Source organism: Microbulbifer hainanensis, from assembly GCF_014904735.1.
In the GTDB taxonomy this organism is placed as follows: domain Bacteria; phylum Pseudomonadota; class Gammaproteobacteria; order Pseudomonadales; family Cellvibrionaceae; genus Microbulbifer; species Microbulbifer hainanensis.
In genome coordinates this window covers 1-57,671 of sequence record NZ_JACZCR010000008.1, presented here as the reverse complement: position 1 = coordinate 57,671, position 57,671 = coordinate 1, and the positions used below count along the sequence as shown (strand labels likewise).

Annotated in this window: 51 protein-coding genes (1 of these 51 running past the window's edge); 18 read left to right on the top strand and 33 right to left on the bottom strand. The window is 55.0% G+C overall.

Annotation, left to right across the window (positions count from 1 at the left end):
• Positions 1-104, top strand: the 3' end of a protein-coding gene (locus IG168_RS02945) for a TonB-dependent siderophore receptor (RefSeq protein WP_193161658.1). It extends 1,999 nt beyond the left edge of the window; the window shows 104 of its 2,103 coding nt (coding positions 2,000-2,103); its start codon lies off the left edge, out of view; the stop codon is at positions 102-104.
• Positions 105-235: 131 nt separating this feature from the next.
• Positions 236-1,357 (top strand): PepSY-associated TM helix domain-containing protein, encoded by a 1,122-nt coding sequence (locus IG168_RS02940; RefSeq protein WP_193161657.1) that lies wholly within the window; start codon positions 236-238, stop codon positions 1,355-1,357.
• 6 nt (positions 1,358-1,363) lie between these two features.
• On the opposite strand, the gene IG168_RS02935 is transcribed toward IG168_RS02940, so the two are convergent.
• Complete coding sequence (locus tag IG168_RS02935; protein ID WP_193161656.1) at positions 1,364-2,029, bottom strand: TetR/AcrR family transcriptional regulator; 666 nt, start codon at positions 2,027-2,029, stop codon at positions 1,364-1,366.
• A 744-nt stretch (positions 2,030-2,773) separates the two neighbouring features.
• Between IG168_RS02935 and IG168_RS02930 the strand changes: the two genes are divergently transcribed.
• Positions 2,774-4,501, top strand: coding sequence for a cytochrome-c peroxidase (locus IG168_RS02930; protein WP_193161655.1), 1,728 nt, complete (start codon positions 2,774-2,776; stop codon positions 4,499-4,501).
• Between the two features lie 72 nt (positions 4,502-4,573).
• Here IG168_RS02930 and IG168_RS02925 read toward each other — a convergent pair whose 3' ends face one another.
• From IG168_RS02925 to IG168_RS02910, 4 genes are all read right to left on the bottom strand, one after another.
• A complete protein-coding gene (locus IG168_RS02925) occupies positions 4,574-5,590 on the bottom strand; it encodes a cytochrome d ubiquinol oxidase subunit II (RefSeq protein WP_193161654.1) in 1,017 nt (338 codons plus the stop codon).
• Positions 5,587-6,972 (bottom strand): cytochrome ubiquinol oxidase subunit I, encoded by a 1,386-nt coding sequence (locus IG168_RS02920; RefSeq protein WP_193161653.1) that lies wholly within the window; start codon positions 6,970-6,972, stop codon positions 5,587-5,589. Before IG168_RS02920 ends, IG168_RS02925 begins: the two co-directional genes overlap by 4 nt.
• 85 nt (positions 6,973-7,057) lie before the next feature.
• The gene (locus IG168_RS02915; RefSeq protein WP_193161652.1) at positions 7,058-7,615 is read right to left on the bottom strand and encodes a GbsR/MarR family transcriptional regulator; all 558 of its coding nucleotides are present in this window, start codon (positions 7,613-7,615) and stop codon (positions 7,058-7,060) included.
• Positions 7,616-7,775: 160 nt separating this feature from the next.
• Positions 7,776-8,690, bottom strand: coding sequence for a DUF1853 family protein (locus tag IG168_RS02910; protein WP_193161651.1), 915 nt, complete (start codon positions 8,688-8,690; stop codon positions 7,776-7,778).
• Positions 8,691-8,829: 139 nt separating this feature from the next.
• On the opposite strand from IG168_RS02910, the gene IG168_RS02905 reads away from it, so the two are divergent.
• Positions 8,830-9,741, top strand: coding sequence for a bile acid:sodium symporter family protein (locus tag IG168_RS02905; RefSeq protein ID WP_193161650.1), 912 nt, complete (start codon positions 8,830-8,832; stop codon positions 9,739-9,741).
• Between the two features lie 41 nt (positions 9,742-9,782).
• On the opposite strand, the gene IG168_RS02900 is transcribed toward IG168_RS02905, so the two are convergent.
• The gene (locus tag IG168_RS02900; protein ID WP_193161649.1) at positions 9,783-10,475 is read right to left on the bottom strand and encodes a Crp/Fnr family transcriptional regulator; all 693 of its coding nucleotides are present in this window, start codon (positions 10,473-10,475) and stop codon (positions 9,783-9,785) included.
• Between the two features lie 86 nt (positions 10,476-10,561).
• Here IG168_RS02900 and IG168_RS02895 point away from each other — a divergent pair, with 86 nt between their 5' ends.
• On the top strand, positions 10,562-11,335 hold the full coding sequence (locus IG168_RS02895) for a class II aldolase/adducin family protein (RefSeq protein ID WP_193161648.1): 774 nt from the start codon (positions 10,562-10,564) through the stop codon (positions 11,333-11,335).
• Positions 11,336-11,342: 7 nt separating this feature from the next.
• Complete coding sequence (locus IG168_RS02890) at positions 11,343-11,945, top strand: HD domain-containing protein (RefSeq protein ID WP_226876477.1); 603 nt, start codon at positions 11,343-11,345, stop codon at positions 11,943-11,945.
• Positions 11,946-11,989: 44 nt separating this feature from the next.
• On the opposite strand, the gene IG168_RS02885 is transcribed toward IG168_RS02890, so the two are convergent.
• Positions 11,990-14,266, bottom strand: coding sequence for an autotransporter family protein (locus tag IG168_RS02885; RefSeq protein ID WP_193161647.1), 2,277 nt, complete (start codon positions 14,264-14,266; stop codon positions 11,990-11,992).
• A 233-nt stretch (positions 14,267-14,499) separates the two neighbouring features.
• The gene (locus tag IG168_RS02880) at positions 14,500-15,243 is read right to left on the bottom strand and encodes an OmpW/AlkL family protein (RefSeq protein WP_193161646.1); all 744 of its coding nucleotides are present in this window, start codon (positions 15,241-15,243) and stop codon (positions 14,500-14,502) included.
• 290 nt (positions 15,244-15,533) lie between these two features.
• Here IG168_RS02880 and IG168_RS02875 point away from each other — a divergent pair, with 290 nt between their 5' ends.
• The 5 genes from IG168_RS02875 to IG168_RS02855 are packed head-to-tail and all read left to right on the top strand — an operon-like array spanning position 15,534 to position 20,661.
• Positions 15,534-16,214: an ABC transporter ATP-binding protein gene (locus tag IG168_RS02875; RefSeq protein ID WP_193161645.1), complete on the top strand. Its 681-nt coding sequence runs from the start codon at positions 15,534-15,536 to the stop codon at positions 16,212-16,214.
• The gene (locus tag IG168_RS02870; RefSeq protein ID WP_193161644.1) at positions 16,202-17,155 is read left to right on the top strand and encodes an HlyD family secretion protein; all 954 of its coding nucleotides are present in this window, start codon (positions 16,202-16,204) and stop codon (positions 17,153-17,155) included. The genes IG168_RS02875 and IG168_RS02870 overlap by 13 nt, the downstream gene beginning before the upstream one ends.
• Positions 17,152-18,168 carry an HlyD family secretion protein gene (locus tag IG168_RS02865; protein WP_193161643.1) on the top strand — a complete coding sequence of 339 codons (1,017 nt, stop codon included), beginning with the start codon at positions 17,152-17,154 and terminating at the stop codon, positions 18,166-18,168. The genes IG168_RS02870 and IG168_RS02865 overlap by 4 nt, the downstream gene beginning before the upstream one ends.
• Positions 18,165-19,385, top strand: coding sequence for an efflux RND transporter periplasmic adaptor subunit (locus tag IG168_RS02860; RefSeq protein ID WP_193161642.1), 1,221 nt, complete (start codon positions 18,165-18,167; stop codon positions 19,383-19,385). Before IG168_RS02865 ends, IG168_RS02860 begins: the two co-directional genes overlap by 4 nt.
• Entirely contained in the window at positions 19,378-20,661 is a 1,284-nt protein-coding gene (locus tag IG168_RS02855; protein ID WP_193161641.1) for an ABC transporter permease, read from the top strand. The genes IG168_RS02860 and IG168_RS02855 overlap by 8 nt, the downstream gene beginning before the upstream one ends.
• Positions 20,662-20,693: 32 nt before the next feature.
• Here IG168_RS02855 and IG168_RS02850 read toward each other — a convergent pair whose 3' ends face one another.
• The 3 genes from IG168_RS02850 to IG168_RS02840 form a co-directional block, all read right to left on the bottom strand.
• Positions 20,694-21,371 carry a pseudouridine synthase gene (locus IG168_RS02850; protein WP_193161640.1) on the bottom strand — a complete coding sequence of 226 codons (678 nt, stop codon included), beginning with the start codon at positions 21,369-21,371 and terminating at the stop codon, positions 20,694-20,696.
• A gap of 298 nt (positions 21,372-21,669) precedes the next feature.
• A complete protein-coding gene (hdeA, locus tag IG168_RS02845; protein WP_319024645.1) occupies positions 21,670-22,020 on the bottom strand; it encodes an acid-activated periplasmic chaperone HdeA in 351 nt (116 codons plus the stop codon).
• A 554-nt stretch (positions 22,021-22,574) separates the two neighbouring features.
• Complete coding sequence (locus IG168_RS02840; RefSeq protein WP_193161639.1) at positions 22,575-23,309, bottom strand: 4'-phosphopantetheinyl transferase family protein; 735 nt, start codon at positions 23,307-23,309, stop codon at positions 22,575-22,577.
• 311 nt (positions 23,310-23,620) lie between these two features.
• Between IG168_RS02840 and IG168_RS02835 the strand changes: the two genes are divergently transcribed.
• Positions 23,621-23,812 carry a ribbon-helix-helix protein, CopG family gene (locus IG168_RS02835; RefSeq protein WP_193161638.1) on the top strand — a complete coding sequence of 64 codons (192 nt, stop codon included), beginning with the start codon at positions 23,621-23,623 and terminating at the stop codon, positions 23,810-23,812.
• Here IG168_RS02835 and IG168_RS02830 read toward each other — a convergent pair.
• On the bottom strand, positions 23,802-25,559 hold the full coding sequence (locus tag IG168_RS02830) for a SulP family inorganic anion transporter (protein ID WP_193161637.1): 1,758 nt from the start codon (positions 25,557-25,559) through the stop codon (positions 23,802-23,804). The genes IG168_RS02835 and IG168_RS02830 overlap by 11 nt on opposite strands.
• Before the next feature lie 52 nt (positions 25,560-25,611).
• Here IG168_RS02830 and IG168_RS02825 point away from each other — a divergent pair, with 52 nt between their 5' ends.
• Entirely contained in the window at positions 25,612-26,004 is a 393-nt protein-coding gene (locus IG168_RS02825) for a zinc ribbon domain-containing protein YjdM (RefSeq protein WP_449843655.1), read from the top strand.
• Between the two features lie 322 nt (positions 26,005-26,326).
• On the opposite strand, the gene IG168_RS02820 is transcribed toward IG168_RS02825, so the two are convergent.
• The 4 genes from IG168_RS02820 to IG168_RS02805 all read right to left on the bottom strand — a co-directional run bounded on the left by IG168_RS02820 (position 26,327) and on the right by IG168_RS02805 (position 31,547).
• The gene (locus IG168_RS02820; protein ID WP_193161636.1) at positions 26,327-27,952 is read right to left on the bottom strand and encodes a M56 family metallopeptidase; all 1,626 of its coding nucleotides are present in this window, start codon (positions 27,950-27,952) and stop codon (positions 26,327-26,329) included.
• On the bottom strand, positions 27,945-28,316 hold the full coding sequence (locus IG168_RS02815; RefSeq protein WP_193161635.1) for a BlaI/MecI/CopY family transcriptional regulator: 372 nt from the start codon (positions 28,314-28,316) through the stop codon (positions 27,945-27,947). The genes IG168_RS02820 and IG168_RS02815 overlap by 8 nt, the downstream gene beginning before the upstream one ends.
• Before the next feature lie 475 nt (positions 28,317-28,791).
• On the bottom strand, positions 28,792-31,065 hold the full coding sequence (rnr, locus tag IG168_RS02810) for a ribonuclease R (protein WP_193161634.1): 2,274 nt from the start codon (positions 31,063-31,065) through the stop codon (positions 28,792-28,794).
• A 272-nt stretch (positions 31,066-31,337) separates the two neighbouring features.
• Entirely contained in the window at positions 31,338-31,547 is a 210-nt protein-coding gene (locus IG168_RS02805; protein ID WP_193161633.1) for a cold-shock protein, read from the bottom strand.
• Positions 31,548-32,020: 473 nt separating this feature from the next.
• Here IG168_RS02805 and IG168_RS02800 point away from each other — a divergent pair, with 473 nt between their 5' ends.
• Positions 32,021-32,338, top strand: coding sequence for a DMT family transporter (locus IG168_RS02800; RefSeq protein WP_193161632.1), 318 nt, complete (start codon positions 32,021-32,023; stop codon positions 32,336-32,338).
• A 315-nt stretch (positions 32,339-32,653) separates the two neighbouring features.
• On the opposite strand, the gene IG168_RS02795 is transcribed toward IG168_RS02800, so the two are convergent.
• A complete protein-coding gene (locus IG168_RS02795) occupies positions 32,654-33,232 on the bottom strand; it encodes a TetR family transcriptional regulator (RefSeq protein WP_193161631.1) in 579 nt (192 codons plus the stop codon).
• Positions 33,233-33,356: 124 nt separating this feature from the next.
• Between IG168_RS02795 and IG168_RS02790 the strand changes: the two genes are divergently transcribed.
• A complete protein-coding gene (locus IG168_RS02790) occupies positions 33,357-34,196 on the top strand; it encodes an SDR family oxidoreductase (RefSeq protein ID WP_193161630.1) in 840 nt (279 codons plus the stop codon).
• Between the two features lie 717 nt (positions 34,197-34,913).
• On the opposite strand, the gene IG168_RS02785 is transcribed toward IG168_RS02790, so the two are convergent.
• The 5 genes from IG168_RS02785 to IG168_RS02765 all read right to left on the bottom strand — a co-directional run bounded on the left by IG168_RS02785 (position 34,914) and on the right by IG168_RS02765 (position 39,878).
• Positions 34,914-35,657: an SDR family NAD(P)-dependent oxidoreductase gene (locus IG168_RS02785; RefSeq protein ID WP_193161629.1), complete on the bottom strand. Its 744-nt coding sequence runs from the start codon at positions 35,655-35,657 to the stop codon at positions 34,914-34,916.
• A 67-nt stretch (positions 35,658-35,724) separates the two neighbouring features.
• Positions 35,725-36,318, bottom strand: coding sequence for an NAD(P)H-dependent oxidoreductase (locus IG168_RS02780; protein WP_193161628.1), 594 nt, complete (start codon positions 36,316-36,318; stop codon positions 35,725-35,727).
• 164 nt (positions 36,319-36,482) lie between these two features.
• Complete coding sequence (locus IG168_RS02775; RefSeq protein WP_193161627.1) at positions 36,483-37,628, bottom strand: low temperature requirement protein A; 1,146 nt, start codon at positions 37,626-37,628, stop codon at positions 36,483-36,485.
• 243 nt (positions 37,629-37,871) lie between these two features.
• Entirely contained in the window at positions 37,872-38,783 is a 912-nt protein-coding gene (locus IG168_RS02770; protein WP_193161626.1) for a LysR family transcriptional regulator, read from the bottom strand.
• A 90-nt stretch (positions 38,784-38,873) separates the two neighbouring features.
• Entirely contained in the window at positions 38,874-39,878 is a 1,005-nt protein-coding gene (locus tag IG168_RS02765) for a helix-turn-helix transcriptional regulator (RefSeq protein WP_193161625.1), read from the bottom strand.
• 205 nt (positions 39,879-40,083) lie between these two features.
• Here IG168_RS02765 and IG168_RS02760 point away from each other — a divergent pair, with 205 nt between their 5' ends.
• Positions 40,084-41,460, top strand: coding sequence for an NAD-dependent succinate-semialdehyde dehydrogenase (locus IG168_RS02760; protein ID WP_319024644.1), 1,377 nt, complete (start codon positions 40,084-40,086; stop codon positions 41,458-41,460).
• 92 nt (positions 41,461-41,552) lie between these two features.
• A complete protein-coding gene (locus tag IG168_RS02755; protein WP_193161623.1) occupies positions 41,553-42,602 on the top strand; it encodes an NAD(P)-dependent alcohol dehydrogenase in 1,050 nt (349 codons plus the stop codon).
• A 78-nt stretch (positions 42,603-42,680) separates the two neighbouring features.
• Here IG168_RS02755 and IG168_RS02750 read toward each other — a convergent pair whose 3' ends face one another.
• From IG168_RS02750 to IG168_RS02710, 9 genes are all read right to left on the bottom strand, one after another.
• The gene (locus IG168_RS02750) at positions 42,681-43,700 is read right to left on the bottom strand and encodes a zinc-dependent alcohol dehydrogenase family protein (protein WP_193161622.1); all 1,020 of its coding nucleotides are present in this window, start codon (positions 43,698-43,700) and stop codon (positions 42,681-42,683) included.
• A 507-nt stretch (positions 43,701-44,207) separates the two neighbouring features.
• Positions 44,208-45,266 carry a metallophosphoesterase family protein gene (locus tag IG168_RS02745; protein WP_193161621.1) on the bottom strand — a complete coding sequence of 353 codons (1,059 nt, stop codon included), beginning with the start codon at positions 45,264-45,266 and terminating at the stop codon, positions 44,208-44,210.
• Between the two features lie 405 nt (positions 45,267-45,671).
• Positions 45,672-46,835: an NADH-dependent flavin oxidoreductase gene (locus IG168_RS02740; RefSeq protein ID WP_193161620.1), complete on the bottom strand. Its 1,164-nt coding sequence runs from the start codon at positions 46,833-46,835 to the stop codon at positions 45,672-45,674.
• 102 nt (positions 46,836-46,937) lie between these two features.
• Positions 46,938-47,855: an alpha/beta hydrolase gene (locus IG168_RS02735; protein WP_193161619.1), complete on the bottom strand. Its 918-nt coding sequence runs from the start codon at positions 47,853-47,855 to the stop codon at positions 46,938-46,940.
• 469 nt (positions 47,856-48,324) lie between these two features.
• Positions 48,325-48,999 carry a flavodoxin family protein gene (locus IG168_RS02730; protein ID WP_226876474.1) on the bottom strand — a complete coding sequence of 225 codons (675 nt, stop codon included), beginning with the start codon at positions 48,997-48,999 and terminating at the stop codon, positions 48,325-48,327.
• Positions 49,000-49,029: 30 nt separating this feature from the next.
• Entirely contained in the window at positions 49,030-49,860 is an 831-nt protein-coding gene (locus tag IG168_RS02725) for an SDR family NAD(P)-dependent oxidoreductase (protein WP_193161618.1), read from the bottom strand.
• Between the two features lie 70 nt (positions 49,861-49,930).
• Positions 49,931-50,569: an SDR family oxidoreductase gene (locus IG168_RS02720; RefSeq protein WP_193161617.1), complete on the bottom strand. Its 639-nt coding sequence runs from the start codon at positions 50,567-50,569 to the stop codon at positions 49,931-49,933.
• Between the two features lie 93 nt (positions 50,570-50,662).
• Entirely contained in the window at positions 50,663-51,598 is a 936-nt protein-coding gene (locus IG168_RS02715) for an alpha/beta hydrolase (RefSeq protein ID WP_193161616.1), read from the bottom strand.
• 70 nt (positions 51,599-51,668) lie between these two features.
• The gene (locus IG168_RS02710; RefSeq protein WP_226876481.1) at positions 51,669-52,646 is read right to left on the bottom strand and encodes an alpha/beta hydrolase; all 978 of its coding nucleotides are present in this window, start codon (positions 52,644-52,646) and stop codon (positions 51,669-51,671) included.
• Between the two features lie 79 nt (positions 52,647-52,725).
• Between IG168_RS02710 and IG168_RS02705 the strand changes: the two genes are divergently transcribed.
• Entirely contained in the window at positions 52,726-53,655 is a 930-nt protein-coding gene (locus tag IG168_RS02705) for a LysR family transcriptional regulator (RefSeq protein WP_193161614.1), read from the top strand.
• Between the two features lie 5 nt (positions 53,656-53,660).
• Here IG168_RS02705 and IG168_RS02700 read toward each other — a convergent pair whose 3' ends face one another.
• Both IG168_RS02700 and IG168_RS02695 read right to left on the bottom strand, forming a co-directional pair.
• The gene (locus tag IG168_RS02700) at positions 53,661-53,960 is read right to left on the bottom strand and encodes an antitoxin of toxin-antitoxin stability system (protein ID WP_193161613.1); all 300 of its coding nucleotides are present in this window, start codon (positions 53,958-53,960) and stop codon (positions 53,661-53,663) included.
• A 39-nt stretch (positions 53,961-53,999) separates the two neighbouring features.
• Positions 54,000-57,671 (bottom strand): type I restriction endonuclease subunit R (locus tag IG168_RS02695; RefSeq protein ID WP_193161612.1); only part of this gene is annotated, 3,672 nt, incomplete at its 5' end.

Below are 57,671 nucleotides of genomic sequence, written 5' to 3'. Positions count from 1 at the left end.
CCAACAACCTGACCGATGAAAAATATATCAGCAGCCTCTATTGGGATCAGGGCTTCTACGCTGCACCGCGCAACTTCAGCGCGTCAGTGAACTGGCGTTACTGATCGAAAAAGATTGCCTGTGCTGATGCGCAAAGCTTTGGATGGCGGGTTTGATAGGCCCCGTCATCCTTTTTTGCGATTGGGCTATCGGTTTTTGCACTGGCGGAAGGTAATAAGCGGATCTGCGAACCACAATGAATAAAATCCTGTTCAAACTGCACGGCTGGATGGCGTTGATCGCTTTTATGCCGTTGTTGGTGATCTGCCTGACCGGCAGTATTCTGGTGTTCAAGCACGAAATTGATTCGGCATTGATGCAGGACAAGGTGCGTGTCGAGGTGGACGGCCGTCAGCGAATGTCGCTGGATACGCTGCTCGGCAACGTGAACCGGAGTTTCCCCGAATACGAAGTCGTCGGCTGGACACTGTTCCAGGATAACGGCCGCGCCGACCAGGTTTTCCTGATGCCCCATGGCAGTAGTGATTGGTTCTACACGCTGCTGAACCCCTATAGCGGTGAAATCCTGGCACAACCGCAAAATCTTACCCACTACCTCACCGACTGGCTGCTGGAACTGCACTATACGTTCCTGCTCGACGACGCCGGTCTGGCCATCACCAGTGTCTTTTCCGTGCTGTTGTGCCTGCTCGGCCTCACCGGCCTGATCCTTTATCGCAAATTCTGGAAAAACTTTTTCACGCTGCGCTGGAACGCGCGCTTGATGGTTTACTTCAGTGACCTGCACAAGATGACCGGCGTTATTGCATCGCCGATTCTTTTTATTGTCGGTTTTACCGGTGCCTGGTGGAATGTCACCCACTTCGCCTATGAACTGCGTGAACACATGGACGGCAAGGAGCACTACGCGATGGAGAAGCGGCTGTACAGCGATGAGCTTTCGCTGCAGGCGCTGCACGACCGCACCGCCGAGAAGGTGCGGGGGTTTGAGCCGACCTATGTCACCATGCCCTGGGAGCCGGGTGTGAATATCACTTTCTGGGGCGATGTGCACAGCGACAATCCGCTGTTGAGTCAGTACGCCAGTAATGTCTCCTTCAATGCGCAGAACGGCGAGTTCATGGCAGCGTCGGATATTCGCACTGCGGGGCTGGGGGCAAAGATTGTCGACAGCTACCGCCGCCTGCACTTTGGCGATTTTGCCGGGCTGGCCAGCCGCGTACTCTGGTGTGTGGTGGGTTTGAGTCCGCTGCTGTTATCGGTGACCGGGCTTTACCTGTGGTACCGCCGTCGCGAAAAACGCCGCGCGGCGCGGATCAAGCGCCGCAATAAACGCCTGGACGCCGCGCCAGCCTGAGTCGGATCAGGGCGCGCGGCGTAGCGGCGATTCGCTGAGGTAGAGTCGCAGGTAGGCGGTAGCCGCGCGTTTGGCCTCTGCCGCGATCTCGTCAGTGATGCGACCGAAGCGCGTATAGGAAAGGGACCACAGCGCATCGTTGATGGTAATCGCCAGCAGGAAACGCTGTTCCCATTCTCCTGATGGCGGCAATTCAAACCGATGGGCCAGCGCGGTCTGCAGTGACTGTGCCAGCCGCCGGTTGTTTTCCTGTGCCAGTTCGCGCACGGCCCAGCTCGCCTTGGGACCCAGTTTCACCTTCTTGATCGCTTCATTCGCTTCGAAAAAGGCGCGCGCGCGGTCGCAGAAAGTTTCCACCATGTCCTGCCAGCCGGCCCACTCATTGGAGACGGGGAAAAATTCCAGCTGCTCTGCGGGATCGTTGAAGTAGCGTTCTGCGAGGGCGGCCAGACACGCATCGCGATTCGGGAAAAAGTGGTAGACGGATGCCGTCGGCACTCCGGCGGCTTCGCTAAGGTCGGCGAGGGTGATTTCGCTGGCTTCCTTGTCCAGTAACAGCGATTCCAGCGTATCCAACAGCTTTTCGTATTTCTTGCGGCCGTTTTCGCGCTGGGGTTTGCGCGGCTTCACGGTATCGCGCCTGCTCACACTGAGCGGATCGACTTCACTCAATTCTTTACTCCGATTACCCAACCGCTGCACGGGGCGAGCGAGTTGATTCCCTGTAGTACGGGCCTTGTCTTTAGGCGACAGCGATTATCGGGTCCGTCCGGGTTCCCCGCAAGGGGTAAGTCCGGGAATCGTGAACCGCGTATCGTCCCGGCGAAGATTCAACGGCCAGCGCAGCCGCTCAGGTGTGTGTCGCGAGCTTTTCCCTGGATGCACAGCGCTCCGGCCTGGCGCTCCGTACCGTTGCTTGGCGCGGAATTGTTTTTTTATTGCTGTGGATGCGTGAGTGGCGCGAATGTCCGTTGAGCACAGTGTGGGGCGGGGCAGCTCTGCAGAAATAATGCCGGGGCAAATTAGTTCGATCTGGGGGCAGCCATATGCACCTTTTTGATGGACTGGAGGTAATAAGCGAATGTCACTCCACGATCGGCAGAATGATGTTCCTCAGCAGGCATATATCAAGGAAATTATTGGCAGGAATTTGCTGGTCAATATTTGATCAAATTCTACCCTTTAACTGTGGACCGCCTGCCAGAGCGGTTTACTGGAACCTTCGGCTTTCCGGGCGTCGCTGTTATCGATGGATTTCCCGCGAATAACGCTGCAAACGGTTCCGTCTCTCTAAATTTTACCGGCGTACCGGGTGCTGTGCGTTTCCCTGATAACGGAAACCACAGCACTCGCGGCACCGTAGTGCCGGTCAAAATACTAAATGGGTGTCAACGGGTGTACAGGAGTTAGGTTGCAATGAATATATCGGGAACGGAAAAGAGAATCAGTTTTATTCACTTATGGGCGATACTGATCGCTCTATTATTTTTCCTGCTGAGTGGATCCGGGTTTGCGCAGGAAACGGATCAGGATAAGGCGCTGGGACTGCTCGGCAAACACATCTTCTTTGACAAGCACCTGTCCAGTTCCGGTCAGATGGGTTGTGTCAGCTGCCATGAGCCGACTGCCGGCGGTACCGGTCCGGATCCGGTCATCAATGCCACGCAAGTGGCAATGGACAACGCCGACGGCGAGCCGAGCCTGGTGGGCAGGCGCAAACCGCAGACCAATACCTATGCCAGCTTCAATTTGCCCTTTGCTCTGTGCAATATTGGCGGCGCCGGCCCCGAGCAATATTGCGGCGGTAATTTCTGGGATGGCCGCGCGCTGGGGCGCCCGCTGGTCTCAGATAATCCCGATTTTCCGACGCTGCCGTTCTCCGCTCCGCATATCGACACCGAGGTTTTTTACAATGTCGACCCGGTGCGAGAGGACAGTTTCCGGAAATTTATCTCCCCGATTTCGGATCAGGCACTGAACCCCATGCCGAACCCGAACGAGCAGAATATGTCGCGGGAGGATGTGTGCGAGACCGTGGCGGCCTCGCCCTACGCCTGGCTGTACGAGCTGGCCTGGGGAGAACCGCTGAACTGCAGTCCCGGGGTCGCCGTTTACGGCGAATCCTATTTCGATATTTCCTTTAAGCGCCTGATGATGTCAGCCGGCGCCTACCAGTCAATGAAGGATATCAACTCGTTCAGCTCCAAGCGCGATATTGCCATCCGTACCGAGCTGGCCTGTATCGACAGCGATTTTAGCGAATACAGAAACTCGATTGTCTGCAGCCAGGTCAGGCAGATGCAGTACAAGAACCCGGACAAGGAGTACGGCAAGTTTCCGCTGGTGATGTTTACCGATGAGGAAAACCTGGGGCACGATCTGTTCTATAACATTGAATTGCCGGCGCCCCCCTTCTTCACCAGGAAATTCCCCAATCTGCCCGCGACACAGTGCGCCTTTTGCCACAGTGATCACCCGGAAACTGACGACGGCTCCGAGCTGCTGCAGATCTATTCCGATCAGGCCTATCACAACATCGGTACGCCCGGGAACCCGCTGATTCCGAAACTCACCGGTATCGACACAGGTTTGAATCTGCACACTGGCATCGCCAATGACGCCGACGGTTTCATCCGAACGCAAACGCTGCGCAATGTCGCCAAGAAACCCAATGGCGATTTCGTCAAGGCATTTATGCACAACGGCTTCTTCAAGAGCCTCTGGAGCGTGGTGCATTTCTACAATACCCGCGATGCGCTGCCTCGTTGTGAGACCATTGTTCCGTTCGGCACGATAATTACTGAGGCCGTCGCACTGGCTAACAACTGCTGGCCGGAACCGGAATTTCCCGCTACCGCATCCCCTTCGGTCGGGTTTCCTCTGGTCGGCCGCCTCGGCCTGTCCCTGGAGCAGGAAAAGGCAGTGGCGGCCTATATAGAGACTTTGAGCGATAGCCACAGCGCCGAAGTGCCACTGCTGCTGGATGAAGGCACCAGCCAGTACCACCCGGTGGTCAGGATGCTCATGCAGGGCCAGCTGTACGGCCAGATCTGCGGCATGCCCGGTGCCAGTCAGTTCGGGTGCCTGAGTATCGATGAAGTTGCCGATATGCTGGAGGAGGGAGACTGGCTGACTGATAACTGACGCGCGCGAGCGCTGAAGCAAAAACGGGGCCTGTGGGCCCCGTTTTTTTTTGCGTTCGTTTCCGGCAAAAACTCAATGGTATTGCAGTTGCGTTGCCTTGCCGTGGAACACCCAGTAGGAAAACACCGTGTACGCCAGGATCAATGGCACCACGATCACGGCACCGACAAAAATAAAACTCAGTGACTCCGGTGCGCTGGCGGCCTGCCAGATAGTCAGTTTGCCCGGCACGATTTCCGGGTAGAAGCTGAAGGCCAGTCCGGTAAAACACAGGACAAAAATCAGCAGCACGTTGACGAACGGCATCCAGCAGTGGCGGTCGTGCAGTTTGGGCAGTCGACGCAGCAGTATTTCGTTGGCAGCGAAGGCGAAGAAGCACAGCATCGGTACCAGCAACACAAACATCACCAGCGGAAAGGTAAACCAGCGATCGAACACGCCCGGGTTGACCAGCGGGTTGACCATTGACACCGCCACCACGCCGACAAGGGCCGCGCGGCCGGCGCGGTGTGTCCAGTGGATTGCGCGGCTCTGCAGTGCCCCCTCGGTTTTCATGATTAGCCAGGCGCCGCCAATATAGCTGTAGGCCGCGCTGACGCCGATGGCACTGAGGGCGGAAAACAGTTGTGCCATCCAGCCGGACTGAAACCCCATCACATACTGGCCGAGCATATAACCCTGGGTCAGGCTGGTGAGCAGGGAGCCCACTTTGAAGGCGCGATCCCAGGCCAGCTTGTGATCCACCGCCGCCTTGGCGCGAAAGTCGAAGGCGACCCCGCGCATGATCAGACCGATCAGCATGATTGCGGTGGGAATATACAGATGCATCAGCACCATGCTGTGCGCGGCCGGAAAGGCGATCAGCAGCAGACCGATCGCCAGCACCAGCCAGGTTTCATTGGCATCCCAGAAGGGGCCGATGGATGCGATCATGGTATCCCGCTGGGCCTCGTCATCGGCGCCCAGCGGCAGCAATATGCCGACACCCAAGTCGTAGCCGTCGAGCACCGCATAGGCGAGAACCGCCAGCCCCATCAGGCCAATAAACACTACCGGCAGCCAGTCTGCCGAGTTTGCTGCAATGCTCATGCGTATTCTCCTTGCGGGCGTTTAGCGGAGGTCGGGTTGGCCAGACTGCCGTCGGCGGCGGGTTCCGCAGTTTCGAATTCTTCCACCTTCACGGACTTCAGTGCCATGACTTTGAGAGTGTGGAGATAGGCCCACATCAGGATGGCGTACACCACCAGGTACATGGCCAGGGAAAAGCCCACATTGGCCGGCAGTACCGGGGTCACCGCGTCGGCGGTTTTCAGCACGCCGGTGACCAGCCACGGCTGGCGTCCCATTTCGGTGACGTACCAGCCCGCCAGTAGCGCGACCCAGCCCGACAACGTCATGCCCACGACCACCTTCAGCATCCAGCGCGGCAGTTCGCCGCGCCGGCGCAGCAGGTAGCAGCCGGCCCATGACACCAGCAGCATCAGCGTGCCCACACCGACCATGATGCGGAAACCGAAGAACATCGGTTTCACCGGCGGGTGGTTGCCTTCGAATTCGTTTAGCCCGCGGATTTCGCCATCCATGTCGTGGGTCAGGATCAGGCTGGCCATACGCGGCAGCCCGATTGGCAGGTGATTGGTTTTCTGTTCTTCGTCGGGAATCGCAAACAGCAGCAGCGGCGCGCCTTTTTCGGTGTGCCAAACGCCTTCCATCGCAGCGATTTTCTGCGGCTGGTGTTCAAGCGTGTTGAGGCCGTGCAGGTCGCCGACGAAGGCCTGCAGCGGCGCCAGCACAGCGGCCAGCACCAGCCCGGTTTTCAGTGCCAGGCGCGGCGCCTGCTTGGTATCTCCCTTGAGGATGCGGTAGGCAGACAGGCCGGCGACGAAGAAAGCGGCGGTCAGCCCGGAGGCTAGCAGCATGTGGCTGAAGCGGTAGGGAAAGGAGGGGTTGAAGATGACCGCCAGCCAGTCGGTGGGGTGCACGACACCGTCGATAACCTCGTAGCCTGCCGGCGTCTGCATCCAGGAATTCAGCGCCAGGATCCAGAAGGCCGAAATGGTCGTACCGATGGCGACGATCAGTGCCGAGAGCGTGTGAATTTTGCTGGATACACGATTGATACCGAAAAGCATGATGCCGAGGAATGTCGCCTCGAGGAAAAACGCGGTCAGTACCTCGTAGCCCAGCAAGGGCCCGGCCACGTTGCCGACCTTTTCCATATAGCCCGGCCAGTTGGTGCCGAACTGGAACGACATGGTGATGCCGCTCACCACGCCGAGCGCGAAAGTCAGCGCGAAAACCTTGACCCAGAAACGGTAGGCGCGCATCCATACCGGGTTATCGGTCTGGTCGTAGCGTAGCTTGAAAAAAAACACAATCCAGCACAGGGCGATGGTGATGGAGGGAAAGAGGATATGAAAGCTGATGTTGGCTGCAAACTGCATCCTCGACAGGACCAGAGTGTCTAGCATGGGGGAAACCTCTGTGATTAAACGGTAATTCTGTCCTTGTGCCGTGTAAGTGCCGCGTGCGGGGCGGCACGGGACGGTCGCCGGCCTATTTCGATTTGGATCCACCTCCTGTGACCTTGCCCTTAAGTTCCAGCAGTTTGCTGAGCCCGGAACCCAGTTTCATCAGTTTGAGCAGGTCTTTCTCGTCCAGTTTGCTCAGGGTATTGGCAAACTGATCCAGCATTTCCAGCAGGCTGTAGACCTCCTGCATGCGCTCCTGGGCCCGGGCCTCTTCTTCGTCCTGCGGATCGTTCAGCAACAGCTGGCGCAGCAGCGTCAGGGTGGGATCCAGTTCGCGCTTGCGGCGTTCTTCGAACACGGTGCGCGCCAGGTCCCAGATGGTGCCGGCAGCGGTGAAGTAATCCTTGCGATCGCCGGGCTGGTGATGCAACTCCACCAGGCGCCAGGCCTGCAGTTCCTTAAGGCCCATGCTCACGTTGCCGCGGCTGATCTTCAGGGCCTGCGCCAGCTGGTCGGCATTGAGCGGCTCCGAGTGGACCGTCATCAGCGCGAACATCTGTCCCACAGTGCGGTTGAACCCCCAGCGACTGCCCATTTCGCCGAAGTGCAGCACGAATGCCTGTGTCTGACTGGAAAGTTTCATTACTTATTGAGCTTTCAGAAATTTCTGAAAATTGTAAACCTAATTCTGGCAGTGTCAATCGGGAATCGGGTAAACAGGGGCCCTGGGGTGCTGATAGCGGCCCCGGGAACAGGGCTTGGGACAAGTGAAGGGAAGTGCGGCCAGCTTTTTCCGGAGCCTGTCAGGTGGAGGAAATAGCGGCCTGTGCGGCGGAGTACCAGTCGTCAGCGACGATAAAGCCCCGGCTCTGTTCCCGGCCGCCGTCCACTCCCGCCACACAGAAGGGGCCGCGCCGGTTTTCCGCACGCAGTTGCGCGGCGATCCCGGCGCAGGGCTGGCTGTCTGGCAGGGAACCGTGCCGGGGTGCCAGCCAGGTGCGTTTGGACATCACAGCCCAGCGGAGATTGCGTGGTGCGAAGTGATGTAAGAACTGATCCGCAGTGGCCCACCAATAGCCTGCGCAGTCTGCGTTGATGTCATCGCCCAGGGTTGGTGAGGGCGCTGTCAGCGGACGGAACAGCCGACCGGGCATCAGCGTCCACTGGCGGTCGATATGGATACCCTGTTGTTGCAGAAGCGCGCTGGTGGCCGGGGTGCGGATGACCGGAAGCTGGTGGTCGCGCATTCTGGCGAGCTTGATATCCAGCCGGTCGCGCAGCCCCGGCCCGACCCAATATTTGGCGTCCACCTGCAAATAGAATTTGACCGCAATTTCCCAGTGCTCGGTAGTGTCGCTCGGCAGGTGTCGCACGACAAAATCGAGCTCTCCGAGTGTTCTGCCGTCGGCGCGCAGTGGCAGGTTGCGATAGAGAAGTTGGTAGTCGGGATGATGGGCAAGCGCAAAGGCCCACAGGTTTTCGAAATAGACACCGAGCCGGCTGGCCGATCCCCGTTGGTCTGCTGCACGCAGCTGGTCGTGCAGCTGCGGCGTCAGCCGCGCGGCAATATCCCCGCGGGAGAAATATTGACTCAGTTCGACACGCCGCGCCGCCGGCAGCCATGGCAGTTCCCAGTCGCGGACAATATCGACCGCAGCCAATGACCAGAGCATATTGGCCCAGTGGTCCGGCTCTATCTTTATGTTCTGTATTGCCATCCCTGAATTCGCCGCAAATTCATAGTCCGAATGGTACCGGAAACACGACTGCCGCGAGCAAATAAAAAGGGCGGTGAATCCGAAATTACTGTGCTAATGTTCCGCGCAGGATACGAAATAATAACAATAGGAGGTATCTATGGAATCCGGACCACTGGTCTCGATCGGTCTGCCGATCTCGCTGTTTATTATCATGATCGGTATCGGCATGACGCTGACTGCGAGGGATTTTCATCAAGTGACAGTGAAACCCGCGGGTTTGATTTTCGGCACTGTCACTCAGATCCTGGTCATGCCACTGATCGCGTTCGGACTCTGCTGGGCACTCAGCCTGCCGCCGTCCATCGCCGTCGGTCTGGTGATCATCGCGGCCTGTCCCGGCGGCACCACCTCCAACCTGTTTACTCTGCTCGCGCGCGGTAATGTGGCGCTATCAATCGTGCTGACGGTGTCCGCAAGCATGATCACAATCATGTCCCTGCCGATTTTTACCAATTATGCCCTGAGGGCCTTTGTGGGCACGCAGCAGGAAATCGCGTTGCCGTTTGGCAAAACCGTGGCGATGTTGTCGTTGATCGTACTGCTGCCGGTTGTGATCGGCATGGCGGTGCGCGCCTGGCTGCCGCGGCTGGCCAATCGCGCTGAAGGTGTTGTAAGTATCTTCGGCGGTCTGGTGCTGGCAATACTGGTGATTGCCCTGGTTTACGGCATCCGCGACCGGTTTATGGAACTGATGGCGCAGGCGGGTCCCTCGGCGATTCTGCTCAATCTGGCCGGTGTGACTCTCGGCCTGTTCTCCAGTCGTGTCATCGGGCTGTCCCGCCGGGAGGCTCTGGCGGTGGCTACGGAGCTGGGCATCAAGAACGGCACGCTCGGGCTGATGGTGACACTGACACTGCTGCATTCCAGTGAAATGTCGGTCCCGTCCGCCATCTACGGTGTACTGATGTTCCCGATCGGTTTCCTGCTGGCCGCCTACGGCCGGCGTGTGATCCCGGCGGGTAAAGATGACGGGGTTCCGGTCTCGTCCAAGCTCTCCGAAGCCAGCTAGGTTCTCCCAGTGGAGTCGCCGCGAGCAGAGCTGGCGGCGGCTCAATCCAGCTTTTCCACATAGGCCTGCAGGCGCCCGGTGTCCGGAATGGTGACGCGGCCGTAGGCGAACTCGATCAGGCCCTGCGCCTCGATATGCTTGAGTACCCGGTGTACGCCCTGCCGGGTCATGCCCATCATGTTTGCGAGTAATTCCTTCGTCAGGCGGAAGCTGGCGGCGCTGCCGCTGTCTTCGGGCGAATTGTGCATCTGCGCGAGGAATAGCAGGCGCCGCGCGAGCCGCGCTTCGGTGCCACGCAGCACATCATCCTGAATAATTGACATGGCCGCCCACAGCCTGCGGCTCACCAGGTCCAGGGCAACCGGATAGGACTCGGGGTGTTCGGCCATCAGTTTGCGCAGCACGTCACCGGGAATATCGACCACCTGGCAGTCGTCGTGGGAGGTCGCTCCGAAGACCCGCGGCATGCCGGGTGAGAAAACGGTGTCCCCAATCCAGGCGCCGATGTCCAGGATCGCCAGTATGGCCTCGCGGCCCTGGGAATTGCTGGAGCATATGCGCACGCGTCCATCGGCCACGATCGACAATTGGCTCTGCATGGAGCCGGCCATGTAAATGACCTCGCCGGCACTGTAGCGCCGAATGCGGGCCTGGCGGGCCAAATCCCGCTTGGCCTGGTCAGGTAGCCCAGCCAGTAGTGGGCAGGTGTCGAGAATCGGTAGTAGTTCGGTCATCCGCCAAGTGTAAACGAGTTGACAGATTCTCCGCGATCGAGACTTCTAGAATCAATGGCACGCGATAACGATAAGAGAGAACCACAATGCAGACACAACCGAATGCCGCGCCTTCCCTGAAGGGCAAAGTCAGCGATGCCGAGTGGCAGCTGCGGGTCGACCTGGCTGCGGCCTACCGCCTGATCGCCCACTACGGCTGGGACGATATGATCTTTACCCACCTGTCTGTACGAATTCCCGGGCCGGCGCACCATTTCCTGATCAACCCTTTCGGGGCCCTGTTTGACGAAATCACTGCGTCGAGCCTGGTCAAGATCGACGTACATGGTGAAAAGGTCGACGATAGCCCCTTCCCGGTGAACCCCGCCGGCTTCACCATCCACAGTGCTATTCACGAGGCGCGCGACGATGCTCAGTGCGTGATGCATACGCATACCGTTGCCGGTGTCGCGGTGGCGGCGCACAGCGAGGGGCTGCTGCCTCTGTCCCAGCAATCGCTGTTCCCGCTGTCGAGCCTCGCCTATCACGATTACGAGGGCATCGCCGTGCGCGATGACGAGAAGGCCCGACTGGTCGCGGATCTCGGCTCGGCCAATTTCATGATCCTGCGCAACCACGGCCTGTTGACCTGCGCGCCGACCGTCGCCGATGCATTCCTGTTCATGTTTATTATGCAGCGCGCCTGTGAGATTCAGGTGGCCGCGCTGGCCGGTGACCGGCCACTGACGCCGGTACCGCAGCCGATCATCGACAAGATTCAGAGCGAGGGCAACAAGGTCACCAGCAGCCAGGGCGGTTTGCTCGCCTGGCCCGGCCTGCTGCGCAAGCTCGACCGTATCGACCCCAGCTACCGAGATTGAGGGCAGGATGATGCAAGACACTCTCGACACCGCCGAAAAGCAGGCACAGTTTTCCCATATGGAAAACGGCACCGCGGAAGACTGGAAAATCATCGCCGACGCCTTCGGTAGCTTTGCGCAGAAATTGCCGGACCGCATCATCGCGCACTTCAAACTGCTCGAGGGCGATTGCGGCGGTTTCCCGGTTGATCGCCTGACCCACTGTCTGCAGACGGCGACACTGGCCCACCGCGACGGTCGCGATGAGGAATATGTGATCTGCGCGTTGCTGCACGATATCGGCGATACCCTCGGCAGCTACAACCATGCGGATGTCGCCGCGGTACTACTGGAGCCGTTTGTCAGTGAGGAAAACCACTGGATGATCAAGCACCACGCTATCTTCCAGGGTTATTACTTTTTCCAGTATCTGGGGATGGATCGTAACCTGCGTGAGCAGTACCGGGGGCACCCCTGCTACGAGCGCACGATAGAGTTTGTTTCCAAGTACGATGCACCGGCGTTTGATGCCGACGGTGAAGTACTGCCACTGGACTTCTTCGAACCGATGTTGCGGCGGGTATTCGCGCAGCCAAAAAAATCGCTGTACAAAAAGGCGATCGAAACCTAGAGCTGATCATTACAGGGTGGGCGCGCGCCGGTGTAGGCGCGCGTTTACCACTTGAAGCGGAGTCCGAATTCCAGTCCGCCACCGGAACTGTCGCCGAAGTTTTCCAGGCTGGTGGATGCGTTGATCTCCCCGTAGACGGAGCATTGATCCCCACACTCATCGTAAGTGGCACCGAAGCTTAATTTGCCGCGCCAGTCATCCTCTTCCTGTCGCAGCGTGACACCGGATACGGTGACGCTCGTGTCCTCACCGAAGTTGTACAGAATGCTGGGGGTGATATAGAAGTTGATTCTTTCCAGCGGCACTTCGCCGAACATGTGCCGGCTGGTTTTGTGTTGGCTGACGCGCCTGTCAAAGGTGGCTCCAATGCGCAGGCGAAAGGCATTGTTGTCGGCATCGGTCATGCGGACGTCGTACACATCGGTGATATTGTCCGCATTCTCACTGGAATAGATCAGTTGAGCCTGGGGGGTGACCGAGTAATAGCCCCGCAACTTGAAGCTGCGCCCGCCCTCCAGTGACAGGGCGTAACCGAGTGCATCCCGGCTCTGCGGCAGTCGGCGCAGGTCGTAGGCATCCAGGTCGGTGTCAAACCAGTTGATGTGCAGTTGCCCATCGAAATAGCTGCCGTCTATTCCATACCAGGTCAGGTAGGTACTGACACCATACTGTTGGACATCGATACTGCTGTTGCCAAAGAAAGACCTTACATCGGCCTCCGCGTCGCCATAGTGCAGCGCCACGCTGGCGATAGGCTGGGTGCCGCGCACCGTGAAGTTGAGCGGAACATCCACGCCGAGCTGCAGTCGGTATAAATCCTGCCGCCAGCTGGCACTGGTGGAGGATGCCGTGGGATCCATTTCATCGTAACGACCCAGCAGCCGGATCCAGGCGCCACCGCCATCGATGCTGCGTTCGACCGATGTCATGTAGTCACAGCGGCCCTGATCCTCATAACTGGAACCGACCCAGAATCGATTGCCGACGCGCTGACGCAATGTGTCCGGCTGGTTCAGCGCGCGCAAAACCTGCGGGTAGACTTCGTAGAGAACTGCGCCCGGCTGCCAGCGAATTGCGTCGTCGATACCGGACTGCGGGTGGTCCAGCGTAGAGCGGAGATACCAGCCGCCATCCTGCGGATCGGCGACACCATTGTGGTGCAGGGTATAGGCGTAGGCGCCACCGATGATCGCCGGTTGCCGGTCGCGCGTCGTAAAATCGCCGTCCAGCACAAAGGCGTCCGCGGGAGAGGCGCCACCGATGTCGACGATCTGGATACCGTCCCCGGTTGTCTCGGCGCCAATGCCGCCGCGATTGGTGACGCGCACCAGGGTTTGCCCGGAAACATCCCCGGATACTCGCAACAGATCCGAGGGCGAAGCGTCGTCGTAGAGAAGCGTGTCGATCCAGAGCCGACCGTTTTTTCCGATATAGTCGCCGAAGTTACCGTCCCCGTCTGCGGCTACAGTCAGACTGCCGAAAACTCCGTCGCCGAGATCCAGCGTACCGGCCACAGCAATATTGCCGGTGACGACAAAGTTGCGCGGCCGGAACTGCACCAGCCCGCCGAACAGGATATCCAGCCCCAGATCATTACCATCGCCGTCCACACCGCCGCCAACTGACAGTGAGTTTGTGAAAATCATCTTGGAGCTTCCCCAGATGACAATCCGCTCCCAGTTGCGCAGCAGGCGGCCGTCCACCTCGTGGTCGAGCACAAACGTCAGTGTATCGATATAACCGTCGTCGCTACTCAGGTCGTCACCGCCGTCGAGCACGGCCTCGCCGTCGTAGGCAAAAGCGTCAATACGGAGGGTGTCGGAACCGTCACCGCCGCGTACGTCGAATGCCAGTCCCTCGTCCCAGTAAATGGTGTCGTCGCCGGCGCCGGCATCGAGAAAATTGAATACGAAGCCGCCGTCGAGCAGGATATCGTCGTTGCCATCACCGCCGCGCACCGAGAACGCGAGGCCGTCCAGAAGCTGGATGGTGTCGTTGCCCTCGCCGGCATCGATACCGCCGCTGCCAAAGCCGCCGATATCGCTGTCGCGGTTATTCAGGATAATGGTGTCGTTGCCGCTGCCGGCGCGGACCTCGTTTTCCACATCGGCCCCGAGAATGTTGATGGTATCGGCTCCGGTGCCGGCGTCCACATTGCCGATCGTGCCACCATTCAGGTTCAGGACGTCATCGCCGCCCAGCGCATCCACATCGGCGCCTTCGGCATCGTTATCTTCGTCGCAGAGGATGGTGTCCGCGGCGGCCGTACCGATATTGCCGGGGCTACAGGTGGCCCATGCGGGCGTGCTGATCGCCGCCAATAATGCGGTAGCTGACAGTCCCAGTGCCAGCCACGGGTTAGGCCGGCATGGTTTTATCGGGCCTGTGCAGTGCATCGGAATTTCTGGTCTCTGTCTGCCCACGGTTATTCCTGAGGTTATATCGTGGTGTCGTTTTGATTGGCGCCAGAGCGCGGAACCAATGTTCCGTTGAGCGGCCAGTCAATTTTGTCTTGTCGTTTTTCGGGCATGCGCGTGGTTACACGCGGGGTCAGTTAGAATTTATAACCAATACTCAGGTTGACGACCCAGGGATCGTAATCGACGTCGGAACGCAGGTGGTCGTGCCCCAAGCGCGTGGGGAAAATGACGCGGGCAGTCGTATCCGACTGAAAATAGAGAACGCTGAGATTGGCCAGAAAGGGAGTATCGTGACTGTAGGTAAAGTCCACGCCGAGTTGTGTTGCCCAGCCCCAGGAGTAACCGAGATTGAAGCTGCCCCTGCCGGTGGCCAGGTCGGTGTCGATCAGGTAATCGCTGAATTCTCTACTCAGATTGCCGTCGCGAAAGTCGGTGTAGTTGACGCCGATGCCGAAATAGGGACGGCCGAGGCAGTCGGCACCGAGCGGATACCAGTTGATGAACGCCGTGGACGAGGAGACTTTGAAGTCGCCAAGTGGGATGACATCGCGTCCCGGAATGGCAGTGAAATGTGCCAGGTCGATATCGTATTGTGCATCGCCAACCTGTACCAGTTCGACACCCCAGTGTTCCATTGGCCGCCATACCGCGGACACGTTCCAGGTGGTGTCGCTGTTAAATTCCCAAGTGGTATTGTAGAGATCCCAGTGCTGCAGCACGGCAAACTTGAGTGGTGTGGCGTCGCCATTCGGGTCGACATAACTACTACCGATCCGTACGAAAAATTCGCCCCAGTCCATCTCGCGCCAGTCCTGCTGCGCCTGTGCCACCAGAGGGGCTGACATGGCCAGTGCGACAATAAAGCGAATCGGTTTCATGGTCAGTTCCTTCTTATTCGATACTTTCCGCAAGCGATGTTCCATTCGCGTGCTGGCGCGAGGTACGTCGGCGGGGCCGAATCTCGCTACAAAACTAACACTAGAAAATAGCACTTCGCGCCGCAGCTGCGCGGTCGGGTGGGGAAATTGCCACAGAAAATTCATCGGTCAGGGAGTGCGGGAGACTGCCGGGATATCGTTGTCACACCAGCCAATGATGTTTACCCTGTTAATTATCCGGATCTGGGCTCAGGCTCGGTTGGAAGACAAGCAGCACCGGGCAGGTTAGCGTGATAACAATAAAAGAACTCTGTCGGGAATACGGAGAGGGGGATGCCAGGGTTGTGGCGCTCGCCAATGTTTCCCTCCAAATAGAAAAGAACGAATTCGTCGCGATTATGGGTTCTTCGGGTTCCGGTAAATCGACGTTAATGAATATTCTCGGCTGTCTCGATCAGCAGACGTCGGGGCAGTACTGGCTCGACGGGCAGGAGGTAGGCTGCTTCGACGACACGACCCTTTCCGCCATCCGCAATCGCCATATCGGTTTTATCTTCCAGACCTTTCACCTACTGCCACGCATGACGGCGGTACAGAATGTGATGTTGCCCCTGCGCTACTCCGGTGTCGATACGGCGCTGGCGCGCGAACGCGCCCGGCAAATGCTGGAACTGGTCGGCCTCGGGCACCGAATGGAACATAAACCCTTTGAAATGTCCGGAGGACAGCGCCAGCGGGTGGCCATTGCGCGTGCGCTGGTCAATCAGCCCAAGGTGATTTTCGCCGATGAACCGACCGGCAACCTGGATAGCCGTACCTCTGAAGAAATCCTCGGGTTACTGCGCGCACTGCACCGGGAGGGGCAAACCATTGTCATGGTAACGCACGAACCGGAGATCGCCGCCCATGCCCAGCGCATTATTCGCATGAACGATGGCGCCGTCGTGGAGGATCGCCTGTGCGCCGTGTGATAGCCCTGGCCGCGCTATTGCTGGCCGCGCCCCTGTGTGCCGATTCGGTTCTGTTGTTGAGCGGGGAAATCCGCGCAGAGGACAACCAGCGCTTTCTTGCGCCAATGACGGAAAACTGGCGTGTCGAGCTGCAGTGGTTGATGCCGGAGGGGCAGGTGGCAGAGGCCGGGGAAATTGTCGCGGTATTTGACGGTGCGGCGATACAGGGGAAGATCGATGCGGAACGGGTAGCGCTCGCTACCGCGCGCGAGAAACTGCAACAGCAAAAGACCGAGCATGCGCAGACCGTGCTGGAAAAACAGTACGCCCTCAAGCGCGAACAGCTGCTGCTGAAGAAGGCGAGTATCGATGCCGCTATTCCCAAGCAATACTTGAGCGCCTACGAATACGATTCCAATCAGGTGGCCAAGCAGGAGGCGGAGGCAAGCCTCAAGAAGGCGCGTGAGGATCTTGCCCAGGCGGAGCTGGCTCGAGAAGTCGCGCTGAAGAAACAACAGATCAATATAGAGCGCTCCAAGGACAAACTGGCGTACCAGCGCCAGGCGCTGGAATCCATGACTCTGCGCGCCGAGCGGGCCGGCCCGGTACTGTATGGCAAGCACCCGTGGACTGGCGAGCGGGTATTCGTCGGTATGACCGCACAGCCGTCCTGGGAGATTGCCGAAATTCCCGCACTGAGTGCGCTCTACGTGGAAGCCTGGTTGCATGAAATCGATATCGACCGGGTGCGCGAGGGGCAGGAGGCGCAACTGACGTTCGATTCGCGGATGCACACTCCATTGAAGGCTGTGCTCAAGGATATCGCTACCCAGCCACAGAAGCGTAAGGAATGGGGCTCGGGCCTGTATTACCACCTGACCCTGCAGCTGGTGGAAAAGCCGGAGTTTGAGCTGTTGCCGGGTATGGGCGCGCGCATCGAGTTTTCCGGGGACGCGTCATGAGACAGTGGTTCGTTCTAGTCGCGCTGATTCTGTCCGGCTGTGCCGGCGGCGGTGAAAATTCGCCAAAGAAAACAGAGACACCACTGCTGCCGCCGATCACCGGGGAACTGGAGTCGGCGCGAGCGGTGCAAATTGCCCCGCCGTCCATTTCCCGCATGTGGCAGTACAGCATCAAGAAAATGGTGGCGGAAAATGCTCACGTGGAGAAAGGCGATCTGGTAGTTGCTTTTGATGACAAACCGGTGCGCGAACGCCTGATCGAGAAAAAGGCCGAACTCAGTCAGGCGCGCAGTGAACTCAGTAATACGGTGAACAAAGAAGAGCAGAAGGCCAGGGATAACACCCTCGCCATCGAGGAGAAGCGCGCGGCGTATAACAAGGCCAAGGAGCGGGCTGAAATCATCGATTACTCCCTGTCGAAGAACGAACGGATGAAATCCGCGATCGATTTCAAGATCGCCGCCAACGATCTGGAGGAGGTCAAGGCACTGGCCGACCTGCACAGGCAGTCCAGTGCGTTAAAGGTTTCCCTGGCCAAGCGCAAGATCGAACGGTTGGAAAGCGAAACCGGCCAGTTGCAGGCGGAAGTGGAAAAGCTCAGCGTTAAAGCGCCGATCGCCGGCTTGGTACAGTACATTCCGAACTGGAATGGTGAAAAGCCGTCGGAAGGGGAGTCCGTGCGCTTTGGCCAGCCGGTTGTACTGATATCGGATCTCAGCCAGATGCGATTGCGCGCCACGGCGGACGAGGTCGACAAAGCCCACCTCAAGCTGGGCGAGCCGGTGGATGTGGTGATCGATGGCGCTCAGGCCAGGACCTTTCGCGGCACTGTCACCGAGCTGGGCAGCGTGGTGCGGGACAGGGCCCGCGGCGACCGCCGACGGGTCATCGACCTGTTGGTGGGATTGGAGCAGACCACGGCAGGTGGGTTGAAGCCCGGCATGACGGCATCGGTCAACTTCCCCTCCGCCGATGGGGGCGAGGCGGTGGCGAGTGTGGAGAAAGACCGTTGAAGCGCTTGCCGATGACTGCCCTGGGACTTGTGATCGTCCTGACCGCCTGTTCTGGCAGTGACCCCGAACCGCTGCTATACGAGGTCCGTATCTCGCGGGCGCCGGTACTGGTAGCCGCAGAAGGGGAACTGGAGGCCGCTTCTGCCACGGCGATCCAGGCCCCCGTGTCCGGACCACCCAAATATATAGCCTGGCTTGCGCCCGAATACTCCGAGGTGCACAAAGGGGATGTCATTGTCCGTTTTGATGGCGAGGCCATGCAGCGCGACCGGCGCTGGACCAAGGGCGACCTCGATATCGCCCGGGAAGACATGCGCGAGAAGCAGGGCCACCTCGATACCGAACAGCTCGGTATCACGCTCGACAGCTCGCAGGTCCAGATCGAGAAAGCGTTTGCGGAGCGCTTCTCGGTCGAAGACAACCTGTTGAAGTCCCGTCTCGAAATGCTCGACGACCTGCTGGATATAGAGTTTCTGAATTCGAAGCTCGATTACCTCGACTGGAAAAATACCCGCTTTGCCACCAGCGCCGAGGGGGAAGTCCAGGTGCTCACCGTGCAGGAGGACAAGTACGAAGCCAAGATCGAGCGGCTGGACAAGGGACTGGCGGCGCTGGAAATCGTTGCGCCGCACGATGGCATCCTCACCTATGAGGCCAACTGGCGTGGCGACAAACCGCAAGTCGGGCAGCAGATATGGCCGGGACGCAAGGTCGGGGATCTGCCGGACGTCAGTGTCATGCAGGCAAAGCTTCACGTGCTGGATCGCGAGGCCGTCGGCTTGGCCAAGGGGCAAGCGGTCGATATCTGGATCGAGGCCCTTCCGGGGCAGCACTTTGCAGCCAGCGTCGACAGTATCAGCGCCGCGCCCGCATCCGTCGAACGGGGCAACCCGCAGAAATATTATGAGGTGATTGCCCGTTTCCAGGAGCAGCATCCGCAATTGTTCAAGCTCGGCCGCGGCGTAGGCGCGTCAATCCAGGTGAAGGGCGGTGAGGAGCGGCTCGAAATTCCGCTGCAGAGTCTGTTTCACAGCACCAGCGGCCCCTATGTCTATGTCTATTCAGGGGGCGACTTCCGCCGGCGCCCGGTGACACTCGGCAAAGCCACGCCGACCCATATCGAAATCACCGCGGGCCTCTCTGTGGGAGAAAAAATAGCGCTTTACGACGTGGCCAATATCGCGCTGTCAGATAAAGAGGGGAATTCCAATGGCTGAGTCCGCACAGCCGACAGTCCGTTATGACCGCGCCGGCCACAGGGCGCTGCTGCTGACGTTCCGGGAGGCACTGGCGGAGCTGTCCCAGCACAAACTGCGCACGCTGCTGACACTGCTCGGGATGATTTTTGGCGTGGGCGCCGTGATCGCCATGCTGAATATCGGCAAGGGTGCGGAACAGGAAGCACTGCGCATGATTGAAACCATGGGCCTGAACAACCTGATCGTACAGAGCCCGGAACAGGAAAAGGACGAGCTTTACGAGCAGCGCAAACAGTCCAGCGGTCTGAGCCTGCGCGACGGCGAAGCGGCCATCGCCACCATGAATTTTGTCGAGGCTTTCAGCGCGCAAAGGGCCCTGACCACGTACAGTGCCTTCAGTGAGTTCGGCAAGAGTGAGGCTGCGGCGACCGGCGTCAATCCCGGGTATTTCCGCATGTCACCGTTCAAGCTATCGGCAGGTCGGTTGTTGACGCCGGAAGACGAGGCGGTACTCGCGCAGGTGGCAGTACTGGGAGAGGCCGTGGCCGGGCAGCTTTTTCCCGGACGCAGTGCCATTGGTGAAAGGATCAAGATCAATCACCTCTGGTTTGTCGTTGTGGGTGTGCTGGATTCCCCGTTCGTTGAGGGCGCGGATTTTGAGGGGGTCAAACTGGGGGCGGAACAGCACCAGATTTTCATTCCCTTTGCCACCGCCATGCAGCGTTTCCCGCACGAAGTGCTGGCTGCGGAAGTCAGCGAGCTCAAATTCCAGCTTGCGCCAGGAACAGACGCGCGGGAAGCCGCCCGGGCCATTACCCACCTGCTCAACCGGCGCCACAACAACGTGGAAGATTTCACGATGATCGTGCCGGCGGCACTGATGGCGCAGAAAATGGAAACCCAGACCATCTTCAACATCGTCATGTCCTGTGTGGCTGGTATCTCCCTGCTGGTGGGTGGTATCGGCATCATGAACATCATGCTTGCCACGGTACTGGAGCGCACCCGGGAAATTGGCTTGCTGCGCGCCGTCGGGGCGACGGAAAAGGATATCCGCACCCAGTATCTGGTGGAGAGCTTCACCATCGCGATCCTCGGCGGACTGCTCGGTATTGTCTTCGGCGTGCTGCTATCAGAAATGATTGCACTCTATGCCGGCTGGGCCGTGTCCTGGTCGCTCCGGGCGATTCTGCTGTCCTTCACGGTGTGCGCAATGATTGGCCTGATCTTCGGAGTCTATCCGGCGATCAAGGCTTCCAGGCTCAATCCGATTGATGCCCTGCAGAGTGACTGAATCGGGCAGGGGATTTCCGGCAGGCGACCTGCCTAGAGCCCGGAATCCATGTGAAAAGTCGCTATATCCGGGGCACTGGTAAAATGCAGCCGTTCACCGGTGTTCGGGTGCGTGCAGGACAGTTCTGTCGCATGCAGCAATAGCCTGGGTGCCGCGGCCAGTGCCTGTGGGTGCGCGTAGAAGGGGTCGCCGAGTATCGGGTGCCCGATGGCCTGCAGGTGTACCCGCAACTGATGTGAGCGTCCGGTCACAGGCTTCAGCCTGACCAAGCTGAATCCACCGCCCGCCGCGACTCTTTCCCAGCGGGTAAGCGATGGCTTACCCACTTCGAAGTCCACTTTCTGGCGCGGCCGGTTGGGCCAGTCGCAGATCAGGGGCAGGTCGATTTCCCCGGACTCTTCCTCAAGCTCCCCCCACACCCTGGCGTAGTAGATTTTCTCCACCTGCCGCTCCTGAAACTGCTGGCTCAGCAGCCGGTGTGCGATCGGGTGGCAGGCCATGATGACCAGGCCGGATGTATCCATATCCAGGCGGTGCACCGTCATCGCGCCGGGGTATTTCTCCTGGGAGCGGCTGGCGAGGCTGTCCGCATGGGCCGGATCTCGCCCAGGTACGCTGAGCAGCCCGCTGGGCTTGTCAAAAACCAGCAGCGTATCGTCAGCGTATACCTCTGTGAGGTAGGGCTCAGTGGGTGGGCGGTACTCCCGCACAGACATCTACTCCTAGTGCTACGTGATCAGGGTGTTTGCGGCAGGCATTTTACCCGATCTGAGTTGACTGGGGGGCGTGGCCAGCCGTGCTGCTGGAGTCGACACCTGATTGGCATATTTATCGCGTTTAAGAATATCGTGATCTTAACGGCGGTCAGTTGACACTGTGTAATAGCGGGGGCGCTAGCCCGGGAGATATCGGCGAAAACTGCGTCGGGGAGAGGTTGCTACAAACTCTTCTGCAGTCCTGCTTGGCGGACCCGATACTGGTCGGATCCGCCATTGGGAATAAGAGAGACTACATTTTATCTTTCATCTTCTCCATCTCGCCTTTGGTGCCTTTCTCAAGTTTGTGCCATTCGCCCTTCAACTTCTTCCCAAATGACTCTTTGGGGGCCTTGCCACAGGCTTCAATGATCATAGGGGTAACCTTTTCCGTGCCTTCAATGTCGAGCATACCGTCTTCTGGCTTGCCCTTTTTTGAGTAGGCACTGGCCCAGTAGACCACTTTCGGCTTGTACTGGTCATCGATCGCGAGAAAATCCTCGCAGGTCCAGTCCTTCAAATGCTTCTTGGTCTCTGCCACCGCGCTAAACGAAGTGATACCTGCGGCAATCACCAGGGGAAGGATAACGAGCTTACTCTTCACAACAATTCCTCCAGGGGTTCCAGGGAGTCATGTCAGGAATTTGACTACGTGTTCGAATGTCAGATGCTTGCGACTACCGCAAACCAACATAGCCGTACCCGACTTAAAAGGCATGATTGCTGGCGAAACCGCCGAGTCGAACGCGAGACTGTGGCAGAACTCGATAACAATCATGATTGTTGTCATCTGAAGACAGTTCATAGTCCCGCGTTTATCGACGATTACCGGCCAGTCCACAGAAAGAATAGACGTTTTTTTCAACCTTCAAGGCGATATCAGAAAAAGCATTCCCCTTCGATAGCTCTCAACTTACCGCTCCTGAATTTGCCCACTCAGCTGTAGATGTCAATCGGGCTCTAGGACAGGATGAACAGTTCGGATGTGTGTAAATCGGGCCGCGGATTGGCATGGTGCCAGGGGGTGAGTCAGAGTGTGACTGGAGAAGCTACCAGCAGACGCTGCGTCCCACTCTGGTACGCAGTGCGAACCTCATAAGGTAATGCAGAATGGAGACAACAAGAGTGATTTTGTTTTATACGTTCATAAGGAAATAATTACCTGGGGCCGTATTCAAGCAGCGAATAAAAGCATTCCCCAGTCTTCCAATAGGATCCAATAAATTCAGTTCCCGCCCCTAACTTTTCGGACAAATCACGTATTAGGCGCAATTGAATTTTTTGTTTCTTCGGGTCAATAGCCACGACTTCAACATCGAGGAAGTCAAAATATTTCTTAACCTGGGGGTAAAGTGCCTTGAATAGGGCCTCTTTCATAGAGAATATCAGCGTAACCCCGTCTTGTGTCGGGTCAGCGTAGCTTTTACAAATATCCTCCTCATTCTTGTTGAGGATAGAGGTATTAATCTCAGAAATGATTTTTCCCGGGATTTTATGCGTGATATCAATTCCAACACCTTGAAAATTCCGGCTGACGACACAGACCGCTCGATTTTCGCTGTGGCTGATGGACCCGGAGATTCCAGCTGGCCAGGCCGGGCAGCGATTATGGCCAATCGCAACGGGTGTGTGGAAATAGCCCAATTCAGAAAGCGCTGCCTTTGCGCAGTATCGTCCCGCCAGAAATTCCGCTTTTCGTTTTGTTACCGACCCAGCTATTTGTACTGGAATGGGTATGTCTAGTTGACTGAATAAGCTGTCGCTATATTTCGAAGGGTCAAATCCACACTCGGTAAATGATCCATTAAAGCCTTCGGGTATTGAGGGTGGCTTTAGCTTAATGAAGTTTTCAATCGATGTTTCGCGAGGGGCATCTTTTATTGGCTGTTCCATTTTATTTTTTGGCGCTGCTTTAGCTTTAGAGTGGGTTCGGTGCCGTATTTAAAAATATCATAAATGCGTGCTTAGGCCATAAATATTAATGGTCTATCGGGTGCGTAAATGCTGGCCGCCTCGGGGCTGAACCGCGGTACATTGGGTGCCATCTGGCCAGGCTTCTAAGAGACGGATCATTGTCGTGCTGCAGGGCAGGGGCGAAAATATCGTTTGGTGCGTGAGTACCTTAAGGGGTGGGCTGGGGGATTCCTAATTGGTAAAGTTGATATTATAATCTAATTATAATGCTGAACACGTAGGATCGCTCAATGGAAACCAAAACAGCTCGTTTTACCGTATTGCTTGACCCAAGAAAAAAGAAGGCATTTGAGCAACTTTGTGCGTCTCAGGATTTAACGCCTTCGCAAGTTGTTCGGCAGTTAATCCGGAACTATCTTGAACAACACGACGTTGATTTTCTGAATCAGGATGTCCCTGAAAAGAATCCTCCTAATCGCTAAATTTCCGCGGCGTGTTATCTTTTCTAAAGGCTTCGAAGTATTCCTTGCTGGTCTTTAGTAAGTTCGAAACAGGGCCGGCTTCACCGCTTGTCGAGTTTGGTTTCCCATCTATTTCAGCGATTTTCTTTATGGCGGTTTCGAACGTCGGGAAATAGTGATCGTCTCCAATTAAGGAAATGATCCCCGCTTTTCGAAGCTTGCGATCTACGCGGCCATTCGCCCCGGATAATATAACGGTTACCCCGCGTTCTTGTAGCGACTGGATTACCTCTTCAAGTGTCTGCAGGCCCGTTACATCGATAAAAGGAACCCATTTTAATCGGATAATCAAGAAACTGGGGTCGGTGTTTGTATAGGCGAGTGCTCGCTCGAAGTTTTCGACAGCTCCAAAGAAAAACGGCCCTTCAACAGTAAAAACTAGTGTTGATTCCGGAATGTGGTTTTCACCCAGTCTCGAAAGTTCTTCGTTAATTTTCTCAGATGTAGATTGAGAGACTTCTACGCTAGCAGCCATTCTCCTTAAGAAGTGAAAAGTGGCCAAAATTACGCCGATATTGACTGCGATGACAAGGTCCGCAAAAACGGTCAGGCTAAATGTGACGAGTAAAATGGCAACATCTGCTTTGGGCGCACGTCTGACCATTTTCACAAAGTGCCGGGCCTCGCTCATGTTCCAGGCGACGACAAATAAAATGGCGGAAAGTGTGGCAAGCGGTATATTTGCCGCCATCGGAGCCAGTGCGACCAGAATTACAACGAGGGTAATGGAGTGAACGATGCCCGCGATAGGGCTGTTGCCGCCGTTTCGAATGTTGGTGGCTGTTCTGGCAATTGCTCCTGTTGCGGCGAACCCACCAAACAGCGGCGTAAATAAATTTGCGATGCCTTGCCCGACAAGCTCTTGATTGGAGTTGTGGCGCGTACCTGCCATACCATCCGCGACGACCGCAGAGAGTAGTGATTCAATCGCCCCTAACATTGCAATCGTAAAAGCAGGGCCGATCAATTCGATAATCTGGGACCATTCCGGAGAGGGGAGATGGATTACTGGTAGAGCTTGAGGGATGCCCCCAAAAGCACTGCCGATAGTTCTGACTCCGTCAAAATGAAACAGGCCTTGAACGACGGTTGCGACCACCAGGGCCACAAGTGGTCCCGGAACCTTCTTCATAACCGGTATACGCGGGGTGAATATGACCAGGGCAAGTGATGCAACCGCCAGAAGTGTGGTGGGAGTGTGAAATTGTGGCAGTGCATAAAATAAGTGAAGGAGCTTCTCATGGAAATGCTCACCGCTGATTGCAGGCAATCCGAAAAAATCACGCCACTGCCCGACCCAAATAATGACGCCGATGCCCGCGGTAAAGCCGACGATGACGGGATCAGGGATGAATTTAATAATCCCTCCCATTTTTGTCAGGCCCAGGACGAGTAATATCAGCCCGGCCATAAACGTCGCTATCTGCAAGCCCTCTATGCCGTATTGGGCTGTGATGCCAGAGAGAACGACAATAAAGGCCCCCGTCGGGCCTGCAATCTGCAGTCTGCTGCCCCCGAAGGCGGACACGATAAAGCCCGCAATGATTGCGGTGTAGATTCCCTGTTCCGGCTTTGCACCAGAGGCAATGGCAAACGCCATTGCTAGCGGCAGCGCGACTATGCCGACAATCAGGCCGGCCACTAGGTTGTTTATCCAGTTTTTTTTGCCTAATAAGCCAGCTTGGTAGGCTTCTCTTAGCGCAAACATAGGCTGTCACATCTCGGGTGGGGTATTATCACCGTATTATAATGATGTTATAATGCGCAAAAAACAAGCTAAGCTACATCTATCTGCTGACCAAGAGGTTTTTATGAGCTCCACTTTGCCTGCTTGTCCGAAGTGCCAGTCTGTCTATGTGTATCAAGACCAGGACATGCTGATTTGTCCCGAGTGTGCCCATGAATGGAACCCATCGGAGGAGGTTGTAGATGAAGATGCGCTGCTGGTTAAGGACGCAAACGGCACCCAGCTGGCGGATGGCGATAAGGTGACATTGATAAAAGACCTGAAGGTTAAGGGGTCATCACTAGTGCTCAAGATAGGTACGAAAGCGACCATCAAGCGACTGGTCGATGGGGATCACAACATTGACTGTAAAGTCGATGGCGCCGGCGACATGATGCTCAAGTCTGAGTTTGTTAAGAAGGCCTGATGAAGAGAAAGCGTGAGGACCGCCCTTATGCTCGACAACCCAAAACGGGCCGACTGAGTCGGGCGACGAAGCCGGACCTGCGGCCATCTTAACGCGCTGTACGCGTTGATCGAGCCTGGCCCAGGCGTTTCATCCCCGCTCCGCGGCTTCAAAAAAGAAGCCCGCCCCGTTTAGGGTGGGCTTCTTTTTTTCATTGTTGGGATGGCGGGAGTCGAATCAGCGCCCGCTAGGATTCCGCCAGCGGTTTTACATGCTCAGTTCCGTCTATTAACTTAAACCGTTACCGCTCAAAGAGCAGAACCTAGAAGATAATAACTTGATATTAAGATCTGGGTATTTCAATTCCCTTACTATAATCTGCTGGGTTCCAATGAAGTTCTACTCTGACGTTATTCATTCTCTGCCCGATATTATTTCTAAAAACATAAAGATCACGAGCTTCTTTCAAAGCAATTTTATGGAAAGCATCTTGGTATTCTGCGGGAGCGTCCACACTTATTACGTGTGGATTTACGGCGATACCGCTATCTCGAACATCAAACTCCACAACTGCTGTCGCAGAAATCCCTATAGACTCTAGTCCTTCAGGGTAACTTGGGTAATGACTTTTGATTAATTGCAGTTTTGGCGTCCCTGTGAAGGTGATTTCGTTTTCAGGAGAGGGGATTGAGTAAGGCAATAAATGAATTATGCGGTGAGGCATTCTTTTAGTCACTTTATCGAGGGCGGCCTGAGAAGCACCGACGCCCGCGATATGAAATCGTGCTACATATTCAGCTGCAACCAAGTCAGTATTTTTGCCTGTAAATGGTAAGCTTTTTATGAATTTTATCGCACCTTCAATAAATTCCTTTTCGTGCCCTCCTGACGTCACTGTTTGGATGGTGCTAACAGAGGAAACTTTTCCATTTTCGACATTGAATTGAAGGTGGACTTCACCTTGAATTCCTTCAAGAAAGGCCGCTCGTGGTAATGGAAGGTTAAATAACTTTGCATTATTTAGGTTGATTGTGCTTGGGGTCTGTGCTGAGGCTTGCCCCCAAAGAAATACTAAGGACAATATAGCTGCACTTACCCCTCCCGCTAAGAAACGTGCCAATTTTGAAGGTTTTAAACTATTTTTCAATCGATTAATCCGTGTGATCATAGTCATCTTATCTCCATAATGTGATTGAAGTATCCAGAATCTGTTCCAGTTCTCGTAGGATTGCAGCATTGCTCTGGAGTATGAAATTTTTTTGTTCTTATCTGCTAGTGCTAACACTTCCTCGTCGCAAGCACATTCTTGTGTCAGTCTAAATCGTAGGTAAACCGCCCAGACAGCCGGGTTAAACCAAAATAATATCAAGAAAATTAGTGCAAGCAGGTTCCAAAAATTATCGAATCTTTGCGCATGTACAAGCTCGTGTTCAATTACATAATCCAATTGAGAAGTGTCATAGTATTGCTCGTAGTCGCTCGGAAGAATGATTTCTGGTTTGAAAATACCCTTTAAAATTGGGCCTTTTACTTTGCTGGACGTAAAAAATATCCCGTTTGGAAGCCGGTCATATTGCCGGTCAAGTAGCACAGGCGATTTCGGTAACTTGGCAATTTGGATAAAACCAGTGGTCGCGACTGTGAGTAAAACGGAAACCCCTAGTAGCCAAATCCATTGGATGTGATTCCCTGACTCTGGTGCCAGATTCTCCATGACCTGATAGTTGCTAACCGTATGCAGCGTTGTTGCGATGGTTTCAGGATGCAATAGTGCTGATGCGCCTGTAGGTGCTGAGCTGCTGAAATCTATAGGTGGGAGGTTGACAATAACCAGAGCCAGGGGAATAAGCGCATACAATCGGTAGGTGAAGTTCGAGCCAACTCGTTTTGCCAATAGAAGATCACTGAGCCAAACTACGATTAGAGCTAATGTCAACACTTCCTGCTGCGCTAAGATCCAGTTAATCATTATCTTTTTCCCATTGTTCGATAATGTCTTTTAGCTCTTCAATGTCAGACTTCTTCAGTTCACCGCCTTTAACAAAGCCGGAAATAAGCATGGATAGCTGTCCGTCAAAGAGTCGATTTACAAGTTTTTTGCTCTGTCTTATCTGATAAGCCTCACGATCAAGACAGGGTGAATATAGGTAGGAGCGCTCTTTTTTCTCGTAATCGATTGCCCCCTTTTTCACAAGGCGAGCCAATAGTGTCTTTACAGTTTGCTCTTGCCAGCTCTTTTTATTTTCGAGTCGCTGAAAAACTTCACGAGCACTCGCTGGCGCACCAGCCCATAAGGCTTCCATCACCTCATACTCTGCTTCTGATATTTCCATGTGTCCTCCGACTACACTTGTAGTCATTACGACTACAACTGTAGTCAGGCCGGAGATAAAACGGAACTTCTATTTTCGAATAAACAGACTGCGTATTAGTTTAAATAGAGATAAAGGATTATGAGTCCAGAGCTATGGATTCTTGTGGTTCTTGAGCGCCCTGCGGAATGTTGACTGGCTTTGGGGGGCATTTTGCGCGGGACATGCTGAATGGCCCCGGTGCTTTGTGTTCTATCCGAGGTTCGTCAGAGAGAGTGGTAGGGCCCTGGGGATCCTTAATGGCGAGAGTGATTCGGCGCTGTGCGCCTCACTCCTTCGGGCGGCTTCGCGGCCGTCTTAGCGCGTTGATCGATCCAGGCACATTTGCATTCCACTCTTGTCAGGTCTGCCAAATCAAACAGGCCCGTTACCGGAAGGTAACGGGCCTGTTTAATTTGGCGAAGTGGTGGGAGTTAGTGGTGTTTCCGCTCGAATTCTACTGGGCCAGCGAAAATTCGATTTTACGTCGCTCCATGTCGACGCCCACAACACGAACCTTGATGGGATCGCCGATGGCAAAGCTGGTATTGCCCCGCTCGCCGACAAGACGTTGCGCGGCAGCATCAAAGTTGTAGTAGTCATTTTTTAGCGCAGATATGTGTACTAGGCCTTCGACCTGTGTATCACTGATCTCGATAAACAGGCCAAAGTGCGTGACGCTACTCACTAGCCCGTGAAAGGTGTCACCGATAAAGTCCTGCATATACTCGCATTTCAGCCAGGCTTCTACATCCCAGCTCGCTTTGTCCGCGCGGCGTGAAGCGTTAGAGCAATGTTCCGCGAGGGCCTGCATTGCCGACTTGTCGTAGGGGTAACTTTTTCCGGGGGCGAGGGTTTTTGCGTTATCGAAACGCTGCACCGGTGCGTCGCCCGCGCCGAAGACAAATTTTAGCGCGCGACGGAAGGGGTTGCGCTGTTTTTCCTGGCGGATCACCGACCGAATGGCTCTGTGTACCAGTAAGTCCGGGTACCGTCGAATAGGTGAGGTGAAGTGTGCATAGGCGGAATAAGCCAGGCCAAAATGGCCTTGATTGTCCGGGCTGTATTCCGCCTGACTCAGGGATCTCAGCATCATGGTGCGGATGGTCTGTGCATCGGCGCGCTGCCCAATGCTTCGCAGTAGCTCATCGTAATGCGCGGGCGAGGGCTTGTTGCCACCGGCCAGTTTGAGTCCCTTGGCATTGAGGAATGCGCGCAGGGTAGCGAGCTTCTTATCCCGCGGGCCTGCATGCACGCGATACAGCGTTGGCATCTTCTGTCGTTTGAGGAAGTCTGCGGTTGCCACGTTGGCGCTCAACATGAATTCCTCAATCATCTTGTGCGCATCGTTGCGTATGACTGGAACAATCCGCTCGATTTTGCGGTTATCGGTGAATTCGAACTTTACTTCCGGCTTTTCAAAATCCATTGCCCCGCGTTTTGTCCGGGCTGTTTTCAAGACCGAATATAGCTGGTGCAGCGCCCGGATGTGCGGTGCCGTTCCTCCGAGTTTGCGAGCGGTTCCCCGCCCCAGGCCTGAACCAGGTGCTGTGATAAAGGCGTTTACCTGGTTATAGGTGAGTCTGGCATGAGAGTGAATCACACCTTCGGAAAAGGTGTAGCCAGTCATTTTTCCCATTTTGTCGATGGTCATCTCACAGACCATAACCAGCCGGTCTACCCGCGGATTGAGTGAGCACAAGCCATTGGAGAGTGATTCTGGCAGCATAGGCACCACGCGGCCGGGGAAATACACGGAGGTACCGCGCTTCTGAGCCTCCTGGTCGAGTGCACTTTCGGGCGCCACGTAGTGGGACACATCGGCAATCGCCACGAACAGGCGCCAGCCACCAGATTTCTCTTTTTGACAGTACACGGCATCATCGAAATCCTTGGCATCCTCACCGTCGATGGTGACAAACGGCAGGTTTCTCAAGTCGGCGCGGTGCAGTTTGTCCGCTTCGGGTACTTCTTTGCCCAGCTGTTTCGCTGCGCGCATGGTGTCCTGTGGCCACTTGTGGGGAATATCGTGGCTGCGGATTGCCACATCGATTTCCATGCCTGGGCCCATCGAATCGCCCAGTAACTCGGTCACATGCCCGAAGGCATTGTAGCGGCGGCTGGGGAAATCGATTACCTCGACGAACACATACTGACCGGGCTTGGCGCCCATCAAGTGGTCACGGTCAAGATCAATCTCATGGGCAATACGGCTATTTTCCGGCTTGAGAAAATAGTGGTCGTCTTCGAACTGTACGCGGCCAACCAGATGGGTGGTATTGCGTTCAAGCACATTGACGATAACGCCCATTTTGCGGCCGCGGCGATCGACGCCGCTGATGCGGGCCTGCACGCGGTCACCGTCAAAGACAGTCAGCATTTCGTTGTCGGACAAAAACAGGTCTTCTTCGGATGCATCACTGTTCAGGAAACCGAAGCCATCCGGGTGGCCGATTACACGCCCGCTCACCAGATCTTCCGGTTTAACCAGGCTGTAACCTTTGCTGTGATCGAATTGAATTTGTCCGTCGCGCTCCATTGCACGCAATCGGCGACGCAATGCCTCTTTTTGGTCATCATCGGAGAGGTGCAGGACTTTTGCCAGCTGCTCCCGATCAAGTGTTTTATTGTTTTTTTTGAGCAAGCTCATAATGAACTCGCGCGCGGGAATAGGGTTGCTGTATTTTTCGGCGTCCAGCGGATTAAACGCAGCTATTGGGGATTTGCTCATGATTTCCTCTCGGGAAAACCGCCAATAAGATTGCGCTTGGTAAAAACTGGAGTGATGTGTCAGGACAGATCAGATGTTACTCGGCAAGATATGCAGGCGGATATGACTCAACAATGTTGAGGGGTGTTGCAGTAGGGCATTCACTCAGTGCTCAGTGTGAATGCCCGTCTTTCAGGTTGCGCGACCCAGGGGGATAACGCGACCAGAGTGGCCCTTATGGCCACTCAGCAGCGGACCAGAGTCTGGTTCACTGCAATTGTGAGCGTATAGGCTCAGACGCAAACGATTTTTTCAGCTTGCGGACCTTTCGCGCCTTGAGTTACGGAGAACTCAACAGCCTGGCCTTCGGCCAGGGTTTTGAAGCCTGAGCTTACGATTTCGCTGAAATGAGCGAATACGTCAGGACCAGACTTCTGCTCAATAAAGCCAAAGCCTTTGGATTCGTTAAACCACTTAACAGTGCCGGTCGTTGTCTTGGACATGGTAATTTCCTGTAAACAAATAGGGGTACGCCTTCATGAGGCATGAATAGCAAAAAAAAGACTGGAATTTAGATGCTACAGGACGAAGAGTGCTGGTACGACGAAACTGAGGATTTAAACAAGAGACTTACTTTTAACTTTGGGCACTGTAGGCCCCTATTTGAACTAAGTCAAAGCTTTTCTCTCAAGCATGTTCAAGCATGTCGTGTGCTACCGGGAGAGGGGCGGAATTCGTGAGGAGATGGCGACAAGATGTGACTTATCAGTCATGTCTTGTCCGGGTGGCAGCTTGGCAAGGGCTAGTCCGGCGTGCTCGGGCGCAATCATAAGAAGCCTTGCGGCACGGCGTAGCCCCCCTGTTGATCAAAATTTGCCCGTCGGGTATTGTGCCGCCAACTGAGGGGGGACGACCTCCCAGATTCAGCGAAGTAATGCCCAGGACGACCTGGCCCTGTTTGAAAACGGAGCAGTCAATGTCCTGGTTGTATCTTTTCGTTGCTGGAGCCCTGGAAGTTGTCTGGGCGTTCTCCATGAAGCAGTCCTGCGGTTTCACCCGGCTCATACCCTCCCTCGTAACTTTGGTCACAATGCTGGGCAGTTTTTGGCTGTTGGCCATTGCCATGCGGACTATCCCGCTCGGTACTGCGTACACGATCTGGACGGGCATAGGCGCAATCGGGGCTTTTCTTGTTGGAATTGTTATTTTTGCAGAACCAGTGAATACGATGAGAATCGTTGCCGCGATCCTGATTGTTTCTGGATTGGTGCTGATGAAACTTTCCAGTGCCTAATTTCAGCCGCGTACGCGCGGCGCGCTGATCGAACTCGGCGCTTTGCGCTCCACTCCCGCTTCGCGGATCAATAAAAAAGCCCACCCTGTTAGGGGTGGGCTTTTCTAGTGTTTGGTGGGATGGCGGGAGTTGAAAAACTGTCCTAAGTCATTGATATAACTAGCAGGTCGCATTGCGATTTGTCGCCATCCCTTAAAACCTGTCCACTTGAGCAAACTGTCCGGGCTAGTAGCGGGATCTTCCACTTCTAACGGTAACGGATTCATGGGCTGCGGTAGCTAATGACCGCCGGCCACGTTTCTTTACTGAAATTAATCAAGAATCTTCGGATGTATGGGCCGTTAGTAGTCGCACGGCTTTCTCCAAATCCTTGCGCAATGCGGCCGGATGTTTGGTGGCCTGTGGGTCGTGGAGCAGGCCAAAGGGATTGGCGGCAGTCCAACCCGTAGCGAGCGTCATTATGGCTGTGAGCAAAAAGTCTGGCGTGAATGTCTCGGCGATTTGCCCCGTTTCCTGCGCCTTTTGCAACTCAGCAATCTTGGCGTCGCGAGACGTAACGCGTTCGTTGGAACTTGTGGCCGCCTGTTCGAGGTTCGACCAGGCGAGAAGCCGCATTAGGTCAGGGTTGGCGATGGCGAAGTCGAAGAGTCTACCCGCGTAGCTAGCCAGGTCCTGGGACGCGAAGGCAAGCTCCTGATAGACCCGAACCAAGTTCTTTTCGAGCACGGTCGTGAACAGCTTTTCCTTGCTCTCGAAGTAGATGTAGATGAGGTTCTTGTTGCATCCGGCGGCTTTGGCGATGCGATCGACTCGGGCGCCGGCGATTCCGTAGGCGGAGAACTCCGCCATAGCCGCTTCCAAGATGCGCTCTTTGGAAGCCTCTGAATTGCGCATAAGGATTCCCCTGCTGAATAGGCCCCAATAATAGCATTTGACTAAATAGTTAGATAGGTTTAGGTTATAACTAACCAGATAGTTAGTTTGTCTGGTTCCCATTTACTTCACCAGGAGATGTCTCATGGCACAGCGCAATTGGCTGATCACGGGCGTCAACAGCGGCTTTGGCCGCGAAATGACCGAACAACTGCTGGCGCGAGGCGACTGCGTCGCCGGAACCGTCCGCAACTTAGCGGCGATGGATGACCTCAAGAATCGCTACGGCGAGCAGCTGAGGCTATCCGCACTTGACGTGACGGACACCGAGGCGGTTCGTCGGGTGGTGAATCAGGCATTTGCCGACCTCGGTCGGATTGATGTCGTAGTCAACAACGCCGGCTACGGGCTATTCGGAGCAGCCGAAGCCCTCACTGATGCGCAAATCGAAAACCAGATAGGCACTAACCTCACCGGCTCGATCCAAGTCGCAAGGGCGGCGATCCCTCACCTGCGCGCCCAAGGCGGTGGCCGCATTCTGCAGCTCTCCACATACGGTGGGCAGGCTGCGCATGCCGGCGCCTCGCTCTACCACGCGAGTAAGTGGGGTATCGAGGGTTTTATGGAATCTCTGGCGCAGGAATTGGCCCCCTTCCAAATTGGTGTAACCATCGTCGAGCCAGGCGGCGCCCGAACCGGTTTCCGCAGCACCGCCGGCGAACATCTGGGCGAGGAGCTCGAGGCCTACAACGGTACGCCGGCCGGGATGGTACATAGTGTGCTGCGCGACAATTCCCGCGTGCCGAACGGCGATCCGGTCAAGATGGTGAAGGCCATGATCGACAGCGCCGATCTGCCGAATGCGCCTATGCGTTTGGTCCTGGGGAGCGACTCCTACGCCGCCATAACCAATGCCCTAACGGCGCGGCTTGCCGACGTCGAATCGCAGAAGTTCGCCGCCGCGAAAACCGATAATCCGGTATAACCCGCAGCCGCTGTGTCCACTTACACACGAGGGCACAGCGCAATATTCATGGCTACCAACTGCGTTCGGTAGAGGTTATGGGGGAAGAGGCACCGCCTAGGCCGGTGTTATGGCAGGCATCTCGGTAGCCTTCAAAGGCATCGACTTTGCTTTTTCCCGACGTGATATTCATACCCCAGCCCCGACTGGATCAATAACTTGTCTAGGCTTTGGCCTTCCACCCAGACCTCTGTTAGCAGGCGGAAATATTTATTGCGAACGCGTTCAAGCAGTTCCCTTGAAAACTTCTTTGCGGTGGTAGGCTAGGTATACGTATTGCTTTAGAGAAAAGGGAACGGTTTTGGCTTTGGGGTCCATTCCCCAATGGGTAATTTGAGACTCAACTTTTTCACCGGAACATACTAGGGAGCCATCGTCTGAGAAACTAATGAATCCGCATTTTGCATTCGACTCTTCTCTGGTTTGTCGACAAAGACCATTATTTTATGCCTCTTGTCGTGGCGTGGAAGTTTGTGTTGCGTGAGAGATTCGTCGCTGATCGCGGGAAGCTGTATCTCTTGAGAACAATCAACGACCGTGCGGAAAACCAATTAAACCCTCGGGCTCCGGCGCAGTGCAGCAGTTGCTATGGGATTGGCCCAATGCTGCAGGCTCTAATTGCAGCTCTACCTAACCTATCTTGATGCCCTGAACGGTCGCACAAGCCCCGTATAATCTCTATACGCGATCGAACATCGGATCACGTAGTTCGAATTGGAACTTGTCGCCTACGTAGCCAACTACTTTGTCGCTCTGGTAAAGCTCATAAGCATACTCGGCGAGCTTCTCCGGCGGGAAATACTCATCTCGCTTTTCCTCATCTTCACTTTCAAGGCCGGCATTGGTGTAGGCCTTTTCGAAAAAATCGGTGCGGGTGGCGGCGGGAGCAAGGACTTTTGCCCTCATTGGCTTGTTCTCATCCTGTAGGTCATGGGCCACACCCTCGGTAAAGGCGGCTACATAGAACTTGGTTGCACAGTAAGTGACTGCTGTGGGAAACATCTTGTAACCGCCGATGGAGGCCACGTTGATTAAGGTGGCATCGGTGTCCTTGTAGTCGTGCAGGAAATCCAGTGAAAGTTCGGTCAGCGCGTGCACATTCAGGTTCAGCATGGCGTCGGCTTTTTGCTTGTCCATATCCCAAGCGAGGCTGAAGTCACCGAAGCCGGCATTGTTGATCATGCCTTCCAATTCATACTGGCGACACTGTTCATACAGTTTGTGGCCGGCGCCCGGTTCAGCCAGGTCGCAGGGGATTACTTCGACGGTGATACCGTACTCGGCCTCCAGCTCGCCCTTCAGCGACTTCAGTTCATCCTCGCTCCTTGCCACGATAATCAGGTTGTGGCCATTACGGGCGAACACTTCGGCCATGGCGCGGCCGATGCCTGCGCTGGCACCGGTAATCAGGAAATATTTCACAGCTTGCAGCCTCGCAGTTCTGTTGTTCATTGACTTGGCGGCCGGGTGTTCCGACCGCCGCTATGGGTCACACCAGTTTGAAGTGTTGGTCCAGGTGGGCTTCCAGCCGCTGGAAGTCGTCTTCGATTGTAGGGTTCTTCATCACGTCGAAGCAGGCAAAGGTGGGCAGGGCTTCCATGGCGAAGAAACGGAAGTTCGTATGCACCGGGAACAGCAGGTCATCCACGCTCTTGCCCTGGAACAGGTACTGTGAGGGATCGTCAAATGCCTCCTTCGGGGCGTTGAATGTCAGCGACAACATGTATTTCTTACCATGCAACACGCCGCCGGTGCCATAGTTGTCTTTCGGGGCCTGCTCCGTGCGGCCATCGGTATTGCACAGGCGGCCGCCGAGGCCCGCGCTGTAAACATCATCCATGTACTTTTTCATCGGCCAGGGCACGCTCATCCAGTTGACCGGCGCCTGAACAATAATAACGTCGGCCCACTCGTGCAGCTGTAGTTCGCGCTCGTCGTCCCAGCCTTCCGATGTGGCAGTGTGTTCGGTCTCGAAGCCCTTGTCCTTCAGGTTGCGATCGATCCGGCGCACCAGCTCGGCATTGAGCTTGCCCTCGGAAAACGGGTAGGGGTGATGGGTATTGATGATCAGTGCGTTTTTCATAGTGCCTCCTGTAGGGATGGGCACAATCTACGCTTTAGCTCGAAAAATTAAAAATTATCATTTTTGATCATTTGGATAACATATTGTTATCCGACAAGGCTTGTCGGGGAACTGCCGGCTTTGCGGCGTGCCATACCGGGAGCGATCGCCGATGGTGAGAAGAGTCAGTGCTGGACCAGATAGTCATCTACAGGGCAACTTTGCAGCATTCGGAATGAAAGAAGTAGGTAGACGGCAATGCCCGAGCACATTCCCAGCAGGGCCAGCTGAATATTCGGCAGGAATACACTTCCAACAGTGATCCCGATACAGACTAGGGAGTTGAACAGGATTCCGGCACGCCAGGGCGGAAATACTTGCCAATAAGGCATCTGCTTACCGAGGTAGAACGCCATCATTCCGGTAATTGCAAACAAGGCGAATGTCGGGCGATCCAGGTCATTCAGAATTGTATGCCTGATCATATTTGCCAGCAGCAGTAGTCCCATACAGAGGAACAGATGTGACAGAGCGAGTAGGTTGCCTGATGATAGGCGCCGCGCGCGCTCAAGCAATGGGAAGGAATCGTAGTAAATCCACCAGAAGCCCCAGATAAACGCAAAGCCACCGATAGCAGAAGCAACCCGGAGTGGAGTCCAGTCAACCTCTGACAGGCTGCCGACGATTGCAATAATCGATTCACCCAGCAGGATAATAATCATCAAGCCGACGCGTTCGACCAAGTGTGCCCTGTCGACCTGGTGTTGCTCGGTACGGCCGCGGACGTAAGCCTGCCAGCCAATGTCCAGCGCGATGCCAAGGTAAAATACGAAAAACCTGGCCTCGCCTTCCAAGGCCATTGCCACACCGCTCACCAGGGCACCCAATGTAATGATGCCGGCCACCTCTCGTACCCACAACTGCTGTGGTTGCTCGCGCCGGTAAGCCCCGTAATACATCGCCGCCAGTACCAGACGCACAGTGATATAAGTGGCAGCGTATTCGCTGAAGTCGCCTTTAAGGCTAGCCGCCGAGAACGTGGACATGAGAACGACGCCTGCCATGATCATCAGCGTGATAAAACGATGCCAGCGGTCGTCACGGTCGAAACGGTTTGCGTATAAGGTATGGCTCATCCAGATCCACCACACTGGAATGAATACCAGTGGGAAGCGCAGGAGTTGCTCGGCGCTGATATGCCCTTCGTGGGTATGTGCCAGATCATGGGTGACTGCACCGATAACGGCGACAAACACCAGGTCGAAGAAGAGTTCCAGCCACGTGGCATGGCGGTCAGTTGATAAATAGAGTGGTGGGTTTGAAGCTGTCATGAACTGAACCGGTTGGGACGATGACCTCGAGCATCGCCTTATCGTTGCTGCGATGAACACGGTGACGACGCTGTCAAAAGCGGCAGCACCGGATACGGTGGCCGATCCGGATTCAATTGCCTTCGTGAATGTTATCGGACATCAGAGTCAACGATAAATTATCGATCGTTATCGAATTGACAAATTATAGTTATAGCTTTGCAGAGGATGTCGTGCCTGCGGGCACGCTGGCGGCGGCCGCGTTCAAGAGGCGGACTTAGACTCCAATTCGGATCGATAGCTATCGTAGCGTTGCTTCAGATAGTCGATGACAAAGCGGTGTCGCGGGTGAAGCGGCCAGGACTTCCGGAACACAAAGCTAAATTCACCGGACGGCGAGTTGTTGGGGTTGTGAATGCTTAACTGGTCAAACATGGGGCTGGAGCGCACTAGAAACTCATCGAGTACGGTATAACCAAGGCCGCGGGCAACGTGATCGCAGATCCGGGGCGCGGAGTTTGTGTAGCCCACGGTATTCAAGGCGCTTATGTTGATCTCCTGCCGCGGGAATACTTCGGCAAATACTGTTGTGGCCATCAGTCGCGCATCCGGGTGATCTATAAACCCTAGCGCCTCCAGCTGCGCAAAACTCTCGAGTTCCACGCCCTTCGGCATTACCAGCCACAGCTTTTCAGGCATATAGAGTTCTTGGCTCAGTTCCGGGTCAACCGGGCGGTGGCTGAGAATCCCAAAGTCACAGGCGTTTTGCCGGACCAAGATTTCGACCTCGCGCGTAGGATTGAAAATGATGTGGATATGCAACTGGGGCCATTGTGCCTGCAGGTCGAGCAGCCAGGGATAGATCAGGTTACCCACATTGCCGGGCAGGGAAATGATGCAGTTGCCGCGATGAGGATCCTCATCGCCGATCTGTTCGATCAGCGTGCGCTCGTTTTCCAGCAGGTTACGAGCATAGTCCAGCACCGTCTTGCCCCTAGGCGTCAGCTCAAAGTGCCGCCCCTCGCGAATGACCAGCGCCTGCCCCAGGTAGTCTTCTAGCTTGGCCAGGTGCTGGCTGACGCCCGGCTGGGTCATGTGTAGCTGTTTGGCGGCAGAGGTAAAGCTCTGGGTTTCCGCCAGCACGCTGAAGGTTTTCAGCCAGTCGGTATTGATCATCGAGGGGGACCTGCTCACAACGGGAGGCAATGACCATTACAGAGTGTTATGGAACTGTCAACAAACGATAAAAGGCTCAGCTAGCTGCGCCTATGTGTCGCCGATCACCGATACGGATCCATAAGGCAGGGAATCGGCAGCGCCCGGCGGTACGCCAAAATAATTGCGGAAGTCCCGGCTGAACTGGCTGCTACTGCGGTAACCCACTTCGCCGGCCACTTGCTGGACCGGCATGCGCTGGAGGGTAATCAAGCTCCGGGCTCGGGTGAGCCGTACCTTGCGCAGGTACTGAATCGGCGATTCCCCGGTGGCGATCCGGAAGGCGCGGTTGAGGGTCGATTCACCAAGCCCGAGGTGGCTGGCGATATCGTTAACCGTAATCTTGCGGTCGTAATTCTGCTGCATGTACAGGATGGCACCCGATACCCGACTCAATTTGCTATCGGCGCGAGCCAGCGCGCGCAACACTACGCCCGCTGGGCTCTTGAGAACCGCGTAGTAAAGACGAGTGAGCGTGGCTTCGCCGACCGCCGCGCAGTCCCCTGAATCCGGCAACAGCGCCAGCAGGTTGTGTACCTCCGCAAGGATATCGGTGGTGAGGGGAATCGAGGTCAGTACCCGCTCCTCCGGGCTGGCGCCACACTCTTGCTGGTCGTACTTGGCGGTCACCGCCGCCAGCTGACGCAAGGGCACAATATCCAGATGGATATGGACGCCCAGCACAGGGAGGGGGTTGGAAGCGAAGGTCTCACAGTGGACCGGGTAGGCATCCGTCAGGATAGTGAAGCGCTCGCTGGAGGTGCGGATATGCATATCGTTCAGCCTGCCCTCCTTGTGCCCCTGCAGTACAAACACAATGCCGCGTTCATAGTGCTGCGGGCAGCTGGCCTCGTGGCGTCCAAAACGAAATAGGGTAACGCCCGGTAGCGCCGTGCGCAGGAACCCATGTCCGTTGCCGAAGCCCAGCTGGCGGAAAACTTCCCCGACCTGCTTGTCTACTGCGGGTGTAACGGCCCCGGCCACAATCGCTTTGTGCTGTCCTGCATGGGCAGCCGGGGTTGCCTCAGGTTGTACGCCAGGCGTGTTTTCGTCCATGAAGTTTGGACCCCGCGGGTCGCCGTTGAAGTTCCCGAGTATAGCCAACGAGCATGTTGTGCAGGCTAGAGTCAGGGTGGAAGGTGACTGCATCCGGCATCACAGAGGTTGGATTTGGCAGGGGCACCGGCCTCGCCTTGTCTACACTGAATTTATTCCAACGTTGACCTTCGCGCCACGCTTCCAGCGAGCCAGGAGCCAGCCCGTGAGTAACAGCAAAACATCCCTTGTCTCCGTCAATCCCTTTAATGGCGAAACTCTGAAAAACTTCGATGAGCTGTCCCCCGCGGAGATCACCGCAGCCATCGCCCGCGCGCACGAGGCATTTCCGGCTTGGCGCGACCTCAGCTTCAGCGAGCGTGCTGCAGTCCTCAAGGAGGTAGCGCAGTTGTTTCGCGACCGCGACAAGGACCTTCAGCACTTGATGGCGGTGGAAACCGGCAAGCAGCTGGTCTTCGGCGCCTGGGAGACCAATATCTGCGCCGAAATCTTTGACTACTATGCGGACGAGAGCGAACGCATCCTTGCACCAAAGAAGCTCTCCACTCGCGATGGAGAGGGGACGTTGATTTACCAGCCGCTGGGGGTGGTGTACGGCATCATGCCGTGGAACGGGCCCATGTATCAGCCGGCGCGCTTCACTGCCCCCAACCTGATGGCAGGGAATGTCGTATTGATCAAGCACGCCTCAAACTGCCCACAGGTTGCCGAGGCATTCGAGCAGCTGCTGCACGACGCAGGTGTACCCGAGGGCGTATTTACCAACCTGCTGGTCAGTTCTGGTAACGCCTCTATGATTATCGATGATCCGCGGGTACGCGGTATTTCCTTCACTGGCAGCAATGCCGGGGGGGCTCGGGTCGCAGAGCAGGCGGGTCGCAACGTGAAAAAAACGGTGATGGAACTGGGCGGGGCCGATCCGTTTATCGTGCTGGAAGATGCAGATCTCGAGAAAACCATTGATCACTTCGTGGAGGCGAAACTGGGGAATGCTGGCCAGGTCTGTATCGCGCCCAAGCGCATCATTCTGACGGCGGCGATAGCCCAGCAGTTTATCGACGGCGTGGCGAAAAAATTCAGCGAACGGGAACCGGGCGATCCGCTGGATGAGTCCACCGGCTACGGCCCGCTGTGCTCTGAGGATGCGGCGAAGAAGCTGGAAGATCAAATTCAGCGGTCGATTGATGCCGGTGCCAAGCTGGTATTCGGTGGTAAGCGCGACGGCGCGTTTATCCAGCCGACGATTCTTACTGATATTCCCCCGGGCTGCCCAGCTGCGGAAGAAGAGTTATTTGGTCCAGTTGCGTGCATGTTCGTGGTCCCGGATGAGGCCGCTGCGGTCGCTATGGCCAATGACAGCGAGTTTGGATTGGGTTCTTCGGTGTTCACCCAGGACCACGAGCGTGGGCAACGGGTGGCTGAGCAGCTGGAGGCCGGAACAGCATTTGTAAACAACGTCTCCTGGACCTACGCCAGTATGCCCATGGGAGGCGTCAAGAAGTCGGGCTACGGGCGCGAACTCGGTGAGCTGGGGATCAAGGAGTTTGTGAATGAGAAGCTGATCCGGCATTTCGACCTGTAGTAGCCACCAATCTCCACGGGAATGCCGGCGGCGCGACCCCCCTGAAAGAATTCGGCCATTCTGGGCCGCACTATGAATCTGTGAGAACGACTATGAAAACCACTGGTTACGCAGCACAGTCCGCTGGAGGCACGCTGGCCCCCTGGGAGTTTGAGCGACGGGCACTACGGCCCAATGATGTGGCAATGGAAGTGCTGTATTGCGGTATCTGCTTTACGGATATTCACCAAGTACACGATGACTGGGGCTGGGGTCTTTTTCCCATGGTCCCGGGCCATGAAATTGTAGGCCGCGTGATTGATGTTGGCAGCGAGGTTACCCGTTTCAGCAAAGGAGATACTGTTGCCGTGGGTTGCATGGTCGATTCCTGCCAGGAATGCGACCAGTGCCACCACGGTGAGGAGCAGTTTTGTCGGGAAGGTATGACCCTTACATATAGCGGCCGCGACCGCATTAGCGGAGAAACCACTCAGGGCGGTTATTCCAAGCACCTGGTGGTACGCGAGGAGTTTGTGCTGCACGTGCCCGACGGCCTCGATCTTTCGCGGGTTGCCCCTTTGCTCTGTGCTGGCATCACCACCTATTCTCCACTGCGCTCGTGGAACGTCGGCCCCGGCAGTCGTGTGGGCGTTATCGGTCTAGGCGGGCTTGGACATATGGCGGTCAAGCTTGCCGAGGGATTGGGTGCTGATGTCACTGTACTCAGCCGAACTGCTGACAAAGAACAAGATGCATTAGATCTGGGCGCCGATGGCTTGCTGGTTTCCAGCGATGAGGAGGCGATGAAGGAGGCCGCGTCTAGCTTCGATCTGATTATTGATACTGTACCAGTCAAGCACGATCTTACGCCTTACCTCAGTCTATTGGATATCGGCGGTGCACTGGTTCTCGTCGGGCAGATCGGTCCAATGGAAGAAATTAACAGTGAGGCCGTGGTCATGGGGCGCCGGTGTATCGTCGGTTCCGCTATCGGCGGAATTGCCGAAACGCAGGAACTACTCAATTTTTGTGGAAAAAAAGATATTTTGCCGGAATGTGAAATCATACCGATCAGCCAGGTGAATGAGGCCTTCGAACGGCTCAAGCGCTCTGATGTGCGCTATCGCTTTGTGATTGATATGGCCTCGTTGCCTGCCCCGTGAGGCAGGTAATCAGTTAGCTGCAGCTTTAGGCAAGTTATGCCAGAGCCGCTCTCGATAAGATTTCCCAATGATTGTTCATCACTTGGCCACCTGAATTACCACTTTTCCAAAGTGCGTCCCTGACGACAGGTAATCGAAGGCGTCCACTACTTGCTCGAATTCGAAAACTCGGTCCACGATTGGCTGGATATCAGCCGTTTCTATCAGCGCACATAGTTGACGAAACATTGCTTTACTGCCGACGAGAATGCCACGCATTTGCTTAGCGCCAAAGAACAGCAACATAGGGTCAAATTGGCCGGTGAAACCACTGACCCCGCCAATAATCGCTACTGACCCGCCCATCGCCAGGGATTCTACTGAACGAGTTACCGTCTGCTCACCACCGACCTCGAGGACATGGTCTGCGCCGCGACCACCAGTCAGTCGTTTTACCTCCTGCTGCCATTCAGGGGTGCTGCGATAGTTGATGGTCCCATGGGCTCCCAATTCGCGAGCACGTGCCAACTTCTCGTCACTGGATGAAGTGATCAATACGCGCATACCAGCAGCTTTGGCAAGTTGGAGCGCCATGATGGAGACTCCTCCAGTGCCCAAAAGCAATACCGTGCTCCCCGGGTCAAGTTGACGACCGCCAAAGAGAGCATTCCAGGCCGTCACGCCAGCGCAGGGAAGGGTACATGCATGGATGAAATCAAGATTACCGGGAACGCGAGCCAGGCAGGATGCGTCGAGGACGACTTCTTCCTGAAGCATGCCATCCACGTCGCTTCCGTAATTTGGTAGGACTTTTTCAGGACTACAGGTCCCATCCTGCCAATTTTGGTAAAACGTTGACATGACCCTGTCCCCGGGCTGCCATTCGGATACCCCTTCGCCAACTTCAAGTATTTCTCCAGAAAAATCGGAGGTCGGTACAACGCCGTCTTTAACCGCGCGAGGATATTTCCCTGTCGCGATCATTACGTCACGTTGATTAAGTGACACGGCTCGGACCTTGACGCGTACTTGCTGCGGAGTAAGTTGAGCGGCGGGCTCTCGCTCTACAAACGTTAAGCCTGCTAATCCTTCATTTGACGTAATTTGAATGGATCGCATACGGCCTCCGAGGTTAAAAAATCTAATTAGTTGTCCAGTATAGTGAAGCCAGAACTTCGCGTATTAGGCCTGCTCTTAATCTCGCGATAAATCGGTGTTGGGGCAGAGAATCCGCGCAATACCATTATGTAACATAGTGGTATCCCTAAGCCGTCACTTTTGGCGGCCAAGCTATACGCCCCCCTTGACTAGGACTTGGGACAGAATGAAATATTCAGGCGGAAAAGCGCGCTTGGTTAAAGAGTGGTTGAGAGACTCCATTGTTCCTGATGATGTAATGGCGAAAGTGATTTGATGCTTTGCGTTTCACCCGCGCGTCGTTAGAGGGAGTAGAGGGGCTCTCGGACTGCTGATGGCGGGAGTCGAAAAGCTTGCTGTCGGGCCCGTAGTTACTGAGGTTGTAGTGGTGGTTTTCGTTGGGCCCCACAAATAACCCCACCGCTTAAGCAATGTGCTCGTATAGGTGCGGCTTTAGGTTAGTTAATTCTCATCATTAGCCTGTTCAAATCATTTGTCCTTTTTGGGCTTTGCTTCCTCATCGGCGCCCTTGCGGTCATAGGCGCCGAACAACTCTGGATCGAGGCCTTTGCGGTCAAAGATTCCCTTGAGGGCGATATTTCCTATCTGGGGGCCCTCCTCGGTCATGGTCACCCACATGATGTGATCCACGTTGCCGGGCCCTTCTTGGTGGAAAGAGGCACCGGCAGGGCCCATTGTGATGTGCTCGGAACCATCGAGTAAATCGTAGTCGTAGTAATGCAGGTGGCCGGCGAGAAAGGTGTGCTTGCGCGCCTTGAGCATTTTCTGGATCGCCTTGAAGCTATCGGACGCATTTTCCCAGGCCGGCTCATGGAGGAACAGGAAGGTCCACCGAACGTCCGGATTGTCAGCGAGTGTCTTCTTGATCCATGCCATTTGCTTTTCCCCAAACTCGACGGGCTTGCCGAGTGCGGCGACCACCGCCTCGTCGGTCATAAACTCAGCCAGCATCTCCTTAGCCTTGGCCGGGTCTTCGGTCTGCAGCCTGTTGTATAGCTCCAACTTTTCCCTCATCCCTTCGGGCGCCGCACGGGGCGGATCTTCGCTATCAAGAACCATGAACAGGACGTCCTTGTAGACGAAGTGGTAGTAAGTGGCGCCGTACCTATCCTTCCAGACCTGCTGCGCGGTCTTGTTCGCGATGTCGTGGTTACCTGGAGTGCGGACGAACGGCATCTTGAGCTTGCTCAACATCTCGTCAACTTCATGCCACTCGGCATTCAGTTCCGTCTTGTCGTCACTGTATCCCTCGATCAGGTCACCGACATTGATGACAAACTCGGGCTGCAGCAGATTGAGTTGATTGATGGCGAGTTTGAAGGTGCCTTCCTGGTTGGCTCCCCCGGTCCGGTCGCCGATGACGACGAACTGGAACTCGGCGGGATCATTCTGGATCGGCTGAGAGGTCCAGGGCTTGGCCCCGGGAAGTCGTTCCTTATCGTAGGAGAACCCATCCGTTGTTTCGGCCCAGAGGCTCGGAGATGGCATCGCGAGGGCGATTGCGACACTTACTGATGTAAGCTTCATGACTTATGGGTCCCGCAGTGTTCTTGGTGGCGCTGGTAAAGAAGCTGGGCATTTGGATCGCTGTGAGTGTGTCCATATGAGTGATAGCAGGTTTCCGCGGGGCCGCGATATTAGGGGGGCTAGAGGCGCCGGACTGGCGCTGTTGTCGTTTTGACGGCGGCTAAAATGTGGCCCTGTCCATTTGGTTTGGCGCGTTGCGTGTTGATCGAACCCGCGTCCGCAGGCCTTATGGGGCGGGCACTTTGGGCGTTATGCCCTGCTTGGTGTTACATAAAAGGCGCCTTTCCCCATCCAGAGGAGGGCGCCAGTGTCCGCTGCAGGTTGTGCAAAATCCATACTGCCTTCTTTACGTCCACGGCAACCGGAGCAGACAACTCTCCACCACCCAACACTTCAGGATGCTGTTTAAGCGCCGACGAGGTCATCTTCTCGTAGTGGAAACCAGCCGTTTCCCCTGGAAGCCTCGATGACACCCCACAACTTGTCAGGGATCACGATTTCAGAAATCTTTTCAGGCGCTAACTCCGTATCAATCTCACTGGCCCGCTGACTTTGAGCCAGCTCCACCCAATCGGGGTTCATCACTAGCCCCTTCCCTACGGCGACCAGTGACAGGCCAAGGTTCAGTGCTTCTTCAGCCTCTGAAGGCCTTCGGACATTACCTGCTGCGATAACCGGTACGCGGTTGGCCACATGTTCAGTGATCAACTCGGCAGTCAGCTGACCTGCAGTGGCATCGATCGGTGTCGCGTGCAGAATGTCCGCTAACGAAACATGTATGTAATCCACTCCGCTCTCGATCAGGCGATCAATGAGTGCGTAGGAGTCATCAATCCTCAGTGCGCCTTCCCCAGACTCTTCGGGCGAAATTCGATACCCGAGCAGGAATGGCTGCCTGGCGTGCGTGTCGATGACCTTTCGTACTTCCTTCACCAAGGCTGAAGGGAAGCGCATACGGTTTTCCAGCGAGCCGCCCCACTCATCGGTACGCTGATTGAACATAGGCGAGAAAAAGTTTTGGATCAGGAATCCATGTGCGCCATGCAGCTCAACACCATCAAATCCGGCTTCGATGGCACGTCGAGTGGCTTCACCAAATGCCCGAATTACTTCCAGGATTTCCTCATGAGTGAGTGCGTGGCTCGTAACTTCCCCGCTGTTGAATGGACCTGGTTGCGCCTTCAATGCACTGGCACTCACGATTTTACCGCCGGGTACCAGGTCAGGGACCGCCTTATTACCCGCATGAAATATCTGCAGGATGGCTGGAGCACCGCCGCTCTTTGCGGCCTGGGCGAGACTCCGCAAACTCGGGATGAATCGGTCATCATATGCCGCAAACTCATCCGTGAAGCCAATACCGTTTTCCATTACGTGGGTACATCCCGTTAGCACCAGGCCGACGCCATTGGCGCGGTGGCGATAGTAGTCAAGTTCCTGGTCGGAAACGCTTCCATCCGGGTTGGCTGACCAAGTCGTCATTGGCGCCATCACAATGCGATTGCGAAGGTTAGTGCCGTTTTTAAAGGTAAAAGACTCAAATACTGTGTCGGAATGTTTGACTGTCATCTTGAATAACTCTGATGGTATCGTTTGCCGAAATAAGCGACTCACAAGTGTCTGAAGCGGTTATCGAATTGGGCGCGGTGAATCCACGCCCACACGCTGCTGTTACAGGTTTTCCTTATAAAAAGGGATTAACTTGGCCAGAGCCTGAGACACTGGTTCCGGCTTGTCGTACAGGTCGTAGTGTGAATAACCCTCCACGACCACCAGTTCCTTGACCTTCGACGCAGCGCGCGCGTAAATCTCCAGGCCATCGCGATAGGCACCAAAGCCACCAGGTATGTCGCCGACCACCACCATCATCGGCGTTGTCAGCAGGGTCTCGGCCAGATGGAAGGCATCCCAGGCAGCGGAGGCGGCGCGACGGGAGAACAATGCGCGCGTGCCGGCATTGTCGTTGACACAGCGATTACGGTAGTAGTCGGTGGCACCAAGCACGTCGACGTCGGTAATGCCCGCTTCGGCTGCCGCTTCCAGGGAAGGGGGTACGAACAGGTCGACCTTGAGTGCTTCTCCCCTGGCCTCGGCGGTGCGTTGCGCAGCCACCGCTTCCATTTGGCCAATGGGGTCGAAACCACTGAAGCCTTCACGGCACAGGCGGCCGTAATTGACACCAGTAATGCTGACAAGGGCCTTGATGCGGCGCTCGATCATGGTCGCATTGATGGCGTAGCCGCCGGCGCCGCAGATCCCCAGCACCCCGATGCGGTCGGCATCCACGTACGGCAGAGTCACCAAGTAGTCGGTTACGCGGCTGAAGTCTTCTACGGCCAACGCCGGGTCTTCGGTATAGCGGGGCTCACCGCCGCTCTGCCCTTGTGTGCTGCGGTCGAAAGCAATGACGACAAAACCTTCCTTCGCGAGGGCTTCGCCATAAACGTTGCCCGCTGTCTGGTCCTTGCAGCTCCCGATGGGGTGAGCGCTGATAATGGCCGGGTATTGCTTCTGGTCATCAAAGCCGGGGGGAAAGTAGATGTTGGCTGCGATGTCCCAGTACTGGGTCTTGATCATGACCGTTTGCATAGTCTTCTCCAATTACGGTTTGGGGTGGTCGCTGACGCAGTGCCCAACTGACGTGGGCCCCAACCGGCGACTCGCAGTTGGTGAACGAATAATAGGCATCTGATTGGCGTTGAAAAAGGTGCTAATCTTGAACATAGTGGTAAGTCAAACTTAACAAATGGATTGCTGATGGACCCGTCGCTCCTTCCCTCCCTGGCATGGTTCGCCCAAATCGCTCATTACCGCAGCTTTACCAAGGCTGCGGCTGAAATACAGCGTTGGCATTTTTGACTGTCATCTGGGGTACTTCCTATGGTGCAGGCTTGCCGAAATGAGCGAACTCACCGGCTTCCTAAGTGGGCAAGATTGCCATTGTGTTGACCTGGCGTATTAACAATTGGGGGGGGGCGGTTGATGCTTTATGTAAATGTGGGCTTGTCAGCGTCGGAGTGCGGCATATTTACGCTGACGTTTTCCTTACTATGCAGTCCTAGGGGCGCTCTATAACGGGCATCCAGTGCGTATCAATTGCCTCCAACATCTCATCTGGTGTCTTCTGCTGTGTCATCCTTCCGCGCCGTATTGGAAGATGCAGGAAAGACCTGGCCCCCCGGCTCATCACTTTGCTCCTGAAGGATTCAATCCATTCCTGGCTGTAGTTACTGTTGTACGTATTGAATAGCACCACATCTTTTCCATCAAAACGGTTACTTTCTATGAACGTCCAGATAGGTGGGGCGGGTGAATAGAGCCAAATCGGTGACCCTAGATAGACAATGTCATAGGACGATAAGTCAATAGCGCTAGGAACGATATCGGGCAGTGCTTGAGGGCGTTTTTTTAGAGCGTTAGCATCTTTGAGCGCGTTGGTAAGACCAGCCACTCCCAACTCGTATTCAGCTGCCTGCAGCTCCACCAGTCGCGCGTCGAACTGTTTCGCTAAATGACGTGCAGCCAAAGCGGTGTTGCCCGAGCGTGAAAAATATATGACCGCAGCCCGCTTGGAGTCCGATACGACCGGAATTTCTGCGCTATCGGTCTTCAGGTGTCGGGCCTGATAGTTCTCTATCCAGGTAACACCGAACAACACACCAAGCACAGCAATGGCTACCAGCGCCAGAGCTAGAGCAAACCAATGCGGGAATGACATCATCTTCAGTACCATCTTAAACAGTCGAAAAGTCTCGAGGATTTGTTAAAAATCGGTCGACTTGGTCAAGTCCTCAAAGCTACGCGTTTCCTCCAGGCGGGCGAGCAATGAGGGCATGACAAAATCCACAGCATCGTTGCCAATCAGCAGCTGTCTGGGGGGGCGCTCCATGTCAGCCAACTGCATCACGACCTGCGCTAGCTTGGCGGGGTCCCCCTGTTGTTGGCCGTCAGCGGACGCCAGTAAGGAACGGGCATTACCGAAGGGCGCATAGTCGGCAATTTCCCTTTGGCCATACTGGGCTGAGCTGTCGCTCAAGAATTCAGTACGAAAGAACCCCGGTTCAATCGCTGTGACTTTGATGCCCAATGGCGCGACCTCGTCGGCCAGAGCCAGCGTCATACCTTCCACGGCAAACTTCGATGCGGAGTAGAAAGTGGCATTGGCCACTGCTTTAACCCCCGCGATGGAGGAGGTGTTGATGATGTGCCCGCTACCTTGGTCACGCATTACTGGTAGCACTGCACGTAACACGTTGGCCATGCCAAAGACGTTGGTTGAGAATTGCTCCTCAATCTGGGCGGCACTGGCTTCTTCGAAGCGCCCAAGGAGGCAATAACCCGCGTTGTTGACAAGAACGTCGATACGACCAAAGCGCTCCAAGACGGCATTTACCGCATCCTTTGCCTGTTGTTCTTCCCGAACATCCAGCGGCAACAGTGCAATGCTGCTTGGCGGCACCTCACTGAATTCCTCACGAAGTTTTTCCAGGTTGCGCCCGGTAGCGGCAACCTTGTCACCACGCAACAACGCAGCTTTTACGATTTCAACACCCATGCCACGCGTGGCACCGGTGACAAACCAAATACGACTCATTGTGTATTTCCTCTCTTTCGATTCGGACCGTTTTTGCAGCCGCCCGTTGGGCACCAGAGAAACTCCAGGCTTACATGAAGTACGGCTTGTCACCCTCAGTGCCGGGTTTATTTACCCCCAGGTTCTCGCCTAGATGCAGATCAGGTGACACGATGATCTTGGCAACCAGGTCCGCCACGCTCTTACGCGATACCACGGTTCCTTTAAAGGCATCTTCCTTGGCAGTGATTTCATAGTCCACTTCGTGTTCGTCAGTCAGCCATGCAGGCCGCAAGATGGTGTATTCCAGGCCCGAACTCTCGATGGCATCTGCCGCTCTACGGTAGGGTTCGAGGTCTTTTCCAATAATCTCGTTGTTCCACTGACCGAATCGACCCGGTAATTCATCGTAAATACCAAGCGAAAGTATGAACACCAAGCGCTTTACGCCTACCTTCCGCATCGCTTCGATCACGCGTTTTGCTTGTATGTCCAAGTCCTTTCCAATGAGGTTGGCATATACAATTTCTTGGCCTGCCATTGCTACCCGCAGCAGCTTACGATCCATTACATTACCAATGACGATCTGTCCATTAGCAGGTTCCCACCCGGTAAGTTTGTTAGGGTTACGCTGCAGAAGAGTCAAAGATATATCTTGTTGATCAGTTAGCTTCGCAATAACCCATCGGGCGATCTGTCCGTTTGCGCCCAATACGAGAACATTTCTCATAGATTGTTTTTCCACATTCCGGAGAACCCGAAGAGGGTTCCAGCCAGGGTGACTGGAACCTCTAGTTCTTTCTCTCAACTAATTCCGCGACAGTTAGAGGTGCCGTTCGAAGAATGGCAGGATCTCGGCCATCGCCAGTGCTACAGGCTCGGACTTGTCGTAGAGGTCGTAATGGGAGTAGCCCTCAGCCACGAAGATCTGCTTGTCTTTCGAGGCGGCGCGCCCGAAGATTTCCCAGCTATCCCGGTAAGCACCGAAAGCACCGGGCTTATCGCCGGTGACTACAAGCAACGGCTGGGTTAACAGGCTTTCTGCATTAAGAAACGCATCCCAGCCCATGGCAGCGCTGTTAAATGAAAACAGGCCACTGGTCGCACCGTTCGGCTGTTGGCCGCGCGTGGACTTGTAGTAGTCCGTTGCTTCCAGTACATCCCTGTCGGTGATGCCATTGGCCCTGCCTTCTTCTACCGAAGCTGGCAGGTAGTCAATCACGTGGCGCTCTGCACCCTGCGCTTCGGCGGTACGCTGCTTACCCATGGCCTGTAGGGCAGACACGGGATCGAATTCACTAAACCCTTCGCGAATCAGACGCCCAAAGTTCACGCCGGTAATGGAGGCCAGTGCCTTGATGCGGTGATCGGTAATCGCCGCGTGAATGGTGTATCCGCCGCCACCGCAAACGCCGATGGCCCCGATACGGTCCTGATCCACATAGGGCAGTGTTACCAGGTAATCGATAGCAAAGCGGATGTCGGATGTGCGAATCGACGGGTCTTCGATAAATCTCGGGGAACCACCACTTTCGCCTTGAAAGCTGGCATCAAACGCCAGGGCAACAAATCCAGCCTCCGCCAATGCCTTCGCATAGATATTGCCGGAGGTTTGTTCCTTGCAGCTTCCGATTGGATGCGTGCTGACGATGGCCGGATATTGTTTAGTCTCATCAAAATCTGGCGGCAGGTAGAGGTCAGCAGCAGACTGCCATCCCAGGTTCTGATAGTTCACGTGCTGGATACTGACGTTACTCATTTACATCACCTCGAATTTGGAATCGGGGCACCTACAAAATGTGCCCCTGTATTCCCAGGTTTAAATTCAGTTACTTCAGCGTGCGCGCGAAGAACGGGATCAGTACCGATACCGCTTCGTCCACATACTCGGGCACGTCGTACAGTGACATGTGGTTCGCACCTTTCACGACATGCATGGTCTTGTCGCTGCTGGCTGCGCGGGCGATCAGGTCATCACTCATCCATTTGCTTCCCGCCTGGTCACCGGCAATAGTGAGTACCGGTTGTGTCAGGAAAGCTTCGGCCAGGTTGTAGGCGTCATAGGTGATGATCTGGTTAAGGCTGCGAGCGGTCATGAAACCGGGCGCATTCGGGTGCTGGCAACGATCGGTGTGGTAGTACTCCCAGGCCTGGCGCAGTTCCTCATTAGGAGCATCCTCCTCCTTCATTGGGGCCAGGGGCAGGGTGCCCAGTTCATCGCTGTTGGCGTCGCCGGTGCGCGCTTCGGAGCCCGCCACAACATACGGCAGTGCATCGGCATCCTGGACGTTGTTTTCCCAGCCGTTGCGGAACATCTGGCCGATGTTCACGGCACTGACGGTGGCCAGCGATTTGATACGGCGGTCGGTGATCGCGGCATTGGCGGAATAGCCGCCGCCAGCACAGACGCCCATGGCGCCGATGCGGTTGTTGTCGACGTATGGCAACGTGGTCAGGTAGTCGATCACCGCGCTGACGTCCTCGGTGCGGATGTAGGGGTTCTCCAGTTGACGCGGCATGCCGGTGCTCGCTCCCTGGTAAGAAGCGTCGTAAGCAACCGTGACCAGGCCACTTTCTGCCAGTCGCTCTGCATAGAGTCCGGCTGTCTGCTCCTTAACACCACCGCCAGGGTGCGATACCACGACTGCGGCGTACTGCTGGCTTTCATCAAAGTCGGCAGGGAAGTACACGTTGGCGGCGATAGTGACGCCTTGGCCGTTGAGGTTCTTGATGCTGATGCTTTTCATGATGGTGCCCTTCATGTTGGTAGCTTCGGTCTCAGTGTTTTTCTGAGCCGTTGTGCTCAGACAGGGGGAATACTAATGGCGGGCCTTATTTGGAAAAACGTGCTAAAACTTAAATCAGTGTTAAGTAAAGGTTAACAATATGGCCATCGATCCCTCGCTGTATCCATCTCTAGTGTGGTTTGTTCGTATAGCGCGTCACAGCAGCATTACTAAGGCGGCAGAGGAGGGTGAAGTATCACGCGCAGCCCTGTCGCAGCACCTGAAATCGCTGGAACAGCAGCTGAATGTGCGGCTGCTAAATCGCAGTACGCGCAGCATGTCGCTAACCGAAGAAGGGCAGCGACTGTTTGACGTTCTCACCCCGGCCATTGAGTCGGTCGACCGGGCAGTCGCCGAGGTGGGGGAGTCGCAGGCAGAGCCATCCGGGGTAATACGCATCAATACGTCGAGGGTGGCAGCCAGATTATTGCTGGAGCCAAAGATGGAAACCTTCCTGGCGCGCTACCCCAAATTAAAGTTGGAATTGATCCTGGATGATGGCCTTTCCAATATCATTTCCAGTGGTATGGACGCAGGTATTCGCCTGGGGGAAAGTCTCGCTGAGCATATGGTGGCTGTGCCGGTAACACCGCCGATGTCGATGGCAATCGTTGGCTCCCCGGAGTATTTCGCGAAGCACGGCACCCCGGAAACACCCGATGACTTACTGCAACACAATTGCCTCGCCTTTCGTTTCACCTCCAGTGGTGTCATCGACCGCTGGTCTTTCACCTCGCCGGATGCTGACAAGCGCACCCTGGTGTTCGAGCCGAAGGGCAACGGGGTGTTCAATGATGACGAAAGTATGCTGCGCGCAGCGCTTAATGGTCTGGGGGTCATACAGCACCTGGATCTGTGCGTGCAGCAGTATCTTGCCGACGGCTCGCTGGTGAGGGTGTTGCAAAACTGGTGCAGGCCGTTTCCGGGGTTCTTTTTGTATGTGCCTTCGAGAGCGCAGATGCCGGCAAAAATTAGGGCTTTGATTGATTTTTTGGTCGTGCAACGCGATGAACTTGCGAGTGAGCAGTAGCCGAATTAAATAGGAAAGGCACACGCTGGATGCGCCCACGCTTTGCGTTCGCCTTTTTCTGGCATGCCTTGGTGGCTACTTGCGCCCCGGCGTGCGGTGAAACGCGCTTTAACCTGATCGACGCTGGCGTAATCGCCTGAGCGGATTTGCTCGCGGATACCAGTCACCTTACCGCGCAAAATGGAGTCATACTCACACGCCTCTCGCTGGCGCTGCACAAACTCGCGTATGATCTGAGAGGCCTGCCGATGGCTGGCCTCTGCAGCGGTCATGGAATCGGCGTGAAGCTCCGGTTCGAGCTTCATGTGAAAATGGCTTCATTAGGCAAAGCGATATCTCCAGCTTTAATGATCTTTGACTTTCCACTTTTCTGTTAACCTGGGATGAATTCGGTAATCAACCACATTCACAGCCGCTTCAATGGCTTCGTTTTCTTCGTTCGTCCCTTGCGTGACTTTTCGTTTTTCTTTCAATTTCTCTTTTAACATTTTGGGTAATGAAATAAACGCCGCGCCAAAACCCATTTTTCCAACATCGTAGATGCCACTTTCGATATAGGTTAGAAGGCTTTCATCACCTATAACTTGCACTACGTAGGCCATGAAATCATTGTAAACGCTGCCTTCTCGTGCCTCTTTAAGTGCCCAGACTATGCCACTCTTTCCTTCTTGATATAACGGCAGTTCCAGTTCTTTTGTAGCCAATTCAAGTTCAAGAAGAGCGATAATGGTTGCATCTAGCACGTTCGAGGATATGACGCCAAGCGCCTTTAATTCTGAATAACAACCTGTCGTGAGTAACGATGCAGGATTATCCGTGTATGGTAAGTCTGTTTTGAAGGTGATGCTCCCCAACTCCTGTGCATTTTCCAGTTTAGAAACTTGGGAGGCTTGGTATAAATTTACTGAACCAAAAATCAAAGGTGTCGGTACCAATGCAGTAGTGTGATTAGCTAGCTCAGCAGGAAAACTGATTGAGCGCTCATCCGATCGTGCAAAAATAAACTGCTTTAAAAACTTTTCAATGCGCAGGTTCAGCTTGAATGGCGGTATGGTCGTGCCGTCTTGTTTCTCGAAATAAGCTTTGGCTTTGGTTTTATTCACCGATTCTTTTAGTGCATCAAAGCGACCAAAGTTGTTCAAATTTTTCTCGTTAACATTGTCATTTAGCAAAGCTATGAGCCGATTTTTATCTAAACTTAAAGCGTTCACCACGGCATTGAGTTGCGCGTTTTCAGCATTATCTTTGTAACTATTGATATAGTCTCTAAAACTGTAGCCCTCAATCAGCTGCACGTCACCACGCTGCAAATCGTGCAAAAATAGCTTGGCGTATTTTTGTTCGGACTGAGTCAGCGATGAAAATGATTTGTGTAGTTCGTTGAGTGTTTGTTCAATAATTTCCGCGTCTTGGTTCTGGTTTAGCTCTTTGAGATATTTTTCAAAGCGGCTGTTCATGTAATCAGCGTCGATTTTTCCCGTATCAATTTCGGTGAGGTAACCGCTAATATCAAAGGGCACATCGCCGCCACCTGTGCCGCCGCCACTGCCTTTACTCACCAACTCTTTATAGCGCAGCACTAAACCCAAATAGGTTTGTTCATCCGTGGCCAGCGATACCTCATGCTTATCGCCATTATCACCAAATGGATAAACCAGTTTATCCCAATGAAAACCCTGCACCTTGGCGGCTTCCAAATGCTGGTTAAAGGCATTAAAGAGATCAGCAAATTTGGCGCAGGATGCTATATCCTCGGGAAGCTTCTCAAAGTTTTGCACGCCTGCATTCACAAATAACTCGGTGATGTCTGCTACCAGCGTATTTATGGCCTCCAGATTGCTTGCTAAGCGGTCGACAAATAAGCCGATTGGGCGATCACCGGAATAGAGTTTTACCGCATCCTTTATGTGTTGCTCCATGGTATGCGGATAACGATAGTAACGAATGGTGCCGTGGGGCTTGTCTGGGCCAAACAAACGGTTGGTGCGCGAGAAGGCTTGAATAATATTCTGGTATTTAATCACCTTGTCCAAATACAAGGTGTTGAGCCATTTTGAGTCAAACCCCGTAAGCATTTGGTCGACCACAATCAACAAATCCAGTTGTCTTTCGGGTTCGGTATGAATGCGCTCGTAGGGTTTTTTATGGGCAAGGCGTGCGGCTAAATCTTTTTTAAAGGCAGCGTGGCGGGCAAAATCAAAATCCTGGCCGTAGCGCGCATTGTAGTCGGCCATAATTTCTTCCAGGCCATCACCTTTAAAGGTCGGGCCGCGGCTACCACTACCATCGTTATCAATGTTCGGGTCAAACAGGGCGGATATTTTCAGCTCGGGTTTCGCCGCTTTTAGGCGGCGGTAATAATCAATGGCCTCGGCAATACTGTTGGTGGCCAAAATGGCATGAAACTTATTGGCTTGGCTGAGCACATCCCAGTTTTGCAGAATATCTTCCACCACCTTGGCTTGATGGGCATCGGTCAGGTATTGCTCTTTGGGTACATAGTCTTCAATGCTCTTGATGTACTGACCTGTGGGGCCTTTATGGCCTGCCATAGCCATATCATTCATAACGAAATTGAATTTCTTCTTTTTGGCAGGCGTTGATAGTGCATCGGCAACCGAATCGGCTTTGGCTTGCTCAAGGGCTACGGCTTGGCGCAGGTCTTTGTCTTTAAACGTACAGACTTTGTACGGGTCAAAGCCCAGTACGTTGCCATCGCGTATGCCATCGGCAATGCTGTAGCGGTGCAACTCGTTACCAAATACGGTGCTGGTGGTGTTGCCGCTTTTTTCGTTTTCTTCTTGAATGGGCGTGCCGGTAAAACCAAAAAACAGGGCGCGGGGAAAGGTGTGCTTAATGGTGATGAGCATATCGCCAAAAGTGGAGCGGTGGGCTTCATCCACAATAAACACCAAACGTTTGGCGCGAATTTTTTCTATATCAGCAGAGTTGGTGGCGGTGCCTGCATCGTCAACCTCTTCAAAAATATTACTCATTTTTTGAATGGAGCTAACAATCAGGGTGTCGGCTGGGTTATTACTTTTAAGTTTGGTGATGAGTACGTAGGTGTTTTCGGTGGCCTGTACGTCTTCGCTGTCGCTGGCAAAGTTGCGGTATTCGGCAAGGGACTGAGTGCCCAGCTCAATGCGATCCATTAAAAAAATCACTTTATCGGCATCTTTCGATTGGGCAATGAGCTGTGCCGATTTAAAGCTGGTCATGGTTTTGCCGGAGCCTGTGGTATGCCACACATACCCCCCTAAACGGTCTGCATTGTTACCACTGCCGAGTTGCTGCCAGTTGGTTTTGGCGACCTTGTCGGAAATGGCATTGGCGGCGTAATACTGGTAACTGCGCATCACCTTCAGCACGCCGTCGGTATCGTCGGCGACGGTGTAAAAACCAATCAGTTGGTGCGCCATGGGGATGGATAAGAGCGTGGAAGCAATGGCTTTCCAGCGATTCACTGGCTCGTTGTTAAAATCCGCCCAGTTAAATTGGTAGTCGGGGTTGAATTTTCCATCTAAGCCGGGGTTAGCAAAGTATTTGGTCTCCTCCGGCTCCATGGCTACAAATATTTGAACGAGCGAAAACAGGCCGCTAAAAATGCCTTCTTTGCTGTACTTTTCGATTTGGTTAACGGCTTGGCTTACCGGAATGCCGCTGCGCTTTAGCTCCACATGTATCACCGGCATGCCGTTAATCAGCAACAACACATCGCCGCGTCTGTCGTTGCGCAAAGGACTGCCGCGTTCAAACTTAGGTTGCTGCACAATCTGGTATCGGCTTTGGCCAGCGGCGATTTCTTGCCTATCGTAAATTTTTAGGCTGATCTCTTTACCCAAGTGCACACTATCGGCCGGGTTGTCGCGCTTAATGGCCACGGTTTTGCCATTAATAAAACCGTTTAACTTAAGCGGAGTTTTGAGTTCTTTGATTTGATCAAGAATCTGCTGCATTTCGCTGCTGGTGAGCGGCACACCATTTAGGCGATCTTGCTGTTTGTTATTTTCAAA

What these genes read in the sequence shown, in the direction of transcription:
- IG168_RS02815 (WP_193161635.1), bottom strand. Translation starts at nt 28,316, where the DNA reads ATGGAAATATCAGAAGCAGAGTATGAGGTGATGGAAGCCTTATGGGCT.
- IG168_RS02770 (WP_193161626.1), bottom strand. Translation starts at nt 38,783, where the DNA reads ATGATCAATACCGACTGGCTGAAAACCTTCAGCGTGCTGGCGGAAACC.
- IG168_RS02725 (WP_193161618.1), bottom strand. Translation starts at nt 49,860, where the DNA reads ATGAGTCGTATTTGGTTTGTCACCGGTGCCACGCGTGGCATGGGTGTT.
- IG168_RS02800 (WP_193161632.1), top strand. Translation starts at nt 32,021, where the DNA reads ATGTCCTGGTTGTATCTTTTCGTTGCTGGAGCCCTGGAAGTTGTCTGG.
- IG168_RS02735 (WP_193161619.1), bottom strand. Translation starts at nt 47,855, where the DNA reads ATGCAAACGGTCATGATCAAGACCCAGTACTGGGACATCGCAGCCAAC.
- IG168_RS02900 (WP_193161649.1), bottom strand. Translation starts at nt 10,475, where the DNA reads ATGACCGAACTACTACCGATTCTCGACACCTGCCCACTACTGGCTGGG.
- IG168_RS02905 (WP_193161650.1), top strand. Translation starts at nt 8,830, where the DNA reads ATGGAATCCGGACCACTGGTCTCGATCGGTCTGCCGATCTCGCTGTTT.
- IG168_RS02730 (WP_226876474.1), bottom strand. Translation starts at nt 48,999, where the DNA reads ATGGTACTGAAGATGATGTCATTCCCGCATTGGTTTGCTCTAGCTCTG.
- IG168_RS02910 (WP_193161651.1), bottom strand. Translation starts at nt 8,690, where the DNA reads ATGGCAATACAGAACATAAAGATAGAGCCGGACCACTGGGCCAATATG.
- IG168_RS02700 (WP_193161613.1), bottom strand. Translation starts at nt 53,960, where the DNA reads ATGAAGCTCGAACCGGAGCTTCACGCCGATTCCATGACCGCTGCAGAG.
- IG168_RS02840 (WP_193161639.1), bottom strand. Translation starts at nt 23,309, where the DNA reads ATGGAACAGCCAATAAAAGATGCCCCTCGCGAAACATCGATTGAAAAC.
- IG168_RS02750 (WP_193161622.1), bottom strand. Translation starts at nt 43,700, where the DNA reads ATGCGATCCATTCAAATTACGTCAAATGAAGGATTAGCAGGCTTAACG.
- IG168_RS02745 (WP_193161621.1), bottom strand. Translation starts at nt 45,266, where the DNA reads ATGAAGCTTACATCAGTAAGTGTCGCAATCGCCCTCGCGATGCCATCT.
- IG168_RS02765 (WP_193161625.1), bottom strand. Translation starts at nt 39,878, where the DNA reads ATGGACGAAAACACGCCTGGCGTACAACCTGAGGCAACCCCGGCTGCC.
- IG168_RS02755 (WP_193161623.1), top strand. Translation starts at nt 41,553, where the DNA reads ATGAAAACCACTGGTTACGCAGCACAGTCCGCTGGAGGCACGCTGGCC.
- IG168_RS02925 (WP_193161654.1), bottom strand. Translation starts at nt 5,590, where the DNA reads ATGAGCATTGCAGCAAACTCGGCAGACTGGCTGCCGGTAGTGTTTATT.
- IG168_RS02780 (WP_193161628.1), bottom strand. Translation starts at nt 36,318, where the DNA reads ATGAAAAACGCACTGATCATCAATACCCATCACCCCTACCCGTTTTCC.
- IG168_RS02790 (WP_193161630.1), top strand. Translation starts at nt 33,357, where the DNA reads ATGGCACAGCGCAATTGGCTGATCACGGGCGTCAACAGCGGCTTTGGC.
- IG168_RS02720 (WP_193161617.1), bottom strand. Translation starts at nt 50,569, where the DNA reads ATGAGAAATGTTCTCGTATTGGGCGCAAACGGACAGATCGCCCGATGG.
- IG168_RS02940 (WP_193161657.1), top strand. Translation starts at nt 236, where the DNA reads ATGAATAAAATCCTGTTCAAACTGCACGGCTGGATGGCGTTGATCGCT.
- IG168_RS02830 (WP_193161637.1), bottom strand. Translation starts at nt 25,559, where the DNA reads ATGTTTGCGCTAAGAGAAGCCTACCAAGCTGGCTTATTAGGCAAAAAA.
- IG168_RS02920 (WP_193161653.1), bottom strand. Translation starts at nt 6,972, where the DNA reads ATGCTAGACACTCTGGTCCTGTCGAGGATGCAGTTTGCAGCCAACATC.
- IG168_RS02820 (WP_193161636.1), bottom strand. Translation starts at nt 27,952, where the DNA reads ATGATTAACTGGATCTTAGCGCAGCAGGAAGTGTTGACATTAGCTCTA.
- IG168_RS02890 (WP_226876477.1), top strand. Translation starts at nt 11,343, where the DNA reads ATGATGCAAGACACTCTCGACACCGCCGAAAAGCAGGCACAGTTTTCC.
- IG168_RS02930 (WP_193161655.1), top strand. Translation starts at nt 2,774, where the DNA reads ATGAATATATCGGGAACGGAAAAGAGAATCAGTTTTATTCACTTATGG.
- IG168_RS02795 (WP_193161631.1), bottom strand. Translation starts at nt 33,232, where the DNA reads ATGCGCAATTCAGAGGCTTCCAAAGAGCGCATCTTGGAAGCGGCTATG.
- IG168_RS02855 (WP_193161641.1), top strand. Translation starts at nt 19,378, where the DNA reads ATGGCTGAGTCCGCACAGCCGACAGTCCGTTATGACCGCGCCGGCCAC.
- IG168_RS02895 (WP_193161648.1), top strand. Translation starts at nt 10,562, where the DNA reads ATGCAGACACAACCGAATGCCGCGCCTTCCCTGAAGGGCAAAGTCAGC.
- IG168_RS02915 (WP_193161652.1), bottom strand. Translation starts at nt 7,615, where the DNA reads ATGAAACTTTCCAGTCAGACACAGGCATTCGTGCTGCACTTCGGCGAA.
- IG168_RS02740 (WP_193161620.1), bottom strand. Translation starts at nt 46,835, where the DNA reads ATGACAGTCAAACATTCCGACACAGTATTTGAGTCTTTTACCTTTAAA.
- rnr (WP_193161634.1), bottom strand. Translation starts at nt 31,065, where the DNA reads ATGAGCAAATCCCCAATAGCTGCGTTTAATCCGCTGGACGCCGAAAAA.
- IG168_RS02825 (WP_449843655.1), top strand. Translation starts at nt 25,612, where the DNA reads ATGCGCAAAAAACAAGCTAAGCTACATCTATCTGCTGACCAAGAGGTT.
- IG168_RS02805 (WP_193161633.1), bottom strand. Translation starts at nt 31,547, where the DNA reads ATGTCCAAGACAACGACCGGCACTGTTAAGTGGTTTAACGAATCCAAA.
- IG168_RS02715 (WP_193161616.1), bottom strand. Translation starts at nt 51,598, where the DNA reads ATGAGTAACGTCAGTATCCAGCACGTGAACTATCAGAACCTGGGATGG.
- IG168_RS02705 (WP_193161614.1), top strand. Translation starts at nt 52,726, where the DNA reads ATGGCCATCGATCCCTCGCTGTATCCATCTCTAGTGTGGTTTGTTCGT.
- IG168_RS02835 (WP_193161638.1), top strand. Translation starts at nt 23,621, where the DNA reads ATGGAAACCAAAACAGCTCGTTTTACCGTATTGCTTGACCCAAGAAAA.
- IG168_RS02880 (WP_193161646.1), bottom strand. Translation starts at nt 15,243, where the DNA reads ATGAAACCGATTCGCTTTATTGTCGCACTGGCCATGTCAGCCCCTCTG.
- IG168_RS02865 (WP_193161643.1), top strand. Translation starts at nt 17,152, where the DNA reads ATGAGACAGTGGTTCGTTCTAGTCGCGCTGATTCTGTCCGGCTGTGCC.
- IG168_RS02775 (WP_193161627.1), bottom strand. Translation starts at nt 37,628, where the DNA reads ATGACAGCTTCAAACCCACCACTCTATTTATCAACTGACCGCCATGCC.